Origin of the sequence: Streptomyces sp. NPDC007164 (assembly GCF_040634135.1) — a bacterium.
Lineage (GTDB): Bacteria > Actinomycetota > Actinomycetes > Streptomycetales > Streptomycetaceae > Streptomyces > Streptomyces sanglieri.
This window is the reverse complement of record NZ_JBEYFB010000004.1, coordinates 278,426-336,096: the sequence shown is the minus strand read 5'-3', so window position 1 is coordinate 336,096 and position 57,671 is coordinate 278,426. Positions and strand designations below refer to the sequence as shown.

48 protein-coding genes (2 of these 48 running past the window's edge) are annotated in these 57,671 nt (G+C 70.8%); 20 read left to right on the top strand and 28 right to left on the bottom strand.

All coding sequences use genetic code 11. The annotated features are described in order from the left end of the window. Positions 1-423, top strand: the 3' portion of a protein-coding gene (locus ABZ622_RS10175; RefSeq protein ID WP_360541900.1) for an erythromycin esterase family protein. Its footprint begins 813 nt before the window's first position; the window shows 423 of its 1,236 coding nt (coding positions 814-1,236); the start codon falls outside the window, past its left edge; its stop codon occupies positions 421-423. A 174-nt stretch (positions 424-597) separates the two neighbouring features. Next, positions 598-1,314 carry a DUF6333 family protein gene (locus ABZ622_RS10170; protein ID WP_360541899.1) on the top strand — a complete coding sequence of 239 codons (717 nt, stop codon included), beginning with the start codon at positions 598-600 and terminating at the stop codon, positions 1,312-1,314. 10 nt (positions 1,315-1,324) lie between these two features. Here ABZ622_RS10170 and ABZ622_RS10165 read toward each other — a convergent pair whose 3' ends face one another. Continuing rightward, complete coding sequence (locus tag ABZ622_RS10165; RefSeq protein WP_360541898.1) at positions 1,325-2,044, bottom strand: MBL fold metallo-hydrolase; 720 nt, start codon at positions 2,042-2,044, stop codon at positions 1,325-1,327. A 467-nt stretch (positions 2,045-2,511) separates the two neighbouring features. Between ABZ622_RS10165 and ABZ622_RS10160 the strand changes: the two genes are divergently transcribed. Further along, the gene (locus tag ABZ622_RS10160; protein WP_360541897.1) at positions 2,512-4,962 is read left to right on the top strand and encodes a hypothetical protein; all 2,451 of its coding nucleotides are present in this window, start codon (positions 2,512-2,514) and stop codon (positions 4,960-4,962) included. 168 nt (positions 4,963-5,130) lie between these two features. On the opposite strand, the gene ABZ622_RS10155 is transcribed toward ABZ622_RS10160, so the two are convergent. From ABZ622_RS10155 to ABZ622_RS10145, 3 genes are all read right to left on the bottom strand, one after another. Further along, positions 5,131-6,306 (bottom strand): serine hydrolase domain-containing protein, encoded by a 1,176-nt coding sequence (locus ABZ622_RS10155; protein ID WP_360541896.1) that lies wholly within the window; start codon positions 6,304-6,306, stop codon positions 5,131-5,133. A gap of 103 nt (positions 6,307-6,409) precedes the next feature. Next, positions 6,410-8,977 carry an MDR family MFS transporter gene (locus ABZ622_RS10150; protein WP_360541895.1) on the bottom strand — a complete coding sequence of 856 codons (2,568 nt, stop codon included), beginning with the start codon at positions 8,975-8,977 and terminating at the stop codon, positions 6,410-6,412. 112 nt (positions 8,978-9,089) lie between these two features. Further along, entirely contained in the window at positions 9,090-9,635 is a 546-nt protein-coding gene (locus ABZ622_RS10145) for a MarR family transcriptional regulator (RefSeq protein WP_360541894.1), read from the bottom strand. Between the two features lie 322 nt (positions 9,636-9,957). Between ABZ622_RS10145 and ABZ622_RS10140 the strand changes: the two genes are divergently transcribed. Next, positions 9,958-10,827 carry an LLM class F420-dependent oxidoreductase gene (locus ABZ622_RS10140; RefSeq protein ID WP_360541893.1) on the top strand — a complete coding sequence of 290 codons (870 nt, stop codon included), beginning with the start codon at positions 9,958-9,960 and terminating at the stop codon, positions 10,825-10,827. Between the two features lie 46 nt (positions 10,828-10,873). Here the strand turns inward: ABZ622_RS10140 and ABZ622_RS10135 are convergent, their stop codons facing one another. Beyond that, positions 10,874-11,377 carry a DinB family protein gene (locus ABZ622_RS10135; RefSeq protein ID WP_342282498.1) on the bottom strand — a complete coding sequence of 168 codons (504 nt, stop codon included), beginning with the start codon at positions 11,375-11,377 and terminating at the stop codon, positions 10,874-10,876. 222 nt (positions 11,378-11,599) lie between these two features. Between ABZ622_RS10135 and ABZ622_RS10130 the strand changes: the two genes are divergently transcribed. The 3 genes from ABZ622_RS10130 to ABZ622_RS10120 all read left to right on the top strand — a co-directional run bounded on the left by ABZ622_RS10130 (position 11,600) and on the right by ABZ622_RS10120 (position 15,523). After that, the gene (locus tag ABZ622_RS10130) at positions 11,600-12,193 is read left to right on the top strand and encodes a hypothetical protein (RefSeq protein WP_360541892.1); all 594 of its coding nucleotides are present in this window, start codon (positions 11,600-11,602) and stop codon (positions 12,191-12,193) included. A gap of 190 nt (positions 12,194-12,383) precedes the next feature. Further along, on the top strand, positions 12,384-14,744 hold the full coding sequence (locus ABZ622_RS10125) for a Tox-REase-5 domain-containing protein (RefSeq protein ID WP_360541891.1): 2,361 nt from the start codon (positions 12,384-12,386) through the stop codon (positions 14,742-14,744). A 50-nt stretch (positions 14,745-14,794) separates the two neighbouring features. Then, entirely contained in the window at positions 14,795-15,523 is a 729-nt protein-coding gene (locus tag ABZ622_RS10120; protein WP_360541890.1) for a hypothetical protein, read from the top strand. Between the two features lie 104 nt (positions 15,524-15,627). Here the strand turns inward: ABZ622_RS10120 and ABZ622_RS10115 are convergent, their stop codons facing one another. The 5 genes from ABZ622_RS10115 to ABZ622_RS10095 form a co-directional block, all read right to left on the bottom strand. After that, positions 15,628-16,077: a DUF3592 domain-containing protein gene (locus ABZ622_RS10115; protein ID WP_360541889.1), complete on the bottom strand. Its 450-nt coding sequence runs from the start codon at positions 16,075-16,077 to the stop codon at positions 15,628-15,630. 20 nt (positions 16,078-16,097) lie between these two features. Beyond that, on the bottom strand, positions 16,098-16,682 hold the full coding sequence (locus ABZ622_RS10110) for a hypothetical protein (protein ID WP_360541888.1): 585 nt from the start codon (positions 16,680-16,682) through the stop codon (positions 16,098-16,100). Between the two features lie 45 nt (positions 16,683-16,727). Further along, complete coding sequence (locus tag ABZ622_RS10105) at positions 16,728-18,725, bottom strand: hypothetical protein (protein ID WP_360541886.1); 1,998 nt, start codon at positions 18,723-18,725, stop codon at positions 16,728-16,730. 199 nt (positions 18,726-18,924) lie between these two features. Beyond that, positions 18,925-20,355 (bottom strand): APC family permease, encoded by a 1,431-nt coding sequence (locus ABZ622_RS10100; protein ID WP_360541885.1) that lies wholly within the window; start codon positions 20,353-20,355, stop codon positions 18,925-18,927. Then, positions 20,352-21,500 (bottom strand): Zn-dependent alcohol dehydrogenase, encoded by a 1,149-nt coding sequence (locus ABZ622_RS10095; RefSeq protein ID WP_360541884.1) that lies wholly within the window; start codon positions 21,498-21,500, stop codon positions 20,352-20,354. The genes ABZ622_RS10100 and ABZ622_RS10095 overlap by 4 nt, the downstream gene beginning before the upstream one ends. A gap of 226 nt (positions 21,501-21,726) precedes the next feature. Between ABZ622_RS10095 and ABZ622_RS10090 the strand changes: the two genes are divergently transcribed. Continuing rightward, on the top strand, positions 21,727-22,311 hold the full coding sequence (locus ABZ622_RS10090; protein ID WP_360541883.1) for an XRE family transcriptional regulator: 585 nt from the start codon (positions 21,727-21,729) through the stop codon (positions 22,309-22,311). Positions 22,312-22,354: 43 nt separating this feature from the next. Here the strand turns inward: ABZ622_RS10090 and ABZ622_RS10085 are convergent, their stop codons facing one another. Beyond that, on the bottom strand, positions 22,355-23,479 hold the full coding sequence (locus ABZ622_RS10085; RefSeq protein WP_360541882.1) for a DnaJ C-terminal domain-containing protein: 1,125 nt from the start codon (positions 23,477-23,479) through the stop codon (positions 22,355-22,357). Then, positions 23,479-23,859: a DUF192 domain-containing protein gene (locus tag ABZ622_RS10080; protein ID WP_360541881.1), complete on the bottom strand. Its 381-nt coding sequence runs from the start codon at positions 23,857-23,859 to the stop codon at positions 23,479-23,481. The genes ABZ622_RS10085 and ABZ622_RS10080 overlap by 1 nt, the downstream gene beginning before the upstream one ends. Positions 23,860-23,961: 102 nt before the next feature. Between ABZ622_RS10080 and ABZ622_RS10075 the strand changes: the two genes are divergently transcribed. The 3 genes from ABZ622_RS10075 to ABZ622_RS10065 all read left to right on the top strand — a co-directional run bounded on the left by ABZ622_RS10075 (position 23,962) and on the right by ABZ622_RS10065 (position 26,171). After that, on the top strand, positions 23,962-24,768 hold the full coding sequence (locus ABZ622_RS10075) for an A24 family peptidase (RefSeq protein WP_360541880.1): 807 nt from the start codon (positions 23,962-23,964) through the stop codon (positions 24,766-24,768). 69 nt (positions 24,769-24,837) lie between these two features. Further along, a complete protein-coding gene (locus tag ABZ622_RS10070) occupies positions 24,838-25,644 on the top strand; it encodes a class I SAM-dependent methyltransferase (RefSeq protein ID WP_360541879.1) in 807 nt (268 codons plus the stop codon). 68 nt (positions 25,645-25,712) lie between these two features. Then, the gene (locus tag ABZ622_RS10065; RefSeq protein WP_360541878.1) at positions 25,713-26,171 is read left to right on the top strand and encodes a hypothetical protein; all 459 of its coding nucleotides are present in this window, start codon (positions 25,713-25,715) and stop codon (positions 26,169-26,171) included. A 210-nt stretch (positions 26,172-26,381) separates the two neighbouring features. Here the strand turns inward: ABZ622_RS10065 and ABZ622_RS10060 are convergent, their stop codons facing one another. After that, positions 26,382-27,533, bottom strand: a complete 1,152-nt coding sequence (locus tag ABZ622_RS10060) for a winged helix DNA-binding domain-containing protein (RefSeq protein ID WP_360541877.1) — start codon at positions 27,531-27,533, stop codon at positions 26,382-26,384. 51 nt (positions 27,534-27,584) lie between these two features. Here ABZ622_RS10060 and ABZ622_RS10055 point away from each other — a divergent pair, with 51 nt between their 5' ends. Then, complete coding sequence (locus tag ABZ622_RS10055) at positions 27,585-28,112, top strand: hypothetical protein (protein ID WP_360541876.1); 528 nt, start codon at positions 27,585-27,587, stop codon at positions 28,110-28,112. A gap of 202 nt (positions 28,113-28,314) precedes the next feature. Here the strand turns inward: ABZ622_RS10055 and mgrA are convergent, their stop codons facing one another. After that, positions 28,315-29,355, bottom strand: coding sequence for an L-glyceraldehyde 3-phosphate reductase (gene mgrA / locus ABZ622_RS10050; protein WP_360541875.1), 1,041 nt, complete (start codon positions 29,353-29,355; stop codon positions 28,315-28,317). Between the two features lie 200 nt (positions 29,356-29,555). Between mgrA and ABZ622_RS10045 the strand changes: the two genes are divergently transcribed. From ABZ622_RS10045 to ABZ622_RS10030, 4 genes are all read left to right on the top strand, one after another. Then, positions 29,556-30,317, top strand: a complete 762-nt coding sequence (locus ABZ622_RS10045; protein ID WP_360541874.1) for an isoprenyl transferase — start codon at positions 29,556-29,558, stop codon at positions 30,315-30,317. A 414-nt stretch (positions 30,318-30,731) separates the two neighbouring features. Then, entirely contained in the window at positions 30,732-32,054 is a 1,323-nt protein-coding gene (locus ABZ622_RS10040; protein ID WP_360541873.1) for a PhoH family protein, read from the top strand. 390 nt (positions 32,055-32,444) lie between these two features. Next, positions 32,445-33,155 carry a transglycosylase SLT domain-containing protein gene (locus tag ABZ622_RS10035; protein ID WP_360541872.1) on the top strand — a complete coding sequence of 237 codons (711 nt, stop codon included), beginning with the start codon at positions 32,445-32,447 and terminating at the stop codon, positions 33,153-33,155. Between the two features lie 145 nt (positions 33,156-33,300). After that, positions 33,301-34,785 (top strand): AI-2E family transporter, encoded by a 1,485-nt coding sequence (locus ABZ622_RS10030; RefSeq protein WP_360541871.1) that lies wholly within the window; start codon positions 33,301-33,303, stop codon positions 34,783-34,785. An 82-nt stretch (positions 34,786-34,867) separates the two neighbouring features. On the opposite strand, the gene ABZ622_RS10025 is transcribed toward ABZ622_RS10030, so the two are convergent. Beyond that, positions 34,868-35,401, bottom strand: coding sequence for an alkyl hydroperoxide reductase (locus tag ABZ622_RS10025; protein ID WP_072483998.1), 534 nt, complete (start codon positions 35,399-35,401; stop codon positions 34,868-34,870). A 12-nt stretch (positions 35,402-35,413) separates the two neighbouring features. Then, complete coding sequence (locus ABZ622_RS10020; protein ID WP_003966619.1) at positions 35,414-35,968, bottom strand: peroxiredoxin; 555 nt, start codon at positions 35,966-35,968, stop codon at positions 35,414-35,416. 132 nt (positions 35,969-36,100) lie between these two features. Between ABZ622_RS10020 and ABZ622_RS10015 the strand changes: the two genes are divergently transcribed. Next, positions 36,101-37,069, top strand: a complete 969-nt coding sequence (locus tag ABZ622_RS10015; RefSeq protein ID WP_360541870.1) for a hydrogen peroxide-inducible genes activator — start codon at positions 36,101-36,103, stop codon at positions 37,067-37,069. A 46-nt stretch (positions 37,070-37,115) separates the two neighbouring features. Here ABZ622_RS10015 and ABZ622_RS10010 read toward each other — a convergent pair whose 3' ends face one another. The 5 genes from ABZ622_RS10010 to ABZ622_RS09990 form a co-directional block, all read right to left on the bottom strand. Continuing rightward, on the bottom strand, positions 37,116-39,515 hold the full coding sequence (locus ABZ622_RS10010) for an FtsX-like permease family protein (protein WP_360541869.1): 2,400 nt from the start codon (positions 39,513-39,515) through the stop codon (positions 37,116-37,118). Continuing rightward, positions 39,512-40,198 carry an ABC transporter ATP-binding protein gene (locus ABZ622_RS10005; protein WP_360541868.1) on the bottom strand — a complete coding sequence of 229 codons (687 nt, stop codon included), beginning with the start codon at positions 40,196-40,198 and terminating at the stop codon, positions 39,512-39,514. Before ABZ622_RS10005 ends, ABZ622_RS10010 begins: the two co-directional genes overlap by 4 nt. Then, complete coding sequence (locus ABZ622_RS10000) at positions 40,195-40,719, bottom strand: PadR family transcriptional regulator (protein ID WP_124716644.1); 525 nt, start codon at positions 40,717-40,719, stop codon at positions 40,195-40,197. Before ABZ622_RS10000 ends, ABZ622_RS10005 begins: the two co-directional genes overlap by 4 nt. Before the next feature lie 70 nt (positions 40,720-40,789). Further along, entirely contained in the window at positions 40,790-41,038 is a 249-nt protein-coding gene (locus ABZ622_RS09995) for a hypothetical protein (RefSeq protein WP_266688881.1), read from the bottom strand. Next, complete coding sequence (locus ABZ622_RS09990; protein WP_360541867.1) at positions 41,035-42,006, bottom strand: SPFH domain-containing protein; 972 nt, start codon at positions 42,004-42,006, stop codon at positions 41,035-41,037. The genes ABZ622_RS09995 and ABZ622_RS09990 overlap by 4 nt, the downstream gene beginning before the upstream one ends. Positions 42,007-42,228: 222 nt before the next feature. Here ABZ622_RS09990 and ABZ622_RS09985 point away from each other — a divergent pair, with 222 nt between their 5' ends. Beyond that, complete coding sequence (locus tag ABZ622_RS09985; protein ID WP_360541866.1) at positions 42,229-44,478, top strand: transglycosylase domain-containing protein; 2,250 nt, start codon at positions 42,229-42,231, stop codon at positions 44,476-44,478. Positions 44,479-44,565: 87 nt separating this feature from the next. Here ABZ622_RS09985 and ABZ622_RS09980 read toward each other — a convergent pair whose 3' ends face one another. The 4 genes from ABZ622_RS09980 to ABZ622_RS09965 form a co-directional block, all read right to left on the bottom strand. After that, complete coding sequence (locus ABZ622_RS09980; protein WP_360541865.1) at positions 44,566-46,035, bottom strand: catalase; 1,470 nt, start codon at positions 46,033-46,035, stop codon at positions 44,566-44,568. 158 nt (positions 46,036-46,193) lie between these two features. Continuing rightward, a complete protein-coding gene (locus ABZ622_RS09975) occupies positions 46,194-48,098 on the bottom strand; it encodes a SpoIIE family protein phosphatase (protein ID WP_360541864.1) in 1,905 nt (634 codons plus the stop codon). Between the two features lie 371 nt (positions 48,099-48,469). Then, a complete protein-coding gene (locus ABZ622_RS09970; RefSeq protein ID WP_360541863.1) occupies positions 48,470-49,168 on the bottom strand; it encodes a DUF402 domain-containing protein in 699 nt (232 codons plus the stop codon). 57 nt (positions 49,169-49,225) lie between these two features. Continuing rightward, positions 49,226-50,650 (bottom strand): class II fumarate hydratase, encoded by a 1,425-nt coding sequence (locus ABZ622_RS09965; protein WP_360541862.1) that lies wholly within the window; start codon positions 50,648-50,650, stop codon positions 49,226-49,228. A gap of 106 nt (positions 50,651-50,756) precedes the next feature. Here ABZ622_RS09965 and ABZ622_RS09960 point away from each other — a divergent pair, with 106 nt between their 5' ends. Beyond that, positions 50,757-52,286, top strand: coding sequence for a ricin-type beta-trefoil lectin domain protein (locus tag ABZ622_RS09960; protein WP_360541861.1), 1,530 nt, complete (start codon positions 50,757-50,759; stop codon positions 52,284-52,286). A 66-nt stretch (positions 52,287-52,352) separates the two neighbouring features. On the opposite strand, the gene ABZ622_RS09955 is transcribed toward ABZ622_RS09960, so the two are convergent. Together ABZ622_RS09955 and ABZ622_RS09950 are read right to left on the bottom strand one after the other, a co-directional pair. Beyond that, entirely contained in the window at positions 52,353-53,654 is a 1,302-nt protein-coding gene (locus tag ABZ622_RS09955; RefSeq protein ID WP_360541860.1) for a M18 family aminopeptidase, read from the bottom strand. Between the two features lie 425 nt (positions 53,655-54,079). Further along, entirely contained in the window at positions 54,080-55,453 is a 1,374-nt protein-coding gene (locus tag ABZ622_RS09950; RefSeq protein WP_360541859.1) for an MFS transporter, read from the bottom strand. Between the two features lie 70 nt (positions 55,454-55,523). On the opposite strand from ABZ622_RS09950, the gene ABZ622_RS09945 reads away from it, so the two are divergent. Further along, the gene (locus tag ABZ622_RS09945) at positions 55,524-56,510 is read left to right on the top strand and encodes a LuxR C-terminal-related transcriptional regulator (RefSeq protein ID WP_360541858.1); all 987 of its coding nucleotides are present in this window, start codon (positions 55,524-55,526) and stop codon (positions 56,508-56,510) included. 47 nt (positions 56,511-56,557) lie between these two features. On the opposite strand, the gene ABZ622_RS09940 is transcribed toward ABZ622_RS09945, so the two are convergent. Next, positions 56,558-57,671, bottom strand: partial view of a fumarate hydratase gene (locus ABZ622_RS09940; RefSeq protein WP_360541857.1) — the 3' portion only. The gene runs 578 nt beyond the window's last position; only the last 1,114 of its 1,692 coding nucleotides appear in the window; the start codon falls outside the window, past its right edge; its stop codon occupies positions 56,558-56,560.

Here is a 57,671-nt window from a genome sequence, read left to right as displayed (position 1 = left end):
ATGGCCCACAACCTCCTCGCCCTCGCCGAACGGGGCCCGGTGCTCGCCCACGCCCACAACTCGCACCTCCAGCGGGGGAGCAGCACGATGCGGATGGGCGGGGCGCCACTGGAGTGGTGGGGCGCAGGTGCGCTGGTGAGCGCCCGGCTGGGTGAGGAGTACGCCTTCGTGGCGACGGCCCTCGGGACGATTCGGCACCGGGGTGTGGACGCCCCGCCGCCGGACACCGTCGAAGGGCTCCTGTACGCGCTCCCGGAGGACTGGTGCGTCCTCGACGCCCGCCGACTGGCCGCCGCCCTCGGCGATATGCCGCCTGCCGCCCGCGTATCGCCCTGGTTCGGCTACGCCCCGCTCGACCCGGCCCGGCTGGCGGACGGCGACGCGGACGGGATCGTGTTCGTCAGGGACGTCCCACGGGCGTAGGACGTGTCCCATGGGCTCAGGACGTGCCCGACGGGTCAGGGCCGGACGGGCCGGACTACGGGTGGGGCCCGTAGTCCGGCCCTGGCTTCGCGGGTTTCCCGGTCTACCGGCTTTCCGGCTTCCCTGGTTCGCGCCGGGAGAGGCACGCTTCACCGCCCGACTACGGTGGCCCGCATGACCGATACCAAGTACTGGACTTCTGCCCCGGACCGGACCGTTCGCGGCTCGTTGGGCCTGTGTCATCTCACCGTGGCTCAGCCGCCGCTCGACATCGACGCCCGCAGCCTCCCGGCCAACGACCCTGATCAGGCACGCCTGTTCGTCGAGTCGGTCGACGGCATCGAGGAGGTACTGGAGGATCTCGGGCCGCGCTCCGTGCAGACGCCGCTGCCCTCGTCGGTGCGTTCCGATCTGGACGTCGTCCATGCCGCCGCGTGGGGCGGCATACGGGCCATCTCCACCCCTGTCTTCGCCGACGACGGCAACGGGAACCCGCTGCTGGCCGAAGCCGAACGGATGCGGAAGCGCTTCCCGGCGGCGCGGATCGTGGGTCACGTCACCTACTACGGCGGAATGGAACACACCGAAACCGTCGTGATGCTCCCCGACGGTGCCATGTTCCACGCCTCCGGCTGGCCCGACGACGAACCGTTCGTCGTCCTGGGCGACCCCTACGCCGTCATCGCCTCCCTCGGCCTGAGCAGTTGGATGCTCACCGCCGCCGACATCGACGTGGACCAGCCCGTCCACGAGATCGAATGGGCCTCCCTGGCCGGCCTGGCACTGGGGCAGTCCGACCCCTGGGGGTGGGAGGAGATGCAGACCACCGCCTTCCGCGTACAGCACAGCGATCTGTCGGTCTGCTCGATGGAGGGCCTGTACTTCGTCTGAGGGGTCCGACTCACACCCAGTCGTTCTCCGGAGTCGCCGCCCGCAGCACCTCGCGCGCACCCTTCAGCACCGGCTCGCCGTGCGGGACGCACAACGCTTCCACGTCCAGCGACGCCAGCCGCCTGAAGGAGGCGATGGCCTGCTCCCTGTCCACGTTGAACGGGCCGAGGATCGCCCGTCCCTCCGCGGTGGCGATGTTGTCGCCCGGGAAGAGCACGCCGCTGGAGGGAAGGTGCAGCGCGATGCTTCCCGGGGTGTGTCCGGGCACGTGCAGGACGTGGACGGGCTCGCCCCAGCCATCGATGGTGTCCCCGTCGTGCAGTTCCACATCCACCGGCACATATCGCGGGGGCTGGACGTCCGCTTCGGCGAATCCCGCCATGATCTGCTCGTGAAGCGCGTGTTCCGGGGCTGTGTACACCGGCTGGGGTTCGGGTGCGGTGCCGCGGATGAACGGGGCGTCCATGGCTCCGGCGAGGACGCGAGCGCCGGTGGCCTCGACGAGATCCGCGGCCGAGCCCGTGTGGTCGATGTGGGAGTGGGTGAGCACGATGTACCGCAGCTCTTCCGGGCGGCCGCCGAGCCGCGTCAGGGCATCGAGGACCGCGGGGGCGGAGCCTGGGACGGCGGTGTCGATCAGCGCGTAACCGTCCGGCAGGCGCACGAAGTAGACGTGCCCGACCGGGAAGGCCAGCTGCCAGACAGTGGGGGTGACCTGGGAAAGTTCCATGATTCGACGCTAACAAGGGGTCGGCGGATGTCCAGGTACTTCCGCCGACGGTGAATTAAGCGCAGCGTGAACGAGGCAGCCGGACCCGCCTCGGCCCGACCCGCCTCGGCCGGACCCACCTCGGCCGGACACACCCCGGTCGGACACCCCCGGTCGGACACACCTCGGTCGGCCTCACCTCGGCCCGAACCGCCTCGGCCGGAAGTACCCCGGCCGGACCCACCCCCGCCCCGATCCGCAGAGCGTCCGCCCCCCATGAACGCACGCCTGTCCGCGCAACCTCCAACGCGCGAGGAAGCGGCGACCGCGGTGTGAAGGGGGCGAGGAGCTGCAGTGCCGACACGCCATTAACTCCTCTTTACCCAGGCGTAGTTGTGGCTATGGTGGCCGGGCGGCGCGTACACGTCACGGGGGCCCAACGTGCCGCCCACAAGCCCTCAGGCCCCATCCGAGGGAAAGACGAGCTCTTGAACAGACTGCTCCGCATACCTTCCCGGTGGCGGTTCACGGCCCGTTTCACGGCCGCCTTCGGCCTGACCGCGGCCGTCACCATGACCGGACTGCCGGCCGTCCAGGCCGCGCCGCCGAAGCTGCCACCGGTCTCGGCGAAGATGAAACCCGGCTCCGGCCAGCGCTGCGACACCCGCAACAATCTCCCGCCCGCCGCAAAGACCCCGGCGAACTCCGGGTTCCCCAACGACCTGACCGGCAACCTCCACAAGGACACCGCCCTCCCGCGGAAGTTCGAGTACGACCTGCCGGGCCAGGCCTACGACGGGCTGAAGACGCCGACGGCCGCCCAGAAGACTCAGGCGCTGTCGAAGGTCCCCGGCGACCTGGAGAAGAACGTGGCGGCCTGGAAGAAGGCCGCCGACCTCTCCAAGAAGCCCGAGGACCGGGCCATGGAGATCTACGCCCGGTACTTCGCGAACAAAGAGGGCCTCGGGTTCAAGCACTGGTTCGACAAGCGGTACATCCGCAACCAGATCAACAACCACAAGGGCTCCGGCTTCGAGCGTCAGCTCGTCAAGGACTACCGCCTGATCGGCCCGGACTGGCTGTGCGAGGTCACCGTCGAGCTGTTCGACAAGAACGGCGACAAGGTCGGCGAGCGCCGCTACGACGCCTACAACAAGAAGACCAAAGAGTTCAACGAGTTCAAATCCAACAGCAAGCTGACCGCCAAGCAGCTCGCGAAGGACCGGGTCGTCGCCAAGTCGCTGCCCAAGCACACCTTCCGCTTCACCGGCGCGAAGAAGTTCACCAAGGGCCAGGTCAAGCACATCAACGACCTGGAACGCGACGTCCGCGCCATGCGGGGCGGCAAGTCCGGCCAGGTACGCGGCAACCAGCGGTTCTACAACCCGGTGCCCAAGACCACCCCGATCCGCGGATTCTCCGACCACCAGCGGTGGTTCGCCCCCGCCTGCCAGACCGGCGGCGGCACGCAGACGCAGCTCATGGCGGCCGGTGCCAACAACTGCGGCACCCGCGGCCCCGCCAACCAGCGTGCCATCTCCTCCACCCTGGAGGAGGCCAAGCGCTTCCAGCGGGACGCCAATCGCCTCGACCCGAGGGGCACCCTCCCCAGGGGCGGCCCCGGTGGCGTCGACTTCACCACCATGGAGCTCCGCTACGTCGGTGGGCTCGGCAAGGGCAAGGGCATGCAGTACTCCATGCGTGCCGACCAGATGCCCGACCCGGACAACAACCCCGGCTTCGGCGGCGAGAGGAGGATGCAGCTCTCCTCCGACGCCCTGTTCACCTGGCTCGCGCTGACCCCCGACAGGTTCTGGGTCAACCTGAACCCGGACCAGCCGGGCAAGGTCATGGACACGAAGTTCGGCAGGACCGACGCCGGCCGTGTCCTCCTCGACGCGGATCTGCTCATGAAGTACGACTTCTCCGAGGCGCTGAACCCGGACAAGCACGCCGAGGGCAAGCGCTACTGGGACACCGCGCCGCGCCGCAACGGCATGCCGTGCTTCCCCGGTACCCGGTTCTGGATCGAGCCCGACGAGGCGAAGGTCCGTGAGCAGGACGGCGGGATCTACATCCTCGACTCGCCGATGGACGTCTCCGCCCAGTGGCTGGACGTCGACTACACCGTCCCCGGCTCCACCGAGTGCACCGACCTCTCGGACGCCGAGAAGAAGCAGATCGAGGTGTCGGTCAACGCCAACATCGTCCCGATCATCCAGGAGCGGGTGAACAAGGACCCCAAGTACGCCGACCTGCGCGCCGTCTACAACGCCCGCGTCGCCGCCGAGTACATCCGCCAGACCGACGCCAAGTCCCCGACGGACTTCCACCGGATCATCGACTCCAATGACGTCTCCGCGTGGCCGATCCGGGCCCCGCACCAGGACTGGACCCGCGAAATGGTCTGGGACAAGTACATGAAGACGTACAAGGAAGGCATCGAGTGGTTCGAGCTGAAGTACGGCGGCAAGATCTACAAGCAGGGCGTCGGCGGCGTCGACTTCTCCAAGCAGCCCAAGCGCAACATCAGTAAGGCGCGCTTCAACCTGGAGAACCGGGACCTGGACAACACCACCCGCAACTCCCGCGAATCCGACGACACCTCCTACCGGGACACCGACACCCTCTACCTCGGGGCCGGGCCCAGCGGTGACGGGAGCGGCGAGGACCCGGGCGGCGACCCCACTCCCACCCCGTCGCACACCGGCAAGCCGACCCCGACCGGCAAGCCCTCCACGCCGGGCACGCCGGACCCGACCCACAGCAACGGCGGACAGCCCCCGGCCACGTCCGGGCCGGGCGGCGCGGACGGCGATCTCGCACACACCGGCAGCGACACCCCCATCGGCCTGATCGCAGCCACCGCCGCGGTGCTCGCGGCGGCCGGCGGCGGCCTCATGTGGTGGATGCGCCGACGCCGCACCGCCCACCACTAGCGCGGCCGGCAGCACACCTGGCCGGCAGCACATCCGGCAGGAAGGGCTCCACCCCTGACCTGGGTGGAGCCCTTCCGTCCCTCGGGACAGCGGAGCCTGCCCGGTGCGGGACCCACGGCGTCGGGGCCCTGCCACAGTCCCCACGGCGTGGGGGCCTTGCCGCAGTCCCTACGGCGTGGGGGCCTTGCCGCAGAATTCGGCCTCGATCACATCGACGTAGACCGCCCCGTTCTGCAGCCAGTCGCCGTTGATGTTGAACGTCAGCTGGTGCTTCCCGTCCTGCGTGCCGACCATCGCCGAGAGGGAACCGTTCGTACGACCGCTCTTGCCCACCACCTTCACACCGCAGGACAGCTGCGCGAACTCGACACCGAGTCCGTACCCGGTCCCGTCGCCCAGCGGTACCTCGTCGAGCATCTCCGCCATCTGCGCGCGCGGCAGCAACCTGCCACCCATCAGGGCGCGTTGGAAGCGGTTGAGGTCGCCGCCGGTGGAGATGATGTCGCCGGACGCGCCCAGCCAGGTCATGTTCTGTTCGGTGGCGTCGTGGATCTCTGCGTCGGGGGTCTCCTGGTGGAGGCGGGAGTAGCCGACGGGGTGCGGGTCGGGCATCTGCGGCGCCGTGCCGGGGAACGACGTCCCGCGCAGCTTCAGCGGCCGGATGATGCGGCGGGTGGTCTCCTGCGCGTACGAACGGCCCGTCGCCTTCTCGATGACCATCCCGGCTATGACGTAGTTGGTGTTCGAGTACAGCGGCGTCTTCTGCGGGTCGGGGACCGGCGGTTGCTTCAGCGCGACCGCCACCAGCTCCTCGGGCGCATGGGTGTCGTACCGGTGCTCCGGGAAACCGGGGCCGGCGGCGTCGTGCACGAACGCGGGGTCCGAGGTGTGGTCGGCGATGCCGCTGGTGTGGTTGAGGAGGCTGCGCAGGGTGATCCGGGTCCCGTCGTACCCGTTGCCCCGCACCAGGCCGGGCAGCCAGTGCTCGACCGTATCGTCGAGGCTCAGCCTCCCCTCCGCCTCCAGTTGGAGCAGGACGGTCGCGATGAACGTCTTGGTGATGCTGGCCCCGCGGAAGTGGTCGCCGGACGAGCGCTCGCGACCCGTCGCGGTGTCGGCGTGACCGGCCGCTCCGTACCAGCTCCCCCTGCCGTCCCGTGCCATGGCGGCCACGCCGGGCAGCTCGCCCTTCTCCACCACGGCCCGCAACGCGGCACGGGTCGCCTCGTGCCCGGGTGCGGTGGACGCGGGGGCCGCGTGCGCGGAGGGGCCGAATGCGGCCGCTCCGACGGTCGCGGCCACCGCCAGGGCGAGCGAGGAGATGCGTGCGGTCCGTTGCTTCATACGTCGTGCCTCCGGGTCACCGAGGGGGCGTGGTGTCGCCCCCGCGGTGCCTGTGACGCACAACTCGGGGCTCAGGGTTGATCGTTGGGTCTGCTCGCCGCGGTCACCGCTCGGGAGCCCCGGCCGTGACCAGCAGGCCGGCGAGCACACTCGCGAGCAGGGTGAGGCCGACCGTCCACCAGAGTGTTACGGAGTACCCGTCCAGCACCGCGGCGTTGACCTGATCCAGAGCGCCGGAGAGCGATGCCGGAAGGTTCTGCCCGCCGATCGGGAAGCCGGCCTTGGCCGCTTCGACCAGAGGGGCGGGAATCACCGACGCGTTGGTCAGCCGATCGGAGATCGCCGATGCGAGGACGCCGGTGACCAGGGGCCAGGCGGCCCACCCGCCCACGTTCTGGGCCGCGAGGACCACCGCCGAGGTCCCGCCGGAATCCTGCGCGGCGACGCCACCGGTCGCGGTGGTGAACAGCGGTGCGAGGGCCAGGCCGGCACCGAAGCCGATGAGCAGCGTGCCCGGCAGCACCTGGGCGGTGTACGTGCTGTCGGCATCGATCCCGGTCAGGATCGCCAGGCCGACCGCCGCCAGCAGCAGGCCCGGCACGATCAGATTGCGCGGCGCCAGCCGGTGGCACAGACGGGCGGCGACCTGGGTGGAGGCGACGACGGCCGCCGCGGCCATGGGCAGCAGGGCCATACCGCCCTGGGTCACGGAGTATCCGAGGATGCCCTGGAAGTACCTGGTCAGGATCTGGAACGTGACGAGCAGGATCAGGCCGAGGAAGAACAGGGCCAGGAGGGAGCCCGCACGGTTACGGTCCCTGAGCACCCGCGCCGGGGCGAGCGGGTCGGGGGAACCGGTCTGCTGCCGCGCGAAGGCCAGCAGCAGGAGGGCGCCACTCGTGAGGAGGATCAGGGTCAGGGGGGTGGTCCAGCCCGTCGCCCCGGCCCTGTCGAAGCCGAAGGCGAGAGCGATGAGCGCGCCGGTGCCCAGCGCCAGCCCCGGTGCGTCGAGGCGGGCAGGGGTGCGGACCGGGTGGGAGTCGTGCACCAGGGGCGCCGCGCAGACCGCGATGACCAGCGCGAGCCCGGCAGTGGCCAGCATGGACATGCGCCAGCTCAGGTGCTCGATCAGGGGGGCGCTCGCGAACATGCCGAACGCCATGCCACTGCCGGCGACCGCGGCGTAGACGCCGAAAGCCCTGCCGCGTTCCTTCGGATCGCTGAATCCGGCGGAGACCAGGGCCAGCGCGGACGACGAGAGCAGCGCGGCGGACATGCCCTGGAGCGCGCCGGCGACGATGAGCAGGGCGGGGGAGGGAGCCAGCCAGCCGACCGCGAAGGCCACGGCGAAGCCGGCCGAGCCGATGACGAACACCCGTTTGCGGCCCAGGAGATCGCAGAGGTGTCCGCCGAGCAACAGCAGCAGACCGAAGGCCAGCATGCAGGTGGTGGAGAACAGCCGCAGGTCGTCGGAGGAGGCACCCAGGTCGGCCTGGACGGACGGCAGCGCGGTGTTCGTGATCGCCGTGCCGATCAGCACCAGCAGCTGTGCCAGCGCGGCCATCCCCAGACCCCACCACCGCATCGGGTGCGGAGCCGGTGCAGCTGCCGGTGCGGGGGCCGTCGGCAGGCCGCCGGGCGTCTTGCTCAGGGACGGCCCGGACCCCGGCGTCGGGCGGCGGTCCGCCGGGGCCGTGGGGGCGTACGCGGGCTGCGCCGGAACCGGCCCGGCCTGGGCCGGGACACGCGGATCCGGCCGAGCGGCCCGCGTCTCCGGGGCGAAGTCCAGCAACTGTGCCGCATGCCTCCCGAGTTGGGCCAGCACCGAGCCGGGCAGCCACTCACCGCCCTGGTCACCGGCCGTACGGGCGATCACCTCGGCGGGCGTGGGCCGCTGCGTCGGGTCCTTGTGCAGACAGGCACGTACGAGGTCGACGAGCGACTCCGGTACGCCGGTCAGGTCCGCCTCCTCCTCCGCGATCCGGAAGAGGTGCGCGTTCAGACCGGTCTCCGTGGCGCCGAAGAGGAGGCGGCCGGTGGCGGCGTGGACGAGGACCGCGCCCAGGCAGAACACATCGCTGGCCGGGGTGAGTTCGAGGCCGCGCACCTGCTCGGGGGACATGAAGCCGGGGGAGCCGATGAGCATTCCGGTGCGGGTGTGCAGGCTGTCCCCGGCGAGGCTGTCCATGGCCCGCGCGATCCCGAAGTCGATCACCCGTGGTCCGTCCACCGTCACCAGCACGTTGGACGGCTTCAGATCGCGGTGGATCAGGCCCGCGCCGTGCACCGACTCCAGGGCCGTGGCCAGGCGGTTGGCGAGGGTACGGACCGAGTGCTCGGGCAGCGGTCCGAAGTCCCTGGCGACCACGGTGGTCAGGTCGGGCCCGGGGATGTACTGGGTCGCGACCCACGGCACCTGTGCCTCGGTGTCGGCGTCGAGCACGGCCGCCGTCCAGGTCCCGCCCACCCGGCGGGCGGCCGCCACCTCGCGCGTGAACCGCCTGCGGAATTCGGGGTGCTGGGCATACTCGGCCTGCACCACCTTCACGGCAACGGTCCGTCCGGCTTCGGAACGGCCGAGATACACCAGCCCCATGCCGCCCGCGCCCAGCCGGGCTATCAGACGGTAGGGGCCGATGTGCGTCGGATCTTCGGCGATCAACTGGTCCACGGCAGTAAGATAGTTGAGGTATCCAATTCGTGGTGCCAAGTCGCGATGAACCGTGGCCGCACTCGGGCGATTCCTCTCGGCATCGGCCGTATCGCCGTTGCGGCGGGCCCGTTCAGCCGGGGGACGGCATGAGCGGCGGGCCGTCGGACTCCGCTGCCGAGGCGATCTTGCGCAGCAGGACGACGAATTGCTCCCGTTCCGCCTCGTCCAGCGGGGCCAGGAGAGCGCGCTCGGTCGCCATCTGCTCGCCGATCGTGGACGACCAGGCTTCGGCCCCCTTCCCGGTCAGCGCGACGAGCAGGCTCCGGCGGTCCTCCGGGGCGGGCTGCCGGGTCACGTAACCGGACTTCGCCAGGCGGTCCAGCCGGTTCGTCAGCGTCGCCGGATGGGTGCCCAGGCCCTCGGCCAGCTGGGTCGGCGTCATCCGGTACGGCTCCCCGGCGGAGCGCAGCCGCCAGAGGATCTCGTACTCCCACATCTTCAGCCTGCGCTGTGCGAGCCCGGCTTCCTTGCGGCCCTGGAGGTACTGGACCAGCATCTGCATCCGGGTGACGGCGCCCTCGACCACCGGGTCGAGGTCGGGGACCTCCCGCCGCCATCGGGCGATGTGCCGGTCGATCGAGTCGCCGCCGGGGGCCGGCTCGCGCGTGGTCTCCATGGCTCCAGCATAGGAGCAGTACTTCCGATTCGGATATTTTGAAACCGTAGTGAGCTCCGGTCCTCGCTCCCGAGGCGGTTCCGGCGGCTGCATGGCCGCTCGCGGGCCGCGCCGGCGGGTGCACCGTACGTCGTCCCGCCCGTACGTCGTCGTACCCGTACGTCGTCTCACCCGTGCGTCGTCCGATTCGGTCGCACGCAATGATCGCGCGGCGGTCCCCGTCCGACATGCCGATGGGTGCCGCCGCGCGTAGCGTGAGATCCCCGGCCGCGACGGCGCCGAAGTCCCGCGCCCGAGCCCCCTCGGCCCTCGGAGGGCGGACATGAAGCTCGGTCTGCACTACTGGAACTACTCGACCCCCGCCGACCCGGCGCTCATCGCGCCCACACTCGCGGAATCGGTACGGGTCGCCGAGCAGGCCCGGATCGCGTCCTTCAGCGTGATGGACCACTACTTCCAGATGGAGACCGGGCAGAGCGTCGCCGACGAACCGATGCTGGAGGGGTACACCACCCTCGGCTACGTGGCGGCGGTGAGCGAGCGGATGACGCTCGGGCTGATGGTCACGGGCGTGATGTACCGGCACCCCGGACTGCTGGCGAAGATCGTCACCAGCCTCGATGTGCTGTCCGGCGGCAGGGCCAGACTGGGCATCGGAGCCTCCTGGTACGAGCGCGAGCAGTACGGGCTCGGCGTGCCGGTGGTCCCGGTCGCCGAGCGGTTCGAGCGGCTGGAGGAGACCATCCGCATCTGTCTCCAGATGTGGAGCGACGACAACGGCCCGTTCCGGGGCCGGCACTACCGGCTCACGGAGACGCTGTGCGTACCCGAACCGATCGGCGGGCACCCGCCGATCATGATCGGCGGCGGGGGCGAGCGGAAGACCCTGCTCCTGGTCGCCCGCTACGCGGACGCGTGCAATCTCTTCGCCACCGGCCAGGAGGAAGTGGCCCACAAGCTCGATGTGCTGCGGGCGCACTGCGAGGCGGAGGACCGTGACTACGACGCCATCACGAAGACCGTGATGTACGGCGGCCCGGTGCTGGACAGGCCGGCCGCGTTCCTCGCCGACGCGGAGGCGTACGCGGGCCTGGGCATCGGCGAGATCCAGGTGCTGCCCGACCGGCACCCGGTCAGCTTCACCCACCAGATCGCCGAGCACATCGCCCCCGCCGTAGCCGGGATCGGATAGCCGGCGGTGGTGGGTGCGCCGCGCACCCACCAACGAACGGACGGGTCTACACGCCGGTGGTGCCGTCGACGATCTCCCGGATCATGTCGAGGTGCCCGTTGTGCCGGGCGGTCTCCTCGATCAGATGCAGGACGATCCAGCGCAGATCGGGATGCGTGCCGTCGCGACGCGGTTGTGCGGCCCGGGTGTCCAGGTCGGTGGCGGCGACCAACTCGCTGTAGCGGGCGGTCCGTTCCTCGTAGAGCGAAAGCACATCGGCGAGCGGCATGTCCACCGCGATGCGCATCTCGCGGTCGGGGTCCTCGTCGGTCCACGGGCCCTCGTCCGGGCCGCCGAGGAAGGCCACCTCGAACCAGTGGTACTCCACCCAGCTCAGGTGGTTGATCAGCCCGGCGATCGTCATCAGGGGCGAGCCGGGAAGCGGAGCCCTGCGGGCGTCCTCCGGCGAGACGCCCTCGCACTTGGCGCGTGCGGTGTCGCGTACGTAGTCGAGAAAGGTGGCCAGCTGAGTGCGCTCGTCCCAGGCGGGAGGCGAATCGGTGCGTGTCATCGACGTACACGATGAGCGACGGGCCGTCCGCTGTCCACCGCATTGTCCAATGGGGCCCGCCGCTGGGTCCGTGGGCCCACGCCCCGGCGATCCGGCCTCATTACGCTCGTGCACGACCAACTGTGAGCCACCCGGCCGGCGCTTGCCACGAGCGCCTGTCCGGCGTGCCCGCAAATATCTGGAACTGCACGCTCCACCTGTCTCGCATGGGGTGATGTGTCGATGAGTGACGGTTTCTTCTACTCGTACCACCTCGGCTGGAGCCGACCGGACTCCGAGTCGCTCTTCAATGATCTCGACGCCGCGGGGCTGCGGCTCAGCCACCCGGTCACCAGACGGGTCACGCTGCTCGGCCCGGGGCCCGGCCCGCACGGCACTCCGTCGTGGGTGACCAGGGAGCAGCTCGTGCTCCTCGCCGGACTCCAGCGGCTCGACAGCGTCGACTTCGTGCTGTGGATGAACAGCGGAACCGAAGTACCCGCCCGCATCCGTCGGATGCGGGACGGAGTGGTCGCGCTCGAATTCGGGTTCGGCCGGCTGACCCGGGACGAGCAGGAGGTCGCCGCGCGGGCGATCAGGGAGGCGATAGGGCGGGCATCGGTGCTCTGCATCGGTTTCGTCGTCGACCGCGAGGGCGCCTCGGTGGCGACGGACTGGAGCGGCGTCGTCATCAACGGCACCACGTTCTTCGACAGCTGGCCGGACACCCTGGCCGTGCGGCACGAGATCGCGGCCATGCAGCCGCAGTTGGCCGGGGTGGCCTCGTTCGACCAGTCGCCCTGGATGCTCTTCGGGAGCGAGGTCCCTGTCCGGTAGTGGGATCCCCGTCCGGTAGCGCCGACTTTGAGCCTTGCATTGGGCCCTGAGGCCCATGCCCCGATGGGTGCCGGTGTGGTCCGATGCGTGGAGTGGCTGAACTGTGGCCGTACACCGGCAAGGTGGGGGACTCGTCGTGTCTGGCATAGGCGGATTTGCGGTTTCGGGTGGCGCGGGCGGGGGCGTCGCCGTGGGTGCACAGGGCAGACAGTCCCTGCCGCGCCCGCTGCAGGCGGTGCTGATCCTCGTACGTCTCCCCTTCGCCGCCGCGGTCGTGGGCGGCGTCGGTGTGATGACGGTGGCCTCGGCGGTCGACGAGGTCGACGGCCAGCTGTTCGGGCTGCTGCTGTACGCGGCGCTGCCGAGCGTGATCGGGTTCGTGCTCTCGCTGTATGTGCGCACCGGCGGCGTCTGGGTCTGGCGCGGACTGCTGGCCGTACACGTCTGGCTCACCCTCGGCGCGCTGGCGACCCTCGGCGGTGACGGCGGCGGGCGCGGTGTCACCCAGCTGGTGATGCCGGTCGCCGTCGTCGTGCTGCTGTTCCGGGCGAGCTCTCGCGAATGGTTCGACCTGCCGCTCGAACAGCGGTTGCCGCACCGGCGGTTCAGCATCGCGCGCATGATCAAGTGGCGCCGGGACGACGCGGGTCAGACCGCGATGGAATACCTGGGCATGGTGCTGGTAGTCGTGGCCCTCATCGGCGGACTCGTCGTCACGGGGATCGGCGCCCAGCTGACCGGCGGGCTCCAGGACGCGATCTGCCGGCTCACCGGGAGCGCCTGCCCCGCACCCGGCAGCAATGTGGAGGCCGGTCCCGGCAAGGGCTCCGGCGGGTCGACCACGTCCGGCGGCAAGGACGCCGGTGGTACGGACGCCGGCGGTACGGACGCGGGCGGATCGGTGGCCACGGGCGGCACGGACTCCGGGGGCTCCCACGTGGCCGGCGGGACCGATGCGGCCGGCGGAACGGGCTCGGCGGGCAGCGCGGGCAATGGCTCGGCGGGCAACGCGGGCAACGGCTCGGCGGGCAACGCGGGCAACGGCTCGGCGGGCAGCGCGGGCAATGGCTCGGGCGGCTCCGGAAGCTCCGGCGGCGACGACACCGTCATCCAGGTCGACGACGGTGGCGACGACGTGGACACCTCCGGAGAGCCGGACGGCGGCGACGACCAGGACGACGGCTCCGGCGGCGACGAGGAGAAGTCCGACGAGAGCTGCACCTCGGGCGTCGGCGCGTTCTTCTCCTGCGCCGCGCACCAGACCGGCGGCTTCTTCAAGGGCCTGGTCGGCGACGGGCTCTGGGGCGACATCACCGGCACGATCGACACGATCTTCCACCCCATCAAGGCCTGGGACGGCCTGATGGACTACGGCAAGAGCCTCGGCGACAAGTGGAGCCAGGACTCCAAGGGCGCCGGGGACAAGTGGGCCGACGGCGACTACCTCGGCGCGGTCTGGGACTGGACCAAGGCGTCCGGCGGCACCGGCATCAAGGTCCTCGACGACATGTTCATCGGCGACGAGGTCCGGGACATGTGGAAGGAAGGCAACGAGGGCCAGGCGATCGGCACCGGTCTCTGGAACATCGGCTCGTTGATCATCCCGGGCTACGGCGAGGCCAAGCTCGTCGGCAAGTTCGGAAAGCTGGGCAAGTTCGGGAAACTCGGCAAGCTCGGCGAGGTCGCCGAGAAGGCCGGGGAGGCCGCGAACAAGGCGAAGAAGGCAGCCAAGGCGGGCGATGTCACGGCCGCGGAGAAGGCCGCCAAGGAAGCCCAGCAGCACGCCGACGACGCCGCCGAGCAGGCCGGCCTCAAGGGCTGCACCGTCGGGATGGGCGGTCTCCTACGCGTCCCGTACGGCAGCGGCGCGGGCGTCGGGCTGCCCGGCTCCGGTACCGGCGTCATGGCCGGGGCGCGCACGTCCGTGCCCGTCGGGTTCATGACCGGGAAGTGCGACGAGGTCGACCCGGAGAAGAAGGCCGCCGCCGACGAGGCCCAGCGCCTGGCCGACGAGGCGAAGAAGGCCGCTGCCGCAGCGAAGCGGAGGCAGGGGCTGGAGCGTGCCCAGAAGCAGCCGAAGCCGGCCTGGTACAAGGACCTGAAGGACCCGCCGACCGGGGCCAAGGACGTCGGCGACGGGAACTGGGCGGAGATCAAACCGGGCGTCTTCAGCTATGCGACCGAGATGGGCGCCCGCTACCAGGAGCAGATCTCCAAGGTGGGCCGCGGCAAGGAGTACGAGGTACCGCTCGACAAGCTCACGGGCAAGCCGGTCGACTTCGACGGCTGGGACTCCGCGCGGGGCACCTACCTGGAGGCGAAGTACGGGTACAAGAGCCCGGATTTCTACAACGCCGACACAGGAAAGCTCACCACGAAGATCGCCGACCGGTGGGCCGCCCAGGCGAGACGGCAGGTCGACGCGGCGCGTGGCAAACCGGTCGAGTGGCACCTCTCCGACCCGGACGTCGCCGAGGCGGCGCGTGAGATGTTCAAAGAGCAGGGCATCGACGTTAAGGTCATCAACACCCCTGATGATCTGGTCGGCTGAGCGCCGGCCGGGCAGCGGAGCGCAGAACCGAAACCCGAGGAGAGAGTGTCGTGCTGTACGTCGTCGTCAATGGTCTCTGGGGCCCGCGCGAAGAAACCGTGCGGAGCATCGCCGAACGCTGGTCCGGCACGCTCACCGCGCTCAGGGACATTGACGGCACGACCTTCGACGTATGGCACGAGGCCGGCGACGACCTCCCGTCCGACCCCGTGCTGGCGCCCTCGGTCCCCGCACTGGCGGAGTACATCGAGCGGAAGAACACGGGCCCCGACCTCGACGTGGTGGGCTACACGTCGTCGTTGTGGGTGCGGAATCCCGGAGCGGCGTATGTGTCCCTGGCGACGCACGCGGGTGGCACATCGCGCTACGCGCCGCATTCCGTCTCCCTCGTCTTCCGGTCGCGCGAGGTTGACGAAACCGCCGAAGTGATCCGGCGCGCCCCGGAGATCCTGCGCGTCCTCGCGGAGCACTGGGAGATCGACGCCGGCCAGGTGTACGACAAGCCCGTGTACGAGGCGGTGGCCGAGCGCTTCGACCTGGCGAACAGTGCCCCCCGCTGTGGCCGGGCGGTCTTCCTCTCGGCCGGCCGGGCTGCCCTCGCCCCCGAGGATCTGCCCGCGACGTACGTCCGCACCGCACACGGCGGACTGGTCATCGACCTGACCCGTGGCGGTGCCGGGTCCCCGGACATCGAGACGGTCATCGAGGCGAACACCCGGTTGCGGGCCGCCGGAGCGCTGGAGCAGCTCCCGGTGCCGTTCGACCGCGCCACGTTCTGACCACGCGCCCCGGTGAGCGGGGTACGTCCGTCGGAGCAGGCCCCCGCATCGCCACGAACCCGGGCCACGTTCTGACCCTGTGCCCCCGTGCGTGGGGCACGCCCTCAGAGCCAGCCCCGCATCGCCACGAACCCCAGCAGCAGCCCCGCCGCGAACACCCCGAGCCCGAGCGCGAACACCGCGGGCATCAGCACCGGGCCCCACGCCCCCGGCCCGGCCACCGTGGCGTGCTTCGCCGGGTCGGCCGGGTCGTAGCTGACCCGGACCGGCGCCCCGACCTCGAAGCCGAACGGGCCCGGGGCATGGTCGGTGAACTCGATGTCGCGGCCGTCGCGGGCGCGGAACGCGAAGACGTACTCGGTGGCGTGACCTCGCTCCGAGCCCGGCCCCCGGTCGACCGTCCGGCGGTCCGAGCACCACCCCTCGGCGTGTTCGCCGTGCCGCACCAGCCGCAGCACCCGGTACAGCCGGAGCGCGGAACGGACCGCGAACGCGCCGAGGAGCAGGCCGAGCAGCAGCAGGAACGTGGCCGTGCCGCCGGGCAGGATCTGCATGAACGAATGCTCCGGGTCCGCTACTTGACCGTGATCGAATCGACGAACGCGTCCAGGTCCTTCGCGCTCAGCGAGCCCTTCACCGCATTGAGCCGGACCGCGAACGGCACATCCTTCGAATCGACGCCCGCCACCACGACCCCCGTCATCCGGGTGCCCTGCGCCGGTGTCCGGTCCTCGCCGCTCGACGTGAACTCGTAGTCGATCCGGCGCGCCTCACGGGCGCTCTCCGCACCCGCGAGCCGCACCTCCTCGGTCCCCTTGCGGGTGGCCCCGAGACCGATGCCGGCGCCCGCCGCGGACGCCGCCTCGTCGGCGTCGTCCACACCCGTGGCGAAGTCGAGCTGCACCGAGACCATGCCGGTGCGCAGCCCGCCCTCCTCCTTGAGCGCGACGGCCGCGTTGGCCTTCGCCCGGCCGGCCGCGGGCTGCTCCTTGTAGCCCTTCTCCCCGGGGTAGCCGACGGAGAGGCTCTTGGTGTCGAGCTTCTCCCAGCCCTGCGGGAGCGCGGCACTCTCCCCGCCGCATCCGGTGAGCAGGGCGAGGCCGAGGGCGGCGGCCGCGGTCGCGCCGATGGTCCGGTACGTCTTCTTGGTCGTCGTCATCGCCTGTCGCCTCTTCGTCGTGCCCAATCGGTGCTTCCCGTACGGCTACTTCGCGCAGTAGCTGTACGGAAGATACGAGCGCTTGTCGCCCTGCGGAGCGCCGAGGAACTCCGCGTCCGTCAGTGTCTCCTTCTTGTGCTCGTCGGAGATGGAGAATCCCAGACTCATCCCGAGCGAGACCTCGAAGCCGAACTCCTGGGCGTCCGTCTGGCCGTTGTAGTTCATCTTGCTGGACAGGCCGTCCTCGTACATCAGCCGGTCGAAGGGGTCGGTCCCGGTGGGCTTCTCCTGCAAGGAGTGGTCGCCGAACATGTACTCGAACGGGGCGGTGTTGTTGCCGGAGCCGTCCAGCCACTGCTCGGCGACGGCGCGCTTGTCCTCGGTGGCCTTGTCGGTGTCCTTGCCGAAGACGATCGAGTTGGTCAGGACCTCGATGCCGGTCTCGCCGGAGGAGTCGGAGCCGCTGACCTTGCCGCCCCGCTTGTCCTTGCCCTTCTCGCCGTTGTCACCGCTGATGTCGCCCTTGTTCGACGTGGAGCCGTTCTCGGCGGTCTGGGTCATGTCGATCCGGACGATCTTGCCGGTCTTCTGGTCGCGGGTGACGGTGACCGCCCCGGTCCGGTTGTCCTTCGCGGAGGCCGCGCCGCCCAGCGGACCGGCCGAACCGCTGACCTTGCCCTCCAGCTCCAGCTTGGCGGTGTACGTGTACGACTCGTTGCCGTTGACGTCGTCCTTGGTGATGGTCACCTCGGGGGAGAACTTCGCCTTGCCGCCGAGCTTCGCGCCGAGCTTGGACTCGTCGCCCGCGCTGATGGAGAGGCCGCCGTCCGCGTACGCGTTGAGACCGATGGTCGAGTACGAGATCTTCTTGTCGCCGATCTTGCTCTCGACGTCCTTCTTCTTGTCGGCCCACTTCATCCCGGAGTACCAGCCGCCGCCGTAGCCGCCGCTGTACTTCGTGGAGGTCTCCCACATCTTCATTTCTTCGATGTCGTCCCGCATCTTCTGGGCCTCCTCCTCGCTCTTGAAGACCCAGGTGTCACCGTTGGTGATCTTGATGCCGCCGCCGACGTCCACATCGGCCTTGCCCAGTTTGCCGAGCTTCACGCCGGGGGTGCTGGCGGTGGCGCCGGCCGAGGCGGCGTCGGTGAACGTCATGTAGACCAGCTTGTCGTTCTCGTCGACCTTGCCGTCCGCGTTCACATCGGTCTTGGCCTGGCTGACCTTCTGCTGGAAGCCGTACTCGTTGCCCCACTCGAACCAGCCGATCTTTACCTTGTCGCCGACGGTGTCGGAGATGCTGGAGACCTGGCACATCTTGGGCTCGTAGTCGGCGTCCGTCTTCGGCTTCGCGGTGGTTTCCCCGCCGCCGGTGGAGCAGCCGCCACCGCCGCCGCCCATGGCGCTGATCGCGCAGCGGATGCGCTCGCCGATCTGACCGCCGACACCCGCCATGGACATCGCGCCGATCAGCGTCACGACGAGGACGACCACCCCGAGGTACTCCATGGCGGTGGCACCGCCGTCCCGCCAGGAGTACGGCCGGTACGGAGCGGGCTCCGGCTCGTCCGCGCGGTCGTCCAGCAGCCGGTCGACGGCGAGCCCGGCGGTCGCACCGGTCACCAGCGAGACGATCGGCATCAACGTGCCCTCGAAGCCCACGAGGTGCCAGGACACGGCCAGTCCGTACACCAGCGCGGCGACCGGGACACCGAGGGAGGCGAGCAGCGTCAGCAGACGGGATTCGCGGTACTCGTCGGGCAGGACGCGGGCGGCGGCCAGGACCGTGAGGACGGTCGTGATGACGTTGGGGACGTGCAGCAGGGCCAGCCGCCAGCCGAAGCTCATGAGCCGCTCGTCGGTGGCCAGCAGCTCGACGAGTCCGCGCGAGACCAGGTACCCGGAGGCGATGTAGACCAGGGCGCCGGCGGCCCAGCTGCGGGTCAGGGCGAAGAACGCGCCGCCGCTCGTGTCGGATCTGCCTCCGTTCCCCGGCGGTATGTGGCCCACGCCTCCGCTTCCCCAGCCCCCGCCACCAGTCACGGTTCTTCCTCTCCGACGCCCACTTGCCATGCCTGTGCCCGCAGTTCCGCATTCGGGTGTGGTCGTGAGCGTACGGACGTACGAGCCGGGTGACCTGGGCCCTTGGCCCCAAAACCGGGCCCAACGGGCGATGCCCCGCCCCGCCGCGAGGTGCGGACGGGGCAGGGCATCGAGGGAGAGGGGGACGGGTGCGGCCGGGTCAGTCCAGGTCGTCCGCGAACGTTCCGGCGCGCTCGGCGACCTCCGGTCTGCGGACCCGCAGGACGGCGAAGCCGACGATGCCGACGACGAGCGCGCCGACGAACACGTACGGCAGCACGTTCAGCGGCCAGGCCGGGGCGGGCCACAGGTTGCGGTAGAAGACGTAGACCATCGCGGCGGCGCCGATCAGCCCCAGGCCCCAGGTGAGCAGCAGGCCGCGGGCCCCGATCCGGCGTACGAACAGTGGCGCGGCCAGACACACCAGGGTGTAGCTGAGCATGTAGCCGAAGACACCGATGGTGTCGATGTACGTCGTCGCGTTCAGCGGTTCGGTCCCGGCGCCGACCACGAGCACCGCGGGCAGGGCGACGAACGGGGCGACGGCCCAGATGGCCGCGGACGGGGTCCGGTGGCGGGGGTGGGCGACGCCGAGCCGGGCCGGCATCACACCCTCCTTCGCCATGCCGAACAGCAGCCGGGCGGCGACGGTGATGCAGGCCATCACCACGGCCACGAACGAGGCCGCGAAGCCCGCGTGCAGGAAGAACTTGAGGAAGCCGAGTCCGGACAGCTCCGCCAGTTCGTCCATCGGGTCGGCGCTCCTGGCCAGGGCGTCCGCCCCGCCGAACCCGGCGACCTGCGCGTAGGTGGCGAACATGTACAGCACACCGGCCAGTACCGCGCTGCCCATCACCGAGCGGGGGATCGCCTTGTACGGGTCGGTGGCCTCGGCGCCCAGCGACGCGGCGCCCTCGAAGCCGACGAAGCCGAGCACGCCCAGCACCACGGCGAAGACGACACCGTCGAGGGTGGAGCCGCTGAGACTCAGCTGCTCGGTGTCGATGATGTTCCCGCTCTTGAAGAAGGCCGGGACCAGCACGACGACGATGAGGACGATCGACACGACCTCCAGGACGGAGGCGACCCGGGCCGCCGTCCGCACACTGGCGATGGTCAGCCGGATCGCGACGGCGGCCAGCAGCACATCGAGCAGGATCTGGCCGGGGATGCCGGTGAAGAGCCCGATGCCGATCTGGTCCAGGGCGCGCGCCGTGTAGTAGCCGGCCCCGGCGAGCGAGCCCGAGCCGATGCACACCGCACCGATGAGCAGCGCCCAGCCGGTCACGAACGAGCCCGGGGCCCCGAGCGAGAGCCGGGAGAAGGCGTACAGCGAACCGACCCCGGCGCGCCTGCGGGCGAAGACGCAGATGCAGTACGCGATGGCGAGGACGGCGGCCATGGCCAGGAAGAACGAGAACCAGGCGCCGTTGCCCGCGGACGCCGCCATGCTGGCGGGGGCGAACGCGATGACGGCGCTGGGCGCGACGTTGGCGACGCTCTGCGCGCCGACCTCGAACGTGGAGACGGAGCGGTGGGCCAGGCCGTCGGCCGGCTTCTCGGCGGTGGACTGCTTTCCGGCGGTGCTCATGTCCGGTCCTCCATCATCAGCAGCTGACGCAGGGCGTGGCCGGCGGCGAGGTCGGCCAGTGCGTCGCCCGCCTCGTCCAGCGGACGCCGTGCCGAGATCATCGATTCCACGTCGAGGTCACCCGACACCACGAGGTCCACGAGTGCCGGGATGTCCCGGGCCGCGTCGACCGAGCCGTAGTTGGAGCCGAGGATGCGCTGGTCGGCCTCGGCGAGGGCGAGCGGGTCGAAGCGCGCGGTGCGGCCGGTCGGCGGGAGGCCGACGATGACGGCGGCGCCGCCCTGGCCGAGGGCCGCGATGGACTGCTCGGTGGTCTCGATCTTGCCGATGGCGTCGAACACGTAGTCCAGGCCCTCCGGGACCAGGGCGCGCAGCGCCTCGACGACATCGCCGTCCCGGGCGTCGACCGCGTCCGTCGCGCCGAGCCGGCGGGCCAGCTCCAGCTTCTGGGGGACGACGTCCACGGCGACGATGCGGCCGGCCTTCGCCAGCCGGGCGCCCTGTACGCAGGACAGGCCCACACCGCCGCAGCCGATGACGGCGACGGTGGCCCCGGCCTCGACGCCCGCCGTGTTGCGGACCGCGCCGACCCCGGTGGCGATGGCGCAGCCGACCAGGGCGATGACGTCGAGGGGCGCGTCCTCGCGGACCTTGATCGCGCCGGAGGCGGGGACCACGACGCGCTCGGCGAACGAGGAGACGCCCAGGTAGTGGTGGGCCGGCTCGCCGTCGACCGAGAGCCGGCTGGTGCCGTCGTACAGCACCCCGCCGGGCGCCACGACCTCGGCGACCAGGCTGCACGCGGCGGGGCGGCCGGCCAGGCAGAAGCGGCAGCTGCCGCAGGAGGGGACCCAGGACAGTACGACGTGGTCGCCGACCGCCAGCCCGGTGACGCCCGCGCCGAGCGCGGTGACCACGCCGGAGCCCTCGTGCCCCATCACGACCGGGGTGGGGTGGTCCCACTCGCCGCGGATGACATGGAGGTCGGAGTGGCAGACCCCGGCCGCCGTCACGGCGACCTCGACCTCACCGGGGCCGGGCGGGGCCAGGGTGACGTCGGTGACGGCCACCTCCTGGCCCGGGGAGCGGAAGACGACGCCGCGCACGGTGCGCGCGCTGCTCTCTTGGAAGGACGGGGAGCTCATCGGCTTCCTCCTCGGGTGGTGCGGAAGGGGTGGGGAGCGCGGTACGGCCGGCGCTCGGAGGCGGGCGGCACAGCGGCCCGCCGGGACGCCTTGTTTAGCGCCATTAAACTTTCGTCAAGTTTTACAGCACTAAACTCGATGGGTAAAGACCCTTCTGGTAACCCTTCCGACCTGCGTCTTCCCCCGGCCACTGCCCGTGACCCCGCCGACAGGTAGCGTGTCCGCCATGCCCGAAGCTCCTGACACCCACATGTCCACGATCGGCCCGAGGCTGCGTGAGCTCCGCCTGGCGCAGGGCCTGACGCTCGCCCAGGTGGCCGGGACGGCGGGCGTGACCAAGGGGTTCGTCAGCCTCGCCGAGCGCGGCAAGACCTCGGTCTCCGTCCCGACCCTGATCCGCATCTGCGAGGCCCTGGGCACCGGCATCGCCACGCTCTTCGACTACCCGGACCAGGACGTCGTCAGGGGCGGCGAGGGCGCCAAGCTGGAGATGGGCGGCCACGGCATCGAGGAGTTCCTGCTGACGCCCGCCGAGGAACGGCACGTCCAGGTCATGCGGACGATCCTGCGGCCCGGCGGCGGCTCCGGCGGCGCGTACAGCCTGGAAGCCGAGACGGTCTTCGCGTACCTGGTCCGCGGCACGCTGCGGCTGAGCGTGGACGGCGAGCCCCGCTTCCTGGAGGCCGGCGACTCCACGACGTTCTCGGCGCGGGCCGCGCACGCCTGGGACAACCCCGGCGAGGACGAGGCCGAGGTCCTCTGGTCGATCGCCCCGGCGCTGCCGCTGTCCCGTACGAAGCTCCGGCCGTAGCCCGGCCCGCGCCGCGCCGGAGACTTCGACGGCCGGCCGTACGTCAGGAGTCGCGCGGGCCGCGCGTGTCCTCACGCCGGGAGAGGTCGAGGACGAGCCGCCCATGGCTCAGCCGTTCGACGGCGGCGGCCAGGATCTCCCAGTCGCCGGACGCGAACGTCCGCGAGTCCGCCAGATGCTGACGGCCGCTCCCGGGCCGGGCCGGAACCGCGTACAGCGCGACGACCGGATCGTGCCGGTCGCTGTCGAACTCCAGCAGGGCGATGTCCGGCCAGCGCACCGAACGCGTGATCACCCAGGTACCGCGCCGGGTGCGGGAGCCCCGCTCCTCGTGCACGGTCACGCACTCCCGGTCCACGGTGATCCGGACGCCGTCGCCGGTGACGGTGACGGGGCCGGTGGCGCCGCTCCGGCCGGGCCGGGCCTCACCGGCACGGGGGGTGACCACCCGTTCCTGCGGCGGGGGCGGTGCCGGACGCGATTCCGTACGCGCCGGGGGCGGTTCCGTACGCGGCCGGGGCGGCGACGGGCGCGATCCCGGCCGCTGCCGGGCCACGATCCGCACGGTCAGCATCAGATCCCCGTCGGGCTCCGCCCTGCCGCCGGGTGCGCCCCTGCCACGGACCCGCAAGGTGCTGCCGTCCCGGACACCGCCCGGAATCCGTACGCTGACGGAGTGCCGGCCCGGCAGGCCCCGCCCGCTGCCCAGGCACCGGACGCACCGCGCACGGGCGGTGCCGACGCGCACCCCCGACCCACCGCAGCGTGTGCACAGGGTCCTGGCCCGGAACCCGACCGGCTTCGTGGCGCCGGCCCGCGCCTCCTCGGCCGTGAGCGCCAGCCGCGCGCGGACCGGACGGCCCGTCCGGCTGTCGCGGGTGGCCACATAACAGGCGCCCAGGAAGAGCGCCGCGCCGAAGACCACGCCCGCGCCGCCCATGACGCGCTCCTGCGTCATCGCCTCGTCGAGGTCGCGCTGCGAGTACGTATGGGCGTCGGACGAGACATCGCCGCCGCGGACTGTCCGAGTGACGCAGGTGTCCCCCGGGTAGATGCCCTGGCCGCCGCAGCGCACATGAGGATCGAGCAGCGAGGTCAGCCCCCAGCCGAAGGCCAGGAAGCCGACCACGACGGCCAGGATGGCCCCTAAACGCGTCCGTCCGTCCACTACCGGTCGGCCTCCCTCTGGCCGATCGTCACCCGCACCCCCGGACGGATCCCCCACTTCTCCATCGCCCCGGCCTCCGCCTCGATCACATGCCGGGCCCGCAGCCGGGGCATCCCCAGCCGGCCGGGCTTCATCGTGTGGACCGCCACCACCTTGAACTTCCGGTCCAGGTACGCCACATCGATGGTGAACCGCATCCGGAAGCTGTGCACACTCCCGCACGGGGTGATCATGAGGGCGCCGTCGATCCCGTCCTGCCCCAGCAGCCCGCGACTCCGGGCCCGGTAGGAGGCCGCGATCCGCAGCGGTATCACCTCCTGCGGCCCTCCCTGTGCGTCGGTGACCGTCAACGTGCCTGTGCCATTGCGCCATTGAGCCATGGCCACGAAGGTAGCGGCAGGTGACCGCTCATGGGCCCCCAACAGTGGGCAGTGGGCCCCAGGACCCATGACCCGGGCCCGGCACCCGCCTAGGGTCGGGCCGTGGACGCCATGCTGACAGTGCTCGCCGCACTCTGGGGCGCAGCGGCCGGACTGCTGGTCCCGCGCGCCGCCTACCGGTTCTCCGTCGAACCGGAGGACCCCTGGCGCGACGCCTGCCCCGAGGGCCACGCCCTGGCCGGGGCGGCCCGCGGCTGGCTCGGCTCCACCCGGTGCGCGCGGTGCGCGGCCGTGCCCGTACCCGCCGCCACGGGCGACGGGCCGGGCGACCGGGGCGACGGGCCGGACCGCCCGCGGCCCGCCGCGCGTTACGCCCCCGGCGTCCTCGTCCCCGTCGTCACCGCGCTCGCCTGCGCCGTCCTCGCGGCGGCCACCGGGCTCCGCCCCGAACTGGCCGTCTGGCTGCTGACGGCACCCGTCGCCGTACTCCTGGCGACCATCGACCGCCGCGTCCACCGGCTGCCCGACCGGCTGACCCTGCCCGCCGCCGGGGCCGTCGCCGTACTCCTCGGCGCCGCCGCGCTCCTCCCCGAGCACGCCGGATCCTGGACGTCCGCCCTGCTCGGCGGCGCCGCGCTCGGGGGCTTCTACTTCCTGCTCTTCCTCATCAACCCGAACGGAATGGGCTTCGGGGACGTCAAGCTCGCCCTGTCGCTGGGCATGGCGCTGGGCTGGTACGGCTGGGCCGTGGTCTTCGTCGGAGGCTTCGCCGGGTTCCTGCTCGGAGCGGTGTACGGATTCGGGCTGATGGTCCTCAAGCGGGCCGGACGCAAGACCGGCATCCCGTTCGGCCCGTTCATGATCACGGGCGCGCTGCTCGGCCTGCTGCTCGGCGCACTGGCCGCCTGACCCCGCCGCGCCCGCGGCCCCGCCGTATCGGAGTCGCGCCACCCGGCAGCCGGCTGACACCATTCCCGTATGTCCGGAACCACCGAAGAAGCATCGGCCGAAGCAGAACGCGCACGATTCGAAGCCCTCGTCGCGGAGGCGGACGCCGTCTCCGTCGACGGCTGGGACTTCTCCTGGCTCGACGGCCGGGCCACCGAGGAGCGCCCCTCCTGGGGGTACGCCCGAGCCATGGCCGACCGGATGGGGCGGGCCAGGGCCGCGCTCGACATCCAGACGGGCGGCGGCGAGGTCCTCGCCTCCGTACCGAAGCTGCCGCCGCTCGCCGTCGCCACCGAGTCCTGGCCGCCGAACGTCGCCCGCGCCACCGCGCTCCTGCACCCGCTCGGCGCGGCCGTGGTCGCCGACCCGGACGAGCCGCCGCTGCCGTTCGGCGACAACGCCTTCGACCTGGTGGTCAGCCGGCATCCGGTGAGCACGCGGTGGGCGGAGATCGCACGGGTGCTCACCCCCGGCGGCACCTACTTCTCGCAACAGGTCGGCCCGGCCAGCGTCTTCGAGCTCGTCGAGTACTTCCTCGGCCCGCAGCCCCCCGAGGTGCGCGGCGGCCGGGACCCCGAGAAGGCGCGCGCGGCGGCCGAGGCGGCCGGGCTGGAGGTCGTCGACCTGCGGATGGAACGACTGCGCACCGAATTCCTCGACATCGGCGCCGTCGTCTACTTCCTGCGCAAGGTGATCTGGATGGTGCCGGGCTTCACCGTCGAGGAGTACCGGCCGCGACTGGCCGAACTGCACCACCGGATCGAGACCGAGGGGCCGTTCCTCGCCCACACCACCCGATTCCTGATCGAGGCCCGCAAGCCGGATGCCAAGGCCTGAGACGCACCCGCCGCTCCCGGCCCGGAGATGCGACCCTGGACGGTGAGCGCCTGGGGAAGGACTTGGCCATGAGGGTGGGGAACGAAGAGGACGCACCGCGGGTCCCGCGGCAGGGGAGGGCCGACTGGCTCAGAGGCGCGCGGATCACCGGAGTGGTCGGGGTCTTCTACCGCCCGGAGGGACGGCTGGGAGAGCCGGAAGCCGTCGAATTCCTGCTGGCCGACGGCCAGTCGGTGCTCCTGACCTGTGCCTCAGACGGGACCCTGCGCGTCGGCCCCGGCGCCTGGCCGCGGCTGCCCGACTGGTGTGTACCGTCGGGGCAGTGGGAGTTCGCCACTGTGTCGAACCTGCCGGAGCCGCCCGACGGCGGCTGGACGGTCACCCGCACCGAGGAACGCGGGGACGAGAACGGCCAGGTCCGCGAGGCCGTCATCCGCTGCGAGGGCGGCAGCTTCGTGGTCATCGGCGGCGACACCGTCGCGATCCGCTTCACCCGCGGCCACCGCGGCGCCCCGGCGGCCACCTGAGGGCTGTCCCGTAATCCCTGGCGGGCGTGCGACGACAGCCACGGCACCTCGCCGCGTTGTCGGGACGCCCGAATACATCCAGTATTCGGGCGCCCCTCCGCCTTGCGATGCACCGCGTCTGACGCCGCACGCTGATCCACCAGGGATTACGGGACAGCCCTCAGAGACGGGTCCGCCGGACAAGCCCCGAGTGTCTCCCGCCCATCCGCCCTACGCGTGCGCCCCCACCGTCACCTTGCCCACCGTCAGCTCCGCGTTCCCCTCCAGCACCGCCCCGACCCGCGCCACCTCCGCCTCCAGCTCCCGCAGCTGCCCTGCCGTCAGCGGGGCCAGTGGCTCCACGGTCACCGCGATCCGGCGGCCCGAACGCCGCTGGTGCCACACCCCGGCCGCGGTGCCGTCGACCAGCAGCACCGGGAAGTTCCCCGCCTGACCGCCCGCCAGCGCACGCGTGTACGCCGCACCCGGGAAGAGCCGCTCGCGCGGCTGGGACGCGATGAGGAAGGCGTCGAAGTAGGGGAGCAGCCGCACCCCGCGGACCGGCTCCGCCGAGAATTCGGTGTCGCCCGCCACCACCCAGGCCGGGCCGCCCTCGTACGCCACCTGCTCGATCTCCCCGCGCGCCGCCGCCCCCGCGAACAGCTCCCCGGCCCAGCCCGGGGCCGCCGCCAGCCACTTCGCGAAGTGCGCGGGCGTCGCGGGTCCGTACGCGTGCAGATAGCGGCGTACGAGACCGGCGAGCGCCTCGGGGCCGTCGAGCGGCACGACACCGGGGCGGGTGTAGGTGACCCTGCGGCCGCGATCCGGCGCGAAGCACAACACCCCGCGGTGACCCGCCAGATGCATCACCTGCCGCCAGCGCGGCCACATGCCCTGGAACGCGGGCACCACCGGGTCCCCCGCCCACGCCCCGGCCCGCTCCACCACCGCGTCGGACAGCTCGTCGGCGGTCAGCTCGGCCCCGGTCAGCGCGTCCTCGATCGCGGCGAGCACCGTGCCGACCTGCTCCGGTGTCATCCGGGCATCCTTGGAGAGCGGGTTCCGCCCGGTCGGCAGCGCGGACAACGCGCCGGTCCACAGCGGGAGTTCGTTCATCGGCAGCAGATGGACGGTGCCACGCGGCCCGAACGTCTTGACCAGGGTGCGGTCCTTCCACAGCGCGCCGCGCACATCGGTACGGGTCACGTCCGTGGTCCGCAGCCCGACGGAGAGCTCGGCGGCCGACATCACCTGGGCGTGCGCGGCCGGCAGCGTATCGGCCACTTCGGCGGGGGCGAGGCGACCGGGGGACACGAGCCCCTGGCGTGCCATCCGGCGGGCATTCGCGGCGGTCCAGGTCACGGTTGTGGTTCGGCTCGTCATGGCGATGAAACTATCGGCCCATCAGGTCAGGTCCTGTCCCATACTCGGCCCATGACCTCCGCGGGACGTACAGCCCGGATACTCGCCGCAGCGGCGGCACTCGCCCTCGTCCCCGTCCTGGCCGGCTGCGGCACCGAGCGGGCCGGAGCGGGCGCCGGGGACACGGCCCCCGGCGCGAACGGCAGCCCGCCGGTCCGGGGGGACTCCTCGGTCGACGGCAGCGACGCCTCGAAATACCGGGAGAACCACGCCTTCCAGTCCACCGCCGAGCTGTCCCCGGCCGACCGGGCCAAGGCAGACGCCGAGGTGGCGAAGGTCAAGGCGGGTCTGGCCGGGATCGCGGAGGGCCGCAGGACCACCGAGCCCCGGGTCCGGGCGGCCCTCGCCGGTCTGGGCTACAGCTCCGGCGCCATCACCACCGGCACCTTCGGTCCGCACCGCAACACCTTCGTGCTCGACCTCGGCACCATCTGCGTCGAGGGCTCGCTGGACGGCGTGGTCAACGGCCTGGTCACGGCCGAGGCGCACGGCAAATACCTCGAAGGAACCGGCTGTGTGAAGCCGGTCGGCGGGCACTGAGACGTCAACCCGGCGATGCGCGCAACGGAGTCCGGTGAATCCGGAGAGTGATTGTGGAGTGGCGTGGCGCCCAGCATCACTTACGAAGGGTTATGGTGGAAACCCCCCCTCGGGCCGGTCCGTATCCCCCCCCACGGACCGGCCCGTTTTTTGTCCGGGCCGCGACGCCGGGCCCGTGGCGCCCCGCGGGGCGCCCGCCCCGTCAGCTCCGTCCGGCCCAGATGTTGGTGCCCGCGGTGTCCACGGCGAAGGTGTCGATCTCCGTCAACTCCTCGGCGGACAGCGGCTGTCCGGCCAGCGCCGCGACGTTCTCCTCCAGCTGCTTCACGCTCGACGCGCCGATCAGCGCGGACGTCATCCGGCTGTCGCGCAGCACCCAGGAGAGCGCCAGCTGGGCGAGCGACTGACCGCGCCGGCGGGCGATGTCGTTCAGCCCGTTCAGCCGGCGCACCACCTCGTCCGAGAGCAGACCGGGGTCCAGGGACTTGCCCTGCGTGGCGCGGGAACCCTCCGGGATGCCCGTCAGGTACTTCCCGGTGAGCAGGCCCTGGGCGAGCGGCACGAAGGAGATGCAGCCCATGCCGGCCGTCTCCAGGGTGTCGAGCAGGTCGTCGTCCTCGATCCAGCGGTTGATCATCGAGTAGGACGGCTGGTGGATCAGCGCCGGTACGCCCATCTCGCGCAGCAGCCCGGCCGCCTCGGCGGTCTGCTCCGCGTTGTACGAGGACACCCCCACGTACAGCGCCTTGCCCTGCCGGACGGCGGAGGCCAGCGCCCCCATCGTCTCCTCCAGCGGGGTCTCCGGGTCGAAGCGGTGGGAGTAGAAGATGTCGACGTAGTCCAGCCCCATCCGGTTCAGCGAGGCGTCGAGCGACGACAGCAGGTACTTGCGGGAACCCCATTCGCCGTACGGGCCGGGGTGCATCTCGTAACCGGCCTTGGTGGAGATGATCAGCTCGTCCCGGTACGGGGCGAAGTCCTGGCGGAAGAGCTTGCCGAAATTGAGCTCGGCGGAGCCGGGCGGCGGCCCGTAGTTGTTGGCCAGATCGAAGTGGGTCACACCGAGATCGAAGGCGCGGCGCAGAATCGCCCGCTGGGAGTCCAGCGTGCGGTCGTCGCCGAAGTTGTGCCAGAGGCCGAGAGAGACGGCGGGGAGCTTGAGACCGCTGCGGCCGGTGCGGCGGTACTCCATCGAGTCGTAGCGCGATGGGGCGGCCTGGTAGTGGAGAGGGGAATCAGTCACGTTTCTCTCCTTATCACGGACTTGTGACAGGCCGGGTTGGGCCGGTACGCCGCCTGCGCAGTAATGTGGCGGCTTCGGGGACTGCCACGGCACGGCGGGGCGACGGACTCTGTGGACCCGTGCGGCGATTCCCAGGGGGACGACCCCGGACCCCGGGCAAAGGGGCGGGCGGGCCCGCACGGAACCGAGAGGTGAACTCAGTGAACTTGCGCGACCTGGTGTACGGGCTCTACGCGCGCCGGGTGGAGGCCCGCCTCGACCACACCCAGGTGCCCAAGCACATCGGCGTCATCCTCGACGGCAACCGGCGCTGGGCGAAGGCGTCCGGCGGCACAGCCGCGCAGGGTCACCAGGCCGGCGCGGACAAGATCAAGGAACTCCTCGGCTGGTGCAGCGAGACGGATGTGGAAGTCGTCACCCTCTGGCTGCTCTCCACGGACAACTTCGACCGGCCCGAGTCCGAGCTGAAGCCGCTCCTCGGGATCATCGAGAACACCGTGCGCGACCTCGCGGCCGACGGCCGCTGGCGGGTCCACCACGTCGGCACGCTCGACCTGCTGCCCGCCCACACCCAGACGGTGCTCAAGGAGGCCGAGCAGGCCACGGTCGACGTGGACGGAATACTGGTCAATGTCGCCGTCGGCTACGGCGGCCGCCAGGAGATCGCCGACGCGGTCCGCTCGCTGCTGCTGGACCACTCCGACAAGGGGACCTCGTTCGAGGACCTGGCGGAGATCGTCTCCACCGACCTGATCTCCGAGCACCTCTACACCCGGGGCCAGCCCGACCCGGACCTCGTCATCCGCACCAGCGGCGAGCAGCGGCTGTCCGGCTTCATGCTCTGGCAGACGGCGCACTCCGAGTACTACTTCTGCGAAGTCTTCTGGCCGGCCTTCCGCAAGGTCGACTTCCTCCGCGCGCTGCGCGACTACGCGGCCCGGGGCCGCCGCTTCGGCGGCTGACTCCCCGCAGGCCCTTCGGCCCGGCGCCCTTTCCGACGGTCCGCCACTTCCGGCCCGTCCGGCGTTCGAGGACACAACCGCGCGGATGGCGAGCCCGAACCCACCTGCCCCGGGGCACAAATCCCAGCTCACCCCGCCCGCCCCGGGCGGCATGGCTTCGCGTGTTCGAGGGAATACCCCTGACAGGTCGACGTCCGGTCAAAAACCAGGCGGACGTCGTGTCCAAGTGAGCGGCATGGAGTCCGCTCGCCCGGGAGGCCCTTTGCACACGAAGGACCGTACGAACAACGCGGCCGACGCGGAGGGCCGGTACCCGGCCCGTGCTTCGGGGCCCGAACCCGGTCCGTCCTCTCCCATTGGGATGCTCCGCGACACCGTCGCACCCCAACCTCGTCCGAGGGGGTACGTCCTTCCGTGGTGACCAGCACAAAGCGCCGCATGTCCGACAGGCGCACCTACGTTCTCGACACCAGCGTCCTGCTGGCCGATCCCAACGCCATGGCCCGGTTCGACGAGCACGAAGTGGTGCTCCCGATCGTCGTGGTCACGGAACTGGAGGCCAAACGGCACCATCCGGAGCTCGGCTACTTCGCCCGGCAGGCGCTGCGCCTGCTGGACGACTTCCGGGTCCGCCACGGCCGGCTGGACGCCCCGATCCCGCTCGGGGATCTGGGCGGGACGCTGCGCGTCGAACTCAACCATTCCGACCCCGGCGTACTGCCGGCCGGCTACCGGTTGGGGGACAACGACTCACGGATTCTCGCGGTCGCGCGCAATCTCCAGGCCGAGGGGTACGACGTCACCGTCGTCTCCAAGGACCTGCCCCTGCGCATCAAGGCGTCCTCGGTCGGCCTCCTCGCGGAGGAGTACCGCGCCGAACTCGCCATCACCGACTCCGGCTGGACCGGCATGTCGGAGGTCCCGCTCTCCGGCGAGCAGGTGGATCTGCTCTACGGAGAGGAGAGGCTGTACGTACCCGAGGCCGCCGAACTGCCCGTGCACACCGGACTGGTCCTCCAGTCCGAGCGCGGCAAGGCGCTCGGCCGGGTCACCGCCGAGGGCAATGTGCGCCTGGTGCGCGGCGACCGGGAGGCCTTCGGCATCCATGGCCGCAGCGCCGAACAGCGCATCGCCCTCGATCTGCTCCTCGACCAGGACGTCGGCATCGTGTCGCTGGGCGGCCGGGCCGGCACCGGAAAGTCGGCGCTGGCGCTCTGCGCCGGTCTCGAAGCCGTCCTGGAGCGCAGGCAGCACCAGAAGGTGATGGTCTTCCGCCCGCTGTACGCGGTCGGCGGGCAGGAACTGGGCTATCTCCCCGGCACCGAGGCCGAGAAGATGAGCCCCTGGGCGCAGGCCGTCTTCGACACGCTCTCGGCGGTGGCCGGACGCGAGATCATCGAGGAGGTGCTGGGGCGCGGGATGCTGGAGATCCTGCCGCTCACCCACATCCGGGGCCGCTCGCTGCACGACGCCTTCGTGATCGTCGACGAGGCACAGTCGCTCGAACGGAACGTACTGCTGACCGTGTTGTCCCGGATCGGGGCGAATTCCCGGGTGGTGCTCACACATGACGTGGCCCAGCGGGACAACCTCAGGGTCGGCCGGTACGACGGAGTCGTCGCCGTGGTCGAGAAGCTGAAGGGCCATCCGCTCTTCGCGCATGTCACCCTCACCCGCTCCGAGCGCTCGCAGATCGCCGCACTGGTGACCGAAATGCTGGAGGAAGGCCAGATCTGATACGGGATACGACAGTTGGTGCCGCCCGGCGAGCGAAGCAGCTTAGCCGGGCGGCACCGTGCTGCGGCGCCATTTCCGTAAATCACTTGCTCCAAACGAGGTGTGAGCTTTCACACGCAACAGAGAATTGCTTCCCGGTGCGCCGTTCCGGCAGAGTCTTGCTTCCGTCAGGCCCCGCATACGGCACACCCGCACCTCCAGAGGTGCCACGCAGCACACAACTCAACAAACGCCGTCCGTATGCCGCCCGCGAGCACCACGCGGCACTCCCTCCGGGGAGTCGCCCACCGGGCCCGTGCCTCCCGTGACCCAGGCAGTAGGGAGGCCAGCGCCAGGGGCACGATTGCGTCCGCGAGGTCACCTAAGCGGGCGATGCTGGAAGGACACCGTGTGAGCCGGATCTCGGTCCGGGGGTTCGCTGTGGCATCTGCCACCGCCGTGACCACCGTTGGCGCCGTCGTAGGCGTTGCATCGGGCAGCACCCCTGCTGTCGACGACAACAACTTCGAGGCGACCGCAGCCGACACCACGCTGCTCGCAGACATCCCCGCGGGCCAGCAGGCCCAGGTGCAGACCGCCTCGCTGACGCAGCAGGCCGACGCCCAGGCCTCCGCGGCCGACTCGGCCGCGAAGAAGTCCGTGGAGGAAGCGGCCCGCATCCAGGCTGCCAAGGACGCCAAGTCGAAGAAGGCGGCGGCCGAGGACAAGCTGGAGAAGGAGCGCCTGGAGAAGAAGAAGGACGAGGCCGAGCGCGCCAGCCGTTCTTCGGTCCGCAGTGCCTCCTCCTTCACCGCGAAGGGCTCGTACACCATCGCCGAGATCCAGGCGATGGCGCGTCAGATCGTGCCCGCGGACCAGTTCCAGTGCTTCAGCAACATCGTGAACGTCGAGTCGAGCTGGAACTACCGGGCGAGCAACCCGTCCTCCGGTGCCTACGGTCTCGTCCAGGCGCTCCCCGGTTCGAAGATGGCCACGGCCGGAGCCGACTGGATGACCAACCCGGCCACGCAGATCAAGTGGGGCCTCAACTACATGAACAGCGGCCGCTACGGCAGCCCGTGCGCCGCCTGGTCCTTCTGGCAGGCCAACCACTGGTACTAGAACCCCGGCACCTCCCGAGGTTCATGTTCCTCTCGCGCAGAGCCCCCCGCCGTCCTACGGTGGGGGGCTTCGCGCGTGTACGGTCGGTCCGAACCGTCCAGTGGGGGAGCGGTGGGGAGAGAAAGACGGGGGAAGAGGAACGATCATGTCGAAACTTCCGGGGTGGCTCGGCCGGCTGGGTGCCGAACTGACCGAGCTGGGCGACCGGCTGGAGCAGCGCAGGGACGAGGCCGCCGGGCACGGGGCCGGGCGTACCGGGCTGCCGGAGTCCGGTGACGCCGGGCCGGCCGGGGACGTGCCCGTCCCCGCCGCGGCAGCCGCGGACGTTCCGGCCGGGGCCGTGCGGGTCGCGGACGAGCGGGCCGGGGAGGAGCGGCGCGGTGCCGCGGCCGACCGTGTGCCGCCGCCGCCCTCGTACGCCCCCTCCGTCGCCGCCCGGCCCGATCCGGTCGCGGCGATCCCCTGGGGGATGCGCGTCGCGGCGGAGGCGGGCTGGCGGCTGCTGGTCCTGGCGGGCACCCTCTGGGTGCTGATGCGGGTCATCAGCGCCGTACAGCTGGTGGTGCTGGCGTTCGTCGCCGCGCTGCTCGTCACCGCGATGCTCCAGCCGACCGTCGCCCGGCTGCGCGGCTACGGGCTGCCGCGCGGCCTGGCCACCGCCGTCACGGCGGTCCTGGGCTTCGTCATCATGGGCCTGGTCGGCTGGTTCGTGGTCTGGCAGGTCATGGACAACATCGACACCCTCTCCGACAAAGTGCGGGACGGTATCGAGGAGTTGAAGCGCTGGCTGCTCGACAGCCCCTTCCATGTCACCGAGCAGCAGATCAACGACATCGCGAAGAACCTCAGCGACACCATCGGCACCAACACCGAGCAGATCACCTCCGCCGGACTGGAGGGCGTCACCGTGATGGTGGAGGTCCTCACCGGGATACTGCTGGCGATGTTCTCGACGCTCTTCCTGCTGTACGACGGAAGGCGCATCTGGCACTGGGTGCTCAAGCTGGTGCCGGCCCAGGCCCGGCCGGGGGTCGCGGGCGCCGGACCGCGCGCCTGGCGGACGCTGACCGCCTATGTGCGGGGCACCGTCATAGTGGCGCTGATCGACGCGATCTTCATCGGGCTCGGGATCTTCTTCCTCGATGTGCCGATGGCGGTGCCGCTGGCCGTCTTCATCTTCCTCTTCGCCTTCATCCCGCTGGTGGGTGCCGTGATCTCCGGGGCGCTGGCGGTGGTCGTGGCGCTGGTCACCGAGGGCGTGTTCACCGCCCTGATGGTGCTGGCGGTGGTCCTCGCCGTGCAGCAGATCGAGGGCCATGTGCTCCAGCCGTTCATCCTGGGACGCGCGGTGCGGGTGCATCCGCTCGCCGTCGTCCTCTCGGTCGCCGCAGGCGGCATGATCGCGGGCATCGGCGGTGCGGTCGTCGCGGTGCCGCTGGTCGCGGTCACCAACACGGTGGTCGGCTATCTGCGGACGTACGGGCAGGAACAGGCTCTGAGATACGCGCCGTCCCCGCGCGGGGCGACCGCGCTCGATGTCGCTCCGACCCCGGCGCCGGGCTCGCCGCCCGAGAACGGCGACCGCGACGACGAGAACGGCGCCGGCGGCGGCACGAAGGGCAGCTCCTAGGTTTCCCGGCACAAAGGGAGAAGGGCCCCGGGGACGGTCGGTCGTCCACGGGGCCCTTCTCGTACAGGGGGTACTGCTGGTCCTACTCGGCGAGCACGGCCTCGGCATCGAGGGTCACGCCGACCGCCTGGATCACCGAGGCGATCTTGACGGCTTCCTGAATGGTCTCACGGTCCACGCCGGCCTTGCGCAGCACCTGCTCGTGGGAGTCCAGGCACTGGCCGCAGCCGTTGATCGCGGAGACGGCGAGCGACCACAGCTCGAAGTCGATCTTCTCCACGCCGGGCTTGCCGATGACGTTCATCCGCAGACCCGCGCGGAGCGTCCCGTACTCGGGGTCCGACAGCAGGTGCCGGGTCCGGTAGAAGACGTTGTTCATCGCCATGATGGCGGCGGCCGACTTCGCGGCGGTGTACGCCTCCGCGGAGAGGTTGGCCTTCGCCTCCGGCTCCAGCTCGCGCAGCACCTTCGGCGAGCGCGAGGCGATCGCGCAGGCGAGGACGGTGCCCCACAGCTGCTGCTGCGGAAGCTCGCTGTTGCCGATGACCGAGCCGAGGTTGAGCTTCAGGTCCTTGGCGAAGTCCGGAACGGCGGCCTTCAGTTCGTCGAGTGCCATGTCGCTGTCAGCTCACTCGCCCGAGAGGAGCGCGACCGGGTCGAGGGTGTTCTCGCCCTTGGTCCAGTTGCACGGGCACAGCTCGTCGGTCTGCAGGGCGTCCAGGACCCGCAGGACCTCCTTGGGGTTACGGCCCACGGAACCGGCGGTCACCATCGTGAACTGGATCTCGTTGTTCTGGTCGACGATGAAGACGGCGCGCTGGGCGAAGCCGTCCTCGCCCTCGATGCCGAGGTCACGCATGAGCTCGTGCTTCGAGTCGGCCAGCATCGGGAACGGCAGGTCGGTCAGGTCCGGGTGGTCCTTGCGCCAGGCGTGGTGCACGAACTCGGAGTCACCGGAGAAGCCGAGGATCTGGGCGTCACGGTCGGCGAACTCTTCGTTCAGCTTGCCGAAGGCGGCGATCTCGGTGGGGCACACGAAGGTGAAGTCCTTCGGCCACGCGAAGACGATCTTCCACTTGCCCTCGTAGGTCTTGTGGTTGATCTGCTCGAACTCCTTGCCGCTCTCCAGCGAGACACAAGCAGTCAGGTCGAACTCGGGGAACTTGTCACCGACAGTGAGCACGCGCTCTCCTTGTAGCGTAGGAAGTCCCTTTTTGGGGGATTTCCTGAGGGTTGGACGGAGTCCACCTTGGCACAGGGTGCATTGATCACGGAAATAGCTACACTCTTCCGTGATGATCGGAGGTGCCTATCAGTGGCCCAGGGCAATCAGGGCAGTCGCCCCAAACAACCCAGCCTGTCGCAGCTGCGCGCCTTCGTGGCCGTCGCCGAATATCTGCACTTCAGGGACGCCGCGGCAGCAATCGGGATGAGTCAGCCGGCACTGTCCGGGGCCGTCTCGGCGCTGGAGGAGGCACTGGGTGTCCAGCTCATCGAGCGTACGACGCGCAAGGTACTGCTCTCGCCGGCCGGGGAGCGGCTCGCGGTGCGGGCGCGGGCGGTACTGGAGTCCGTCGGTGAACTGATGGAGGAGGCCGAGGCGGTCCGGGCGCCGTTCACCGGGGTGCTCCGGCTCGGCGTGATCCCGACCGTCGCCCCGTATCTGCTGCCGACAGTGCTGCGGCTGGTCCACGAGCGCTACCCGGAGCTCGACCTCCAGGTGCACGAGGAACAGACCTCCTCGCTGCTGGAGGGGCTGGCCGCAGGAAGGCTGGACCTGCTGCTGCTCGCCGTGCCGCTCGGGGTGCCGGCGGTGACCGAACTCCCGCTCTTCGACGAGGACTTCGTGCTGGTGATGGAGCAGGACCACTGGCTGGGCGGGCGCGCCGACATCCCCCGCGAGGCGCTGCGCGAGCTCCCGCTGCTGCTGCTCGACGAGGGGCACTGCCTGCGCGACCAGGCCCTGGACATCTGCCGGGAGGCGGGACGCACGGAAGGCGCACCGGTCACCACGACCGCGGCCGGGCTCTCCACGCTGGTCCAGCTGGTCGCCGGCGGGCTCGGCGTGACACTGCTGCCGCGCACCGCGGTGACGGTGGAGACCGGCCGCAACGACGCGCTGACCACCGGGTACTTCGCGGAGCCGGCGCCGTCGAGGCGGGTGGCGCTGGGGATGCGGACCGGGGCGGCGCGGCACGAGGAGTTCGAGGAGTTCGCGGCGGCGCTGCGGGAGGCGATGCGGGTGCTGCCGGTACGGGTGGCGGACGGGCGGCAGAACGACTGAGGGGGTGCGGTCCCGCGGGACCGCACCCCCTCACCGTCTCGCTCCGTTACTCCGTGCGCAGGCCGTCCGGGCGCATCATGCGCCACAGCGGCGGCAGCGACACCAGCGTGATCAGCAGGATCAGCGCCGCGCCCGCGCCGGTCATCGGCAGGAACAGCCACCAGTCGGTGACCTTCTTGTCGAGCATGGCGATCAGTGCCACACCCAGGCCGAGTCCGCCCGCCACGGCCACCGCCAGCCCGATGAGCACCGGCACGGCGGTCTGCCAGAGCACCGACCAGGCGAGGGTGGACCGCCGGGTGCCGAAGGCGACCAGCACCGACAGCAGGCGCTTGCGTTCGCGCAGCTGCTCCAGCTGCGAGACCAGCATCGCGGCGGCGATCAGCAGCAGCGTCATGGTCGCACCGACCTGGAGGCCGCGCTGCACACTGGCGTACTTCTCGTCACGGACCACCGACTTGAGGGACGCCACCCGCATCCCGGGGTCGATCCGGGCGGCGGTGTTCCGTACGTACTCCGCGACGTCCTGGACGCTCTCGTCGACCCGGATCTGTGCATGGGTGATCGCGCCCGGCAGCGTGCTCGGGTCGACCGCGCCGGTGGTGGCCATGATTCCCCAGGAGTCCTCGCCCAGCGGATCGTTGCGGGTGACGACCGTCCGGGAGTCGGCGGGCAGGGTCCACCGCATCGATTTCCGGCCGGCGCCCGGGTCGATCTCGACCTCCTTGCCCTTGCGGGCCGTCTGGTCCACCCAGTCGGACATCTCCTTGTCGTTCGTGGGGTGGACCACAAAGGTGTCGCCATCCGTGCAGGAGCCGATCCGGGCCAGCTCGCGCAGGGTTCCGCAGTCGCCGACGATGAGACTGGTGGTCGGCTGGATTTCGTCCGCGCCGTACTTGCCGGGCCGGGTGACGTACACCTCGACCCTGCCGATGACGGCCGTCACTCCCTTGGTGGCCTTGAACTCCTCGATGGTCCGGGTGGCCGCCCCCGGGCCGACCTTCTCGGAGTACGTGGAGAATTGGGCCCGCGAGGGGTCCTGCCCGGTCTGCGTACTGAACTCGTCGCCCACCGCGGCGAACAGCATCTGCAGCGCCACCGCGCCCGCGACCGCGACGGTGATTCCGCTGACCGCGCGGGAGGCCGCGCCGCTGCTCAGCTGGAGCCTGCGGGTGGCCAGTTGCCAGGGCACCGGACCGCCGTGCAGCCGGTTGACGCACGCCTCGACCAGCCACGGCAGCAGCAGCGCGAGCCCGACCAGGACCAGCACGGCGCCGCCCGCGATCGGGTACGGGTTGACCGTGGCGTACGGCTCGACCTTGTCGCTCAGCAGGAGCACCGCCAGGCCCGCGACCGGCATCAGCAGCCGCCACCAGAGCCGGCGCCTGCGGTTGCGGCCGCCTCGTACGACGCCCAGCGGTTCGATCACCACCGAGCGCAGGGCGGCCAGCGTGACCAGCACCGCCGCCGCCGGAACGGAGACGGCGACCAGTGCCGTCAGTGCGGCGGAGGGCACCAGGTCGGACGGGAAGACGCTGACGTTCCAGACCTCGATGTGACCGACGAAGCCACGCCCCACGAGGAAGAGCACCCCACCGATCAGCAGGCCGAGGACCGCCCCGAACAGGGCCTCGCCCGCCGCGATCCGGCGGGTCATCCGGATGTCCGTGCCGACCAGGCGCAGCGCGGCGAGCCTGCGGTCGCGGCGGTCGCCGCCGAACCGGACCGCCGTCGCGATGAAGATCGCGACCGGTACCAGCAGCACCACGCTGATCATGATGATCAGCACGATGAGGACGGGCGGCATCTCCTTGCCGCCGTCCGGGTTGCCGTAGGCGGCGATCCGGTGGCCGCCGTCGGCGGACGTCAGGGTGTCGCTGCCCGCGTAGTAGAGCAGGTCCCCGGGCGAGACCAGGCCGGAGTCGGCGATCGTGCCGGTGATCCGGTACGGCACCCGCTCCTTGAGCAGGCGGCCCTCGGGGGAGTCCAGCAGCTTCTTCAGCGCGGGGGAGACTGTCATCTCGTCCGCGCCGGGGAAGTGTGCGACGCCCGGCGGGACGACCGGGTGCGTGCCGTCCGCGCGCATCACATAGCCGTTGACGGTGCGGCCGTGGTACTCGGTCTCCCTGTCGATCCGGAGTACCGAGGTGTCGGACTTCTTGGCCTGTGCGTCGGGCCCGCCGGGGACGCGGTTCTCGACGCGGGCCTGCTCGCGCGCGGAACGCTCTTCGAGCAGATGCGGTACGGAGGCGGCGGTCAGCAGCAGTGCCACACCGAGGCCGACGCCGACGGCGGTCAGCGTGGTGCGGGTCCAGCCCTCGCGCCCGCCGCCGGCGGCGAGCCGGATGCCGAGGCCGAGGTCGCGGAACCAGGCGGCGATGCCGGTGGGTCCGGCGGGCCGGAGCGGGGCCGCGGCCGGTGCCTTCTTGCGGTCGAGCAGGGTCATACGGTGTGCTCCAGGTCGCGGGTCCGTCCGTCGCGCACGGTGACGTCACGGTCGGAGTATGCGGCGACCCGGGCCTCGTGGGTCACCAGGACCACGGCGACGTTGGCGGACCGGGCCGCCTCGGTGAGCAGCTCCATGACCCGTTCGCCGTTGAGGGAGTCCAGGGCGCCGGTCGGCTCGTCGGCGAAGATCACCTTGGGCGAGGCGGCCAGCGCGCGGGCCACGGCGACGCGCTGCCCCTGGCCGCCGGAGACCTCGCCGGGACGCTTCGCGGCGACGTCCTCGACCTCCAGGCGCTCCAGCCAGTGGCGGGCGGTGCGCTCGGCCTCCTTGCGCTTGGCGCCGGCCAGGCGGAGCGGCAGTGCGACGTTCTCGACGCAGGTCAGTTCCGGAACGAGTTGGCCGAACTGGAAGACGAAGCCGAACTCGGTACGGCGCAGGGCGCTGCGTTCGGCGTCGGACATCGCGGAGAGTTCGCGGCCCGCGTAGGTGATCGTGCCCCGGTCGGGGGTGACGATGCCGGCGAGGCAGTGCAGCAGGGTCGACTTGCCGGAGCCGGAGGGGCCCATCACGGCGACGACCTCGCCGGGGTGGATGGAGAACGACGCGCCGTCGAGCGCGGGCGTCGGGCCGTACGCCTTGTGCAGGCCGTCGGCGCTGAGCAGGGAGCCGGAGGGGATCACGCGCCCACCTCCGCGGCGAGCCGGTCGAGCCGGGCGGCGGTCAGTTCCAGCCAGCGCAGATCGGCTTCGAGGTGGAAGAGGGCGTGGTCGCAGATCAGCTGGTCGGCGAGGTCGCCCTTGCGCTTGCGGTCGGTGAGGATGCGCATCAGACGCAGGTGCTCGGTGCGCTGGGTGTCCAGCAGGGCCTCGGCGCTGCGGCCGGTGAGCAGGGCCAGCACGACCTTGGTGTAGAGCGTCGACTGGAGGTACGGCTCGGGCTTCTCCGGCTGCGCGAGCCAGGCGCCGACATCGGTGATCCCGGCCTCGGTGATCGCGTACCGCTTGCGCTCCGGGCCGCCGCCGCTCTCGACGCCGTCCACCTCGACGAGGCCGTTCTTGAGCAGCCGGGACATGGTCGAGTAGACCTGCCCGTAGTGCAGGGGGCGGTCGTGGCCGAACTTCTCGTCGAACGCGCGCTTGAGGTCGTAGCCGTGGCGGGGGCCGGACTCCAGGAGTCCGAGCAGGGTGTGACCGATTGACATGCCGAGCACTGTACACGGTGTGTATACCCCCGGTGTATACCCGGGTGCCGGGGGCAGGCCCCCCGTCCCCCTAGGTGCCGGGCGGGCCCGGCGCGTCCTTCGGGGGCCGTCCCCGGCGGGGGATCGGACCCGCCGAGCCGGGCAGACGACCCGCCTCCGCCAGCGCCCTGCGCAGCAGGAACTCGATCTGGGCGTTCGCGCTGCGCAGCTCGTCGGAGGCCCAGCGGGCCAGCGCGTCGTGCACCGCGGGATCCAGCCGCAGCAGCATCTGCTTGCGCTGCGGCGGGGTCCTGCGGGCCGGCGGAGTCTGTTCGGTCACTGGTAGAGAGTGCCCGTGTTCAGGACCGGCTGCGCCGCCCGGTCACCGCACAGCACCACCATCAGATTGCTGACCATGGACGCCTTGCGCTCCGCGTCGAGCTCGACGATGTCCTGCTCGGCGATCCGGGTGAGCGCCATCTCGACCATGCCGACCGCGCCCTCGACGATCTGCTGCCGGGCCGCGACCACCGCGCCGGCCTGCTGGCGCTGGAGCATCGCGGAGGCGATCTCCGGGGCGTACGCGAGGTGGCTGAAGCGCGACTCGATGATCCGTACGCCGGCGGCCTGCACCCGGGCGGTGAGCTCCACGGCCAGCTTCTCGGTGATCTCCTCGGCGTTGCCGCGCAGCGAGAGGCCGCCCTCGTCGTGGGCGTCGTACGGGTACTCGATCGCGATGTGCCGGACGGCCGCCTCGGTCTGGGTGGCGACGAACTCCAGGAAGTCGTCGACCTCGAAGAGCGCCTGCGCGGTGTCCTCGACCTTCCAGACGACGATCGCGGCGAGCTCGATCGGGTTGCCGTAGGCGTCGTTGACCTTCAGGACCGCGGTCTCGTGGTTGCGGACCCGGGTGGAGATCTTCCGGCTGCTGGTGAGCGGGTTGATCCAGCGGAGCCCGTCGGCGCGGATGGTGCCGACGTACCGGCCGAAGAGCTGGATCACCCGGGCCTCGCCCGGTGCGACCATCTTCACACCCGTCATGCAGAAGAACGAGACGACGACGAGCAGCACCCCGAAGATGCAGACCGGGATGCCCAGGCCGTTGTTGCCGTTCGAGCCGACGACGCCGCCGACGATCGCGAGGCCGATGCCGGCGATCACGCCGACCACGGTCAGCAGCAGGCCGAGACCGCCGGGAATGCTGTGCGCCGTGACCTCTCTCACCTGCGGTTCGGGCATCTGCGGTGTGTCGGGCGTGAGGTCTGCGGCAAGGGTGGTCGTGGCGCGCGGATTGTCATGGTCGGACATGGGATCCCCCGTTTCGAAGTACTGCTTCGGTGCTAGCAATGTGATTACACATTACCTGGGTTCGCAACCCTGGGCACCCTTCATGAGTCGGTTCCCTTAAGAACGGGTGCTGATTGTCACGTCCGTAAAAGACCGCAACGCTCGCTTTTTGTCCTCGCCGACGGTGTTAGCTGGCTGGGCTGAGCTGATCTGGTCGAGCAGAGAAACGGGAGCAACACAGCGATGGGTCGAGCGGATGCGCGACGAGCCCAGCGGCGCGGAGCGCGGCGGGCGCCGAAGAGCGGCGGCATACGCAGACTCTTCACCTGGAAGAAGATGCTGGGCGCCTTCTTCGGGCTCTGCCTGCTGGTCATGGGCGCCTTCGTCGCGCTCTACATGTACGTGGACATCCCGAAGGCCAACGCCCTGGCCGAGCGGCAGAGCAACGTCTACCAGTACAGCGACGGGTCACTGCTGACCCGGACCGGCCAAGGGGTCAACCGCCAGATCGTGGACCTGGCCGAGGTGCCCAAGGAGGTGCAGCACACCTTCGTCGCCGCCGAGAACAAGTCGTTCTACGACGACAAGGGCGTCGACCTGAAGGGCATCACGCGCGGCCTGATCAACACCCTCAGCGGCAAGGGCAAGCAGGGTGGCTCGACCATCACCCAGCAGTACGTGAAGAACTACTACCTGACGCAGGACCCGACGATCAGCCGGAAGCTCAAAGAGCTGGTGATCTCGCTCAAGATCGAGAACAAGAAGGGCAAGGACTACATCCTCGCCGGGTACATCAACACCAGCTACTACGGGCGGGGCGCGAGCGGCATCCAGGCCGCCGCACAGGCCTACTACGGGGTCGACGCCAAGGACCTCGACGTCAACCAGGGCGCCTACCTGGCCTCCGTGCTCCAGGCCCCCAGCCAGTACGACTGGGCCACCGCGAGCGAAACCGGCAAGAAGCTGGTCAAGGAACGCTGGGCCTACACGCTCGACAACATGGTCGAGATGCACTGGCTCGGCCAGGCCGAGCGCGACAAGCTCACGTTCCCGAAACCGGACAAGCCCAAGCCCGCCAAGGGCATGGAGGGCCAGACCGGTTACCTCGTCGAGGCGGCCAATCAGGAGCTGGACAAGCAGGGCATCACCGCGGAGATGCGGCAGGCCGGCGGCTGGACCTTCACGCTCAACATCGACAAGAAGCGGCAGAAGGAGCTGGAGAAGTCCGTCGACCGCCAGCTGGAGTCCAAGCTGGACCGCAAGAACAACAAGGTCGACGCGACCGTCCAGGCGGGCGCCACCTCCGTGAACCCGAAGACCGGCGCCGTCGTCGCGATGTACGGCGGGGTCGGCTACACCCAGCACTACTTCTCCAACGCCACCCGCCGGGACTACCAGCCGGCCTCCACCTTCAAGCCCCTGGTGCTCGCCTCCGCGCTGGAGAACGAGTCGAAGACCCAGAACGGCGACCTGATCGGCGTCAACACCCGCTACGACGGCACCAGCAAGCGGCCCGTCGTGGGCAGCGACACCCCGTTCGCCCCGGAGAACGAGGACAACCGGAGCTACGGCAGCGTCACCGTGCAGAAGGCGATGAACGCGTCGATCAACTCGGCCTTCGCGCAGATGGTCGTCGATGTCGGCCCGCCCGCGGTGAAGAAGACCGCACTGGCTCTCGGCGTACCGGACAAGAACTTCCCCGAGCGCCCCGCCATCACGCTCGGCACCATGAACGCCTCGACCTGGGACATGGCGGGCGCGTACGCCACGCTCGACAACCACGGCAAGAAGGTCACCCCGTTCATCGTGAAGTCGGCCGAGCACCGTGAGCGGACGGCCGAGCCGGTCGAGGGCATCGGCAGCCAGGTGATCAGCCGCAAGTCCGCCGACACCGTGACCTCCGTCCTGACCGGCGTGGTGGACGCGGGCTCCGGCCGGGCGGCCGACACCTCGGCGTACGAGGCGGCCGGCAAGACGGGTACGTCGGAGAACAACAAGTCGGCCTGGTTCGCGGCCTACACCCCGGAGCTCACCACCGTCGTCGCGCTCTTCGGCGAGTCGCCCAAGGAGGGCGGCGGCCAGGTCAGCCTGACCGGCACCGCCAACTCCGGCCGGGCCAACGGTGGCGGCTTCCCGGCGGAGATCTGGGCGGACTACACCCTCGGCGCGCTGGGCGGCGGGTCCACCGCGCAGTTCGACCTGGAGGACGTCGAGCGCGGCGAGGTCACCGTGCCGGCCTCGCCGTCGACGACCCCCTCGCAGACGGCGAGCAGCGACACCACCCCGTCCAAGTCGCCGGACAAGCCCTCGCAGAGCGCGACCCAGTCGCCCGACGTGCCGTCCACGTCCCAGTCGCCGGACGTGCCGTCCACGTCCCAGTCGCCGGACGTGCCGACGAGCCAGTCCCCGGAGCCGCCGGGCGGCGGGGTCCCCGGCAAGCCGGGGGACGGCAGCGAGAACAACGTCGCCGACAAGGCTCCTCCCGCGCGCTGAGCACCTGAGCAGGCGGTGTGGACAAGGGCTCAGGGGCGGTGCCGGCCGGCACCGCCCCTGAGCCCTTTCCCGTACGTACCGCCGGTGTCAGCCGCCGTTGACCTTCTTGGCGATCCGGTCGCCGAGGTCCTTGTCCACGTTGCGCCAGTACTGCAGCGCGCGCTCCAGGACCGGGGCGCTCACCCCGTCGAGGAGATGGCCGGAAATGTTCGACACCAGCCGGTCGCGGGCCGCGTCGTCCAGGACCTTGCGCACCATCGTGCCCGCCTGGCCCCAGTCGTCGTCCTCGCTGTGCAGCTTGTACGCCTCGTGGACCATCTCGCCCGCGGTGGCCCAGCCGGCCGGGTCGCCGTAGCGCGCGGTGTCCGCCTCCGGGCCGCCGTACGAGTTCGGCGCGTAGACCGCTCCGGTACGGGACGGCTCGTACCGCATGGGACCGTCCTTCGCGTACGAGTTCCGGCCGAACCGCGGGCGGTTCGGGGGCAGCTGCGCGTAGTTCGGGCCGATCCGGTACCGGTGGGTGTCGGGGTACGAGAAGAGCCGGCCGAGCAGCATCTTGTCGGGCGACGGGCCGATGCCGGGCACCAGGTTCGACGGCTCGAAGGACGCCTGCTCGATGTGGACGAAGAAGTCCTCCGGGTTCTCGTTCAGCGTCATCCGGCCGACCTCGATCTCCGGGTAGTCGCCGTGCGGCCACACCTTCGTCAGGTCGAACGGGTTGAACCGGTAGTCCGGTGCGTCGTCGAACGGCATGACCTGGATGTACAGCGTCCAGCTCGGGTGGTCACCGCGCTCGATCGCCTCGAACAGGTCGCGGCGGTGGACGTCGCCGTCCACACCGGCCATCCGGTCGGCCTCGTCCTGCGTGTAGTAGTCGATGCCCTGGTCGGTCTTGAAGCGGTACTTCACCCAGAACCGCTCGCCGCCCGCGTTGACCCACATGTAGGTGTGCGAGCTGTAGCCGTTCATGTTGCGGTAGGTCTTCGGGATGCCCCGGTCACCCATCAGCCACGTCACCATGTGGGCGGACTCGGGGGACAGGGTCCAGAAGTCCCACTGCATGTCGTGGTCGCGCACCGCGTTGTCCGGGCGCCGCTTCTGCGAGCGGATGAAGTCCTGGAACTTCATCGGGTCACGTACGAAGAAGACCGGCGTGTTGTTGCCGACCATGTCGTAGTTGCCCTGCTCGGTGTAGAACTTCAGGGCGAATCCGCGGGGGTCCCGCCAGGTGTCGGGAGAGCCCTGCTCACCGGCGACGGTGGAGAAGCGGGCCAGCATGGCGGTCTGCTTGCCCGGCTGGAACAGGTCGGCCTTGGTGAACTGGCTGACGTCATTGGTCACCTTGAAGGTGCCGTACGCGCCGGATCCCTTGGCGTGAACCACTCGTTCGGGGACCCGTTCACGGTTGAACTGGGCCATCTTCTCGATGAGGTAGTGGTCCTGGAGCAGGATCGGTCCGTCGGCTCCGACAGTGAGCGAATGTTCGTCGCTCTCCACCGGGATTCCGGCGTTGTTCGTGGTGTACGGGGTGTTCTTGGTCTTCGATTCCTCGGACACGAGCGTCCTCCCGTCGGTGGGGGTTTCGGTCAGGCCGTCTCGTTCACGACTGAAGTCAAACCCGCCGACAGGAGGTCGGCAACATTTCGCTACCGTGCGTACAGGGCTCTGCCCCGCGCCCGTTCCGTATCCTTTCGCCGTCCTCTTCGCCGGTCCGGCTACTGGCCCCGGGACGGCATCTCGAACCAGACCACCTTGCCGGTCGACAGGCGCGTCGCCCCCCACCGCCTGGCCAGCCGGTTCACCAGGAACAGGCCGCGTCCGCCCTCGTCCATGTCACGCGCCCGGCGCTGCCGGGGCAGCTGCGGGGAGTCGTCGCCGACCTCGCAGCGCAGGATGTCGGTGCGCAGCAGCCGCAGCGTCACCGGCCGCTCCGCGTAACGCACCGCATTGGTCACCACCTCGCTGACCAGCAGCTCCACCGAGTCGGAGAGATCGTCGAGCCCCCAGCGGCTGAGCGCCCTGCGGGCCAGCCTGCGGGCCCGGCCCGGCGCGGTCTCCTCCGGTTCCAGGTGCCAGTACGCGACATCGCTCGGCGCGATCCCGTCGAACCGGGCGGCGAGCAGCGCGATGTCGTCGTCCCGGTCCCCCGGACCGAGCATGTCCAGCACGTCGTCGCAGAGCGCCTCCAGGGGCGGCGAGTGGTCCGGGCCGGTCAGCCGGGCGGTGGCGGCGAGCCGTTCGCGCAGCTGCTCGATCCCGGTCCACACGTCCCGGAGCCGGGACTCGACCAGACCGTCGGTGTACAGCAGCAGCGTGGCGCCCGCGGGCGCGTCCAGCTCGACGGCCTCGAAGTCCACCCCGCCGACCCCGATCGGGGCACCGGGCGGCACCCGCAGCACCTCGGCGCGGCCGCCCAGATGGAGCAGCACGGGCGGCGGATGCCCGGCGTTGGCGATGGTGATCCGGTGTGCGACCGGGTCGTACACCGCGTACAGGCAGGTCGCCATGCGGTCGCTGCCGAGCCGCTGGGCCTGCTCGTCGAGGTGGTGCAGCACCTCCTGCGGCGGCAGGTCGAGCTGGGCCAGGGTCTGCGCGGTGGTGCGCAGCTGGCCCATGATCGCCGCGGACGTCATGGAGTGGCCCATGACGTCGCCGACGACCAGGGCGACCCTGCTCCCGGGCAGCGGGATCGCGTCGTACCAGTCGCCGCCGACCCGGGCCGTCTCGGCGGCCGGCAGATAGCGGGAGGCGAGCCGGACGCCGGTCGGCTGCGGCAGCGAGTCGGGCAGCATGGTGCGCTGGAGCTCGTCGGCGATGTACGCCTCGCGCCCGTACAGCACGGCCTTGTCGATGCCGAGCGCGGTGTGCGTCGCCAGCTGGGCGGCGACCAGCAGGTCGTTGGACTCGAAGGGCGGCCGCTCGGTCCCGCGCAGGAAGACGGCGGCACCGATCACCCGCCGCCGTCCGCGCAGCGGAGCGAGGATCGCACGGTGTCCGGTGGGTACGATCCGGCCGGCGCCGAGCAGCTCGGGCAGCGCGGCGCGGGCCGCCGCGGAGTCCCCGAAGACCGGCCGCACCCCGCGCAGCACCTCGGCCAGCGCGCCGCCGGAGCGGATCTCGCACAGCTCGGCCGCGGGCGTCAGATCGCCGTGCGGGTCGATGACGGGCAGCCGCAGCCGCTCGGTCTCCGACGAACTGTCCGTCTCCTCCTCGCTCAGCCGCAGCCGGTCGGACCGGCGCAGCCGCAGCACGAAGGGGGAGACCGGCCGCTCGTCACCGACCGGGAGCGGGTCGCGGAGGTAGACCAGTATGGCGTCGGAGAACGTCGGCACACTGGCCCGGCACAGGCCCAGCACGATCTCGTCCAGGTCTATGCCGCGGGCGATCCGCCGGGTGGCGGCCCCGACGAAACGCAGCCGGTCGCCCTCGCGCCGGGCCGCGGCCTGTGGGTCGAGTCCTGCGGGACCGGCTGCCGACCCCGGAGCCGCGGCCGGGCCGGGGATCGCGGCGGTGGCAGGGGAAGCGGCCGGCGCGGCGTCCTGCTGCCGCGGCCGGGTGCGTTCCTGCGACCGGGCGGCGAGAGGCTGCCGGCCTTCGTGGGAGGTGGGGTGCTCCGTCACGCGTGGGGTTCCGTCCGTCCGGGCCGGTTGTATGAGGCAATCACCTCGTGGGGCGTTACTGTGCCCCGGCAAGAGCGGCGATAACAACGGCTGTCACCGGATGCCCCGGAACGAGGGGCTGAAACCGGATGCCTGTGGGGTTGGCCGGTGACAACGTTTCCGGCGACGGGGCGGGCAACAGCGAGCACGTCTCCACCCCCTCGTAGTGGTTCATACGATTCATACGACTGATGTGGCTCATACAGCTCATGCAGTGCGCGGTGCTCGTGCGATGACTTGTGGTCAGGTCGGGTGCCGAGCCTCCCGGTTGGGGTGGCGCGGCTCTCCGGAGGACGATCCTACGTTTGTCCCCCTGGGGTGCATCAAGGGTCTCACGACGGCGTATACGAGGGGGTGCGGTCCCAGTCATCCGGAAGCGCGGGAACTCGCCATTGTGGATCGGGCCGCCAGTCCTCCCAGCCGTCCCGGAACGGAGCCCCCCACTCCTCGATCAGCCCGACGGCCGCCCGGCCCGCCTCCTGCACCCGCCGCGCGGTCTCCGGGGCCATCAGACCGGCCCGCTGTGCCATGGCGAACTCGTCCTCGTCGCGCCAGACCCAGCTGCGGTCCGGGTAGACGGAGATGTCGAGAAAGTGATCCTCGGAATCGATGCCACCCTGCCAGCGGGCGTGCGGTTCCTCCAGATTCACGTACCAGTTGTGGAACTGCCAGCCCGGCTCCCAGAACAGCCACACCGACCACGGCTCACCGGGCCGGGCGAGCTTCAGCACACCGTTTCCCAGCCAGGTGGAGCGGGCGGTGGTGCGCGGGGCCGTGTAGCGGGTGGCGAGCGGCTCGGCATGCACGTCCCGGCCACTCGCCAGTACCGGCTTCACACACTCGGTGCCGGGCGCCACCCACGCCGCGAGCAGTTCGTCGGTGTCCTGGACGACGGTGACGGGACGGCAGATGTGGAACGGATCCGGCCCGCCCCCGGACACCCCGGCCCCGGCCGGCGTGCCGTTGCGGCGGTAGCGCCACAGGATCTGATCACCCGGCGCCCAGTGCTCGATGTCTCCGGTACCTGCCATGGACGGATCTTAGGGCCTCCGGCCCCGGGGCCCCCGCCCCCGGGACCGCGACGCAGGTCAGGGGTGGGTCATGCGCAGTACGTCGAGTGCTTCGTCGAGCTGTTCCACGGTGAGGTCGCCCCGCTCGACGTATCCCGAGTCCAGCACCACCTCGCGGATGGTCCGGCGCTGCGCGAGGGACTTCTTGGCGACCTTCGCGGCCTCCTCGTAGCCGATGTACTTGTTCAGCGGGGTGACGACGGACGGTGAGGACTCGGCGTACTCCCTGGCCCGTTCGGCGTTGGCCGTGATCCCGTCGACCGTGCGGTCCGCGAGCAGGCGGGAGACGTTGGCCAGCAGCCGTACCGACTCCAGCAGGTTCTTCGCGATGACCGGAAGCATCACGTTCAGCTCGAAGTTGCCCGCCGCGCCCGCCGTGGCGACCGTCGTGTCGTTGCCCGTGACCTGGGCGGCGACCATCAGCACGGCCTCGGGGATGACCGGGTTCACCTTTCCGGGCATGATCGACGAGCCCGGCTGGAGGTCGGGGAGGTTGATCTCGGCCAGGCCGGTGCGCGGGCCGGACGCCATCCAGCGCAGGTCGTTGGAGATCTTGGTGAGCGAGACGGCGATGGTACGGAGCTGGCCCGAGGTCTCCACGAGCCCGTCCCGCGCGCCCTGCGCCTCGAAGTGGTCGCGGGCCTCCGCCAGGGGCAGACCGGTGGCGCGGGCGACCTCGGCGATGACGGCGGCGGAGAAGCCGGGCGGGGTGTTGATGCCGGTGCCGACGGCCGTGCCGCCCAGGGGCAGCTCGGCGAGGCGGGGGAGCGAGGCGCGCAGCCGTTCGATGCCGTACCTGATCTGTGCCGCGTAGCCGCCGAACTCCTGGCCGAGGGTGACGGGCGTGGCGTCCATCAGGTGCGTACGCCCCGACTTCACCACCGTCGCGAACTCGGCGGACTTGTGCTCCAGGGCGGTCGCCAGCCGGTCCAGTGCCGGGATCAGATCGCCGGTGACGGCGGCCGTCGCGGCGATGTGGATGGAGGACGGGAAGACGTCGTTGGAGGACTGCGAGGCGTTGACATGGTCGTTCGGATGGACCTCGCGGCCCAGCCGTTCGGTGGCGAGGGTGGCCAGCACCTCATTGGTGTTCATGTTGGACGAGGTGCCCGACCCGGTCTGGAAGACGTCGACCGGGAACTGGTCGTCCCAGCGCCCGTCGGCCACCTCGGCGGCGGCCTCCTGAATGGCCGCGGCGATGTCCGGGTCGAGCACCTTCAGCTCGGCGTTCACCTTGGCCGCGGCCGCCTTGATCCGGGCCAGGGCCTCGATGTGGGACCGTTCGAGGCGCTGGCCGGAGACCGGGAAGTTCTCCACCGCGCGCTGCGTCTGGGCCCGCCACTTGGCCTTCGCGGGCACCCTCACCTCGCCCATCGAATCGTGCTCGACGCGGAAATCTCCGCCGCCCGCGGGGGACTGTTCGCCGTTCCGTGACTCGTCCATCTCGTTCAACCTCCTGAAAAAGTTGAGCACTTGTCTTGTTCTGTCTATTCCCAAGTCGCCTACCGACCAGTAAATACCGGGGGTAACCACAACCCGGGGAGGCGCAATGAGGCGCACCAGGCACAGACTTCGCTGTACGGTCGCGGCCGCCGCTGCCATGGCGGCGGCGATCGGCGGCATGGCCGTGGCCGCCGGACCGGCCGGCGCGACGGACCGGTCCGGTACCAGCACTACCGCATCCACCCCTCTGTCGCCGGAACTGGAGGCCGTCCGCGCGGCGGAGGCCACCAAGCTGTACGGCGACCCGGCCGAGCGACCGCTCGCCGACCGCAAGACCGGGCTGATCTCGCTCGGCGACAGCGAGATCTCCGGCGAGGGCGTCGGCACGTACGAGGCCGGCACCAACGGCCCCGACAACTGGTGCCACCGCTCGCCCGACTCCGCCATCCACCGCACCGGCATCCCTGCGGACGTCACGTACAACGTCTCCTGCTCCGGCGCGTACACCGGCAACATCGTGATCGGCGGATCCAAGCAGTACTCCGACGAACTGGTGCAGAGCGACAACCTCGCCATCAAGGCCCGCAACACCCGCATCAAGATGATCGTGCTGGTGGCGGGTGCCAACGACGACCTCCAGTTCGGCCCGGTCATGACGGACTGCGTCACGCGCTGGGTGCTCTCCCAGGGCACCTGTGAGCCCAAGTACGACGGCGGCTGGCAGGCGCGCGTCGACGGACTCGTCCCCAAGGTCGAGAAGACGGTGCGCGACCTGAAGACCGTCATGTCCGGCGCCGGGTACGGCGCCGGCGACTACAAGCTCGTGGTCATGGGGTACCCGAGCCCCATCGGCCCGGACTTCTACGACAACCCGAACTTCCCCGGGAAGCTTCCCGGCGGCTGCGCCGGGTACGACTCGGACGCCGCCTGGGGCCGCAACGTGGCCGTCCCCGCCTTCGAGCGAGGCATGCGCAGGGCGGCCGCGGACACCGGAGCCGTCTACCTCGACAACTCCCGGCTCTTCCACGGCCACGAGGTGTGCAGCGAGTCCACCTGGGCCCGCGGTCTCTACATCGACCTCGGACACTTCCCGCCGGACTCCAACTCCCTGCGGCAGTCCTTCCACCCGAACGCGAGCGGCCACGGCGCCTTCGCGTCCTGCCTGACCCAGATCTACAACTCGAACCTGCGCGAGGCGAGCTGCGCCGACCCGGCGAGCACCGGAAAGCCGCTCCTGCGGTCCGGGGCGTGGGACGACTCCTTCAAGCCCCTGAAGAACGAGGCGACGGGCACCTGTGTGGACGCCCCCGGCTCGGTGACCCGCAATGACACGAAGATCGGCGGCTGGGACTGCCACGGCGGCCGCAACCAGGGCTGGTGGTACGACTCCGGTACGAAGACCCTCCGCACCGAGCTGAGCCACGACCGGTGCCTGGACGTGCCGGGCGCCGACTACAAGGCCGGCGCCACGGCCATCCTGTACAACTGCTCGGGCGCGGCCAACCAGCAGTTCGTGAAGCAGTCGGGCACCCTGCGCCCGGCCGCCTCGACCGGACTGTGCCTGACGCTGGCGGCGGCGAAGGACCCGCTGAAGCTCCAGAACTGCGACGGCAGCGCGCAGCAGCGGTTCGTGTAGCAGTGCGCGGAGGTGTGGGGCGGCCTCGGCCGCCCCACACCTCCCGGGCCGTTCGGCGCCGGCCGGTCAGCCGGAGGTCACGAACGCGCCGAGCGCGGCGGCCAGATGGCCGGGGTCGTCGACCCCGCACAGCTCGCGCGCCGAGTGCATGGACAGCCCCGGCACCCCCACGTCGACCGTCTCCACACCCAGCCGGGCCGCGGTGAGCGGGCCGATCGACGTACCGCACGGCATCGCGTTGTTGGAGACGAACGGCTGCCACGGCACGCCCGCCCGCTCGCACGCCGACGCGAACACCGCCATGCCGGTGCTGTCGGTGGCGTACCGCTGGTTCACGTTGACCTTGAGCGTGGGGCCGCCATTGGGCAGCGGACGGTGGTCCGGGTCGTGCCGCTCCGCGTAGTTGGGGTGCACCGCGTGGGCCATGTCGGCGGAGACGCAGAAGGCCCCGGCCAGGGCGCGCGACCAGTCCTCCGGGCTGCCGCCGCGGGCCGTGACCGAGCGGCTCAGGACCCGCTCCAGCAGCGGCCCCTGCGCACCCGTCGCCGAACCGCTGCCGACCTCCTCGTGGTCGAAGGCGGCCAGCACCGGGATGTACGCCGGCTCCTCGGCCGCGGTCGCCGCACCCGTCAGGGCCGTGACGCCCGCGTGCACCGAGACCAGATTGTCCAGCCGCGCCGACACCACGAACTCCCGCTCCGCGCCCAGATATCCGGGCTGCTGGGTGTCGTGGAGCATCAGGTCCCAGCCCAGCACCTCGTCCGGGTCCACCTCGGCGGCCGCCGTGACCCGGCGCAGCAGCGCACCCTCCGCACGGGAGCCGAGCGCCCAGACCGGGGCGAGGTGGAGCTGCCGGTCGAGCGTCAGCGCCTCGTTGACCGTACGGTCCAGATGAATGGCCAACTGGGGCACCCGCAGCAGCGGTTCGTCGATCTGGACCAGCCGGGACGCGACCCCGCCGCCCGGCGCCCGCACCGCGAGCCGCCCGGAGACGCCCAGGTCGCGGTCGAGCCAGGTGTTCAGCGGAACGCCGCCGTAGATCTCCACACCGACCTGCCGCCAGCCCGCCGACGAGGTGTCGGGAGCGGGCTTGACCCGGAGATTCGGGGAATCGGTGTGGGCGCCGATGATCCGGAAGGGGGTGTGTGCCGGGGCCCCCTCGGGGACGTACCAGGCGATCAGCGCACCACTGCGGGCGACGAAGCTGCCGCCGGTCGTGCCCGTCCAGTCGTCCGTGCCCCGCAGTTCACGGAAGCCGGCCTTCTCCAGGCGCTGGGCGGCACTGGCCACCGCGTGGTACGGGGAGGGGCTGGTGCTGATGAAGGACAGCAGGTCATCGGTGTGGCTGCGGTGGGGAAGCGGCGTCATCGGGCGTCCGCCTTTCCGGTGTTCGACGTTGAGGGTGGAGGAACCCGCGCCGGGCCGCCGCACACGGTGCGGGCGGAGTACGGCGCGGGGGTGGCGGCCGGTCCCGGGTCACCCGGGCGATCCGGTGGGACCGCCCGGGGCCCGCGGCTGTCTGCCGGTTGGCCGGGGCGGGTGTCCCGGGGCCGGCGCGGCCGAGTGGTTCAGGAACGTCCGACAACCCACCAAAGCGGGCCGGTACGGCGCAAGTCCGCGGCGCGGCCCGCTGCGTGAAAGCGGCGGTGCCGGACCGGCCGCGGCGGCGGCGGGCCCCCGGGCGGGCGGGGGCGTGCCGGGGCCGGCACCGGGAGCGTGCGGGACGGCACGGCGGGCGCCCGGCCCCCCGCCGGTCCCCCCGAGATTGGCTGAATAACGCCGTACGGGAATCCTCACCGCTCCGGCCCGACGCGATCGGCGCCGGAACGGGGAGCGGGGACGGCGGCCCGCCCGCGCGCCCCGGACACCCTGATCAGGAACACCACGGCGACCACGATGGCCGCCCCGTGCGACCAGCCCACGACGGCCGGCGGGCTGTACCTGTCGAGGGCCGCCGCGACCAGGACCATGCCGACGCCGAACCCCAGGTTCTCCAGGGTCGCGGAGAGCCCGAAGGCATGCGCGCGCAGATCGGCGGGGAGCGTCTGCAGATGGGAGGTGTACGAGATCTCCGTCAGCCCGTCGGCCGCCCCCGCCACCAGCGCGATCACGGCGGTCGCCGCCCACGGGAACCCGGCGAACGCCAGGATGAACGCCCCGGACATCAGACAGGTGCCGTACCCGAAGCCCGGCGCTCCCACCGTCCGCCCGGTGCGTCGGACGTATCGCTGGATCACCTGCTGCGCGGCGACGTTCCCCAGCGCCCACAGGCACCAGAACGCGCTGACGAACACGGCGGGGCGATCCGCGTCGAGCGCGGCGGAGTGGACCGGCAGCGCGGCGTTGTGCGAGGAGGAGCCGAAGGCGTCCACACTCCGCAGCACCACCATCAGACCGAGACCCGGCGCGGCCGCCGACGCGAGAAGCACGCCCGGCCGCCGCCACCGGCCCGGCTTCCCCCGGCCACCGGTCCGCTCCTTCCCCCTGTCCCCGCCGGAATCCCCCTCCGATTCCGGCCGGGCGTCCTTTCCCCGGCCCCCGCCCGCGATCGGCAGCAGCGCCACCGTCGCGGCGCAGACCACGAAGGTGGCCATGTCCACCACGAAAGCGGCGGTGTATCCGACGAGTGAGACCACCACGCCCGCGGACGCGAAACCGGCCACCATGGCCAGCGAACGCCCGGTGATGGAAAGGGAGTTCGCCCATGACCGCCGGTCGTCGCCGACCATCTCGGGAATGGAACTGCGCAACGACACCATGAAAAGCGTTCCGCAGCCGCCGGCCACCACCGAAACGGCCATCAGCGCGGCCGTCCGCATCCCCCCGGGCGCGAGGACGAGCAGCAGCATCACCGCCGCCTGCGCCACATTCGTCCACAGCATGACGCGCTTGGCGGTGAACCGGGCGAGCAGACCACCGGCGGTCAGTCCCGCGACAAATCCGGACGCCAGCCGCACGGCCATGAACAGGCCCATCGCGAGCGCCTTGCCCGTCGTCTCGTAGACGAACAGATTGAGCGCCACCATGTTCAGGAAAGTGCCGTACGAGGACAGGGCATATCCGGCGATCAGGAATCGGTAGCGGCGTTCCCCGCGCACGGGACCGGCCCCGTCGCCCTTCGGTGCCCGGTCCGGCCGGTCGTCCGCCTGCTCGATTTCCTGCGTCACCGGCTCATACTCACCGAGCGGTCGCGCTCACCCACGAGCCCGCGATTGCACGAATGTAATCTGCATCCTTGTGAAGGACGATCATTCCGGCCCACGGGCGTGTGATTACCGCGAATCGTCGCCGAACCGCGTCTGCGACCCGGCCCTCGCGGCCTACCGGCGCGCGCTCGCGGACGGAAGCCTTCCGGCGGACGAGGTGCCCGGCTGCCTGAGCGCCCTGCATCTGATGGTGGAGGACCGCGACGCCCCGGGGCGGCTCGTCCCCGTACCGCCCGAAACCGCCTCGTTCGATGTGCTCGGGCCCATCGAGGCGGCGATCGCCCGGCAGCGCCGCACACTGCGTTCGGCCCGCGCCGCGCTGACCGTGTTCGAGGGCCTGTACGCCGATGCGCACCGCCTCGAACCGTCCGCGCTCACCCGGCTCTCCGGCGAGGCCGTCATCGGCAAGGCGCTCGAAGCGGGCGTCGCGGGCTGCCGCGAGGAGGTCCGCACCGCCCACCCGGGCGGTGGCCGTCCCGTGCACGTGCTGGAGGAGTCGCTGCCCAGGGACGTACGCAATCTGCGCCGGGGCATCCGGCAGCGGACCATCTACCAGCACACGGTCCGCTCGGACCGTACGACGCTCGCCTACATAGAGCGGGTGACGACCGAGGGCGCCGAGGTCAGAACGCTCGCCGAGGTCGCCGACCGGATCATCGTCTTCGACCGGAGCCTGGCGTTCGTCCCGTTCTCCGACGAGCCGCACAGCGCCCTGCGCATCCAGCACCCGTCCCTGGTCCGCTTCCTGGCCCGGCACTTCGACGAAGCCTGGGCCCGCTCGGTCCCGGTCCGCCCGGAACGGGTGCCGCTGCGCACCCCGGTCGTCACCTCCGACCTGCAACGGACCATCCTGCAGGCGGTGGTGGGCGGCGAGACGGACCAGTCGATCGCCCGCCGGCTCGGCATGAGCCGCCGCAGCGTCGCGGAGCACGTACGGAGGGTCTCCGAGCAGCTGGGCAGCAACAGCCGGGCCCAACTCGGCTACCTGGTCGCGACGTCGGGCCTGCTGGAGGCATGAGCACGGCCCCGCGGACACTCCGCGGGGCCGTGCTTCGTACCGACGGGTCAGGCGAGACCCGGGCCCCGCACCGGAATGCTGGTGAACGTCGGTGCCGGGGCGGGCTCGGTGAAGAAGTCGTTGCCCTTGTCGTCGACGACGATGAACGCGGGGAAGTCCTCGACCTCGATCCTCCAGACCGCCTCCATGCCGAGCTCCTCGTACTCGACGACCTCGACCTTCTTGATGCAGTCCTGCGCGAGCCGGGCCGCCGGGCCGCCGATCGAGCCCAGGTAGAAACCGCCGTGCGCGTCGCACGCGTCGGTGACCTGCTTGGACCGGTTGCCCTTGGCGAGCATCACCTTGGAGCCGCCCGCCGCCTGGAACTGCGCGACATAGCTGTCCATCCGGCCGGCCGTCGTCGGGCCGAAGGAGCCGGAGGCGTACCCCTCGGGCGTCTTCGCCGGGCCCGCGTAGTAGACCGGGTGGTCCTTCAGGTACTGCGGCATCTCCTCGCCCGCGTCCAGCCGCTCCTTGATCTTGGCGTGCGCGATGTCGCGCGCCACGACCAGCGGGCCGGTCAGCGAGAGCCGGGTCTTGACCGGGTACTTGGTCAGCTCGGCGAGGATGTCGTCCATCGGCCGGTTGAGGTCGATCTTCACACTGTGCCGTTCAGCGGCTTCGCCGTGGGCCCCGGCCTCGTCGAGGTGCTCGTCCGTGGTGTCCGGGAGGAAGCGGGCCGGGTCCTTCTCCAGCTGCTCCAGGAAGACGCCCTCGGCGGTGATCTTCGCGGTGGCCTGGCGGTCGGCCGAGCAGGACACGGCGATCGCGACGGGCAGCGAGGCACCGTGCCGGGGGAGGCGGACGACGCGCACGTCGTGGCAGAAGTACTTGCCGCCGAACTGCGCGCCGATGCCGATCTTCTGCGTCAGCTCGAAGACCTTCTCCTCCAGCTCCTTGTCCCGGAAGCCGTGGCCGGTGGGGGAGCCCTCGGCGGGCAGCTCGTCCAGGTAGTGCGCGGAGGCGTACTTCGCGGTCTTCAGCGCGAACTCGGCCGACGTACCGCCGACGACGATCGCCAGGTGGTACGGCGGGCAGGCGGCCGTGCCCAGCGAACGGATCTTCTCCTCCAGGAACTTCATCATGGAGGCCTCGTTCAGCACGGCCTTCGTCTCCTGGAAG

Bases quoted from the DNA above. Each gene is read 5' to 3' on its own strand.
- ABZ622_RS10170 (WP_360541899.1), top strand. From the start codon at position 598: ATGACCGATACCAAGTACTGGACTTCTGCCCCGGACCGGACCGTTCGC.
- ABZ622_RS10165 (WP_360541898.1), bottom strand. From the start codon at position 2,044: ATGGAACTTTCCCAGGTCACCCCCACTGTCTGGCAGCTGGCCTTCCCG.
- ABZ622_RS10155 (WP_360541896.1), bottom strand. From the start codon at position 6,306: ATGAAGCAACGGACCGCACGCATCTCCTCGCTCGCCCTGGCGGTGGCC.
- ABZ622_RS10145 (WP_360541894.1), bottom strand. From the start codon at position 9,635: ATGGAGACCACGCGCGAGCCGGCCCCCGGCGGCGACTCGATCGACCGG.
- ABZ622_RS10140 (WP_360541893.1), top strand. From the start codon at position 9,958: ATGAAGCTCGGTCTGCACTACTGGAACTACTCGACCCCCGCCGACCCG.
- ABZ622_RS10135 (WP_342282498.1), bottom strand. From the start codon at position 11,377: ATGACACGCACCGATTCGCCTCCCGCCTGGGACGAGCGCACTCAGCTG.
- ABZ622_RS10130 (WP_360541892.1), top strand. From the start codon at position 11,600: ATGAGTGACGGTTTCTTCTACTCGTACCACCTCGGCTGGAGCCGACCG.
- ABZ622_RS10115 (WP_360541889.1), bottom strand. From the start codon at position 16,077: ATGCAGATCCTGCCCGGCGGCACGGCCACGTTCCTGCTGCTGCTCGGC.
- ABZ622_RS10110 (WP_360541888.1), bottom strand. From the start codon at position 16,682: ATGACGACGACCAAGAAGACGTACCGGACCATCGGCGCGACCGCGGCC.
- ABZ622_RS10100 (WP_360541885.1), bottom strand. From the start codon at position 20,355: ATGAGCACCGCCGGAAAGCAGTCCACCGCCGAGAAGCCGGCCGACGGC.
- ABZ622_RS10095 (WP_360541884.1), bottom strand. From the start codon at position 21,500: ATGAGCTCCCCGTCCTTCCAAGAGAGCAGCGCGCGCACCGTGCGCGGC.
- ABZ622_RS10090 (WP_360541883.1), top strand. From the start codon at position 21,727: ATGCCCGAAGCTCCTGACACCCACATGTCCACGATCGGCCCGAGGCTG.
- ABZ622_RS10080 (WP_360541881.1), bottom strand. From the start codon at position 23,859: ATGGCTCAATGGCGCAATGGCACAGGCACGTTGACGGTCACCGACGCA.
- ABZ622_RS10070 (WP_360541879.1), top strand. From the start codon at position 24,838: ATGTCCGGAACCACCGAAGAAGCATCGGCCGAAGCAGAACGCGCACGA.
- ABZ622_RS10065 (WP_360541878.1), top strand. From the start codon at position 25,713: ATGAGGGTGGGGAACGAAGAGGACGCACCGCGGGTCCCGCGGCAGGGG.
- ABZ622_RS10060 (WP_360541877.1), bottom strand. From the start codon at position 27,533: ATGACGAGCCGAACCACAACCGTGACCTGGACCGCCGCGAATGCCCGC.
- ABZ622_RS10055 (WP_360541876.1), top strand. From the start codon at position 27,585: ATGACCTCCGCGGGACGTACAGCCCGGATACTCGCCGCAGCGGCGGCA.
- ABZ622_RS10030 (WP_360541871.1), top strand. From the start codon at position 33,301: ATGTCGAAACTTCCGGGGTGGCTCGGCCGGCTGGGTGCCGAACTGACC.
- ABZ622_RS10025 (WP_072483998.1), bottom strand. From the start codon at position 35,401: ATGGCACTCGACGAACTGAAGGCCGCCGTTCCGGACTTCGCCAAGGAC.
- ABZ622_RS10010 (WP_360541869.1), bottom strand. From the start codon at position 39,515: ATGACCCTGCTCGACCGCAAGAAGGCACCGGCCGCGGCCCCGCTCCGG.
- ABZ622_RS10000 (WP_124716644.1), bottom strand. From the start codon at position 40,719: ATGTCAATCGGTCACACCCTGCTCGGACTCCTGGAGTCCGGCCCCCGC.
- ABZ622_RS09990 (WP_360541867.1), bottom strand. From the start codon at position 42,006: ATGTCCGACCATGACAATCCGCGCGCCACGACCACCCTTGCCGCAGAC.
- ABZ622_RS09985 (WP_360541866.1), top strand. From the start codon at position 42,229: ATGGGTCGAGCGGATGCGCGACGAGCCCAGCGGCGCGGAGCGCGGCGG.
- ABZ622_RS09970 (WP_360541863.1), bottom strand. From the start codon at position 49,168: ATGGCAGGTACCGGAGACATCGAGCACTGGGCGCCGGGTGATCAGATC.
- ABZ622_RS09965 (WP_360541862.1), bottom strand. From the start codon at position 50,650: ATGGACGAGTCACGGAACGGCGAACAGTCCCCCGCGGGCGGCGGAGAT.
- ABZ622_RS09960 (WP_360541861.1), top strand. From the start codon at position 50,757: ATGAGGCGCACCAGGCACAGACTTCGCTGTACGGTCGCGGCCGCCGCT.
- ABZ622_RS09955 (WP_360541860.1), bottom strand. From the start codon at position 53,654: ATGACGCCGCTTCCCCACCGCAGCCACACCGATGACCTGCTGTCCTTC.